General features: G+C 68.1%; 49 protein-coding genes. 27 read left to right on the top strand and 22 right to left on the bottom strand.

Translation table 11 applies throughout. From position 1 onward, the window contains the following. The first annotated feature begins 9 nt into the window (after positions 1 to 9). The 12 genes from AC07UK_RS32495 to AC07UK_RS32440 all read left to right on the top strand — a co-directional run bounded on the left by AC07UK_RS32495 (position 10) and on the right by AC07UK_RS32440 (position 15052). Positions 10 to 1176 (top strand): NAD(P)/FAD-dependent oxidoreductase, encoded by a 1167-nt coding sequence (locus AC07UK_RS32495; RefSeq protein ID WP_494687334.1) that lies wholly within the window; start codon positions 10 to 12, stop codon positions 1174 to 1176. A gap of 51 nt (positions 1177 to 1227) precedes the next feature. Continuing rightward, positions 1228 to 2682 carry a M81 family metallopeptidase gene (locus tag AC07UK_RS32490; RefSeq protein ID WP_494687333.1) on the top strand — a complete coding sequence of 485 codons (1455 nt, stop codon included), beginning with the start codon at positions 1228 to 1230 and terminating at the stop codon, positions 2680 to 2682. A 61-nt stretch (positions 2683 to 2743) separates the two neighbouring features. Beyond that, a complete protein-coding gene (locus tag AC07UK_RS32485) occupies positions 2744 to 4327 on the top strand; it encodes an ABC transporter substrate-binding protein (RefSeq protein ID WP_436223582.1) in 1584 nt (527 codons plus the stop codon). A 34-nt stretch (positions 4328 to 4361) separates the two neighbouring features. Continuing rightward, positions 4362 to 5297 carry an ABC transporter permease gene (locus AC07UK_RS32480; protein ID WP_013952760.1) on the top strand — a complete coding sequence of 312 codons (936 nt, stop codon included), beginning with the start codon at positions 4362 to 4364 and terminating at the stop codon, positions 5295 to 5297. A 26-nt stretch (positions 5298 to 5323) separates the two neighbouring features. After that, complete coding sequence (locus AC07UK_RS32475) at positions 5324 to 6217, top strand: ABC transporter permease (protein ID WP_494687332.1); 894 nt, start codon at positions 5324 to 5326, stop codon at positions 6215 to 6217. A 16-nt stretch (positions 6218 to 6233) separates the two neighbouring features. Then, entirely contained in the window at positions 6234 to 7289 is a 1056-nt protein-coding gene (locus tag AC07UK_RS32470; protein WP_436223585.1) for an ABC transporter ATP-binding protein, read from the top strand. Beyond that, the gene (locus AC07UK_RS32465) at positions 7286 to 8278 is read left to right on the top strand and encodes an ABC transporter ATP-binding protein (protein ID WP_494687331.1); all 993 of its coding nucleotides are present in this window, start codon (positions 7286 to 7288) and stop codon (positions 8276 to 8278) included. The genes AC07UK_RS32470 and AC07UK_RS32465 overlap by 4 nt, the downstream gene beginning before the upstream one ends. 31 nt (positions 8279 to 8309) lie before the next feature. Further along, positions 8310 to 9773, top strand: a complete 1464-nt coding sequence (locus AC07UK_RS32460) for an N-acyl-D-amino-acid deacylase family protein (RefSeq protein ID WP_436223587.1) — start codon at positions 8310 to 8312, stop codon at positions 9771 to 9773. 127 nt (positions 9774 to 9900) lie between these two features. Then, entirely contained in the window at positions 9901 to 10827 is a 927-nt protein-coding gene (locus AC07UK_RS32455; protein WP_436223588.1) for a LysR family transcriptional regulator, read from the top strand. 237 nt (positions 10828 to 11064) lie between these two features. Further along, positions 11065 to 12204 (top strand): porin, encoded by a 1140-nt coding sequence (locus AC07UK_RS32450; protein ID WP_494687330.1) that lies wholly within the window; start codon positions 11065 to 11067, stop codon positions 12202 to 12204. Between the two features lie 57 nt (positions 12205 to 12261). After that, entirely contained in the window at positions 12262 to 13554 is a 1293-nt protein-coding gene (locus tag AC07UK_RS32445; RefSeq protein WP_494687329.1) for an MFS transporter, read from the top strand. A gap of 4 nt (positions 13555 to 13558) precedes the next feature. Further along, positions 13559 to 15052, top strand: a complete 1494-nt coding sequence (locus AC07UK_RS32440; RefSeq protein WP_494687328.1) for a carboxylesterase family protein — start codon at positions 13559 to 13561, stop codon at positions 15050 to 15052. Between the two features lie 38 nt (positions 15053 to 15090). Here AC07UK_RS32440 and AC07UK_RS32435 read toward each other — a convergent pair whose 3' ends face one another. Then, the gene (locus AC07UK_RS32435; protein WP_436223592.1) at positions 15091 to 15729 is read right to left on the bottom strand and encodes a CDP-alcohol phosphatidyltransferase family protein; all 639 of its coding nucleotides are present in this window, start codon (positions 15727 to 15729) and stop codon (positions 15091 to 15093) included. Positions 15730 to 15738: 9 nt separating this feature from the next. Next, complete coding sequence (locus tag AC07UK_RS32430) at positions 15739 to 16029, bottom strand: antibiotic biosynthesis monooxygenase family protein (protein ID WP_041228612.1); 291 nt, start codon at positions 16027 to 16029, stop codon at positions 15739 to 15741. A gap of 146 nt (positions 16030 to 16175) precedes the next feature. Between AC07UK_RS32430 and AC07UK_RS32425 the strand changes: the two genes are divergently transcribed. Then, complete coding sequence (locus AC07UK_RS32425) at positions 16176 to 17984, top strand: ExeM/NucH family extracellular endonuclease (RefSeq protein WP_494687327.1); 1809 nt, start codon at positions 16176 to 16178, stop codon at positions 17982 to 17984. On the opposite strand, the gene AC07UK_RS32420 is transcribed toward AC07UK_RS32425, so the two are convergent. From AC07UK_RS32420 to AC07UK_RS32390, 7 genes are all read right to left on the bottom strand, one after another. Further along, a complete protein-coding gene (locus tag AC07UK_RS32420; RefSeq protein ID WP_494687326.1) occupies positions 17936 to 18403 on the bottom strand; it encodes a DUF2127 domain-containing protein in 468 nt (155 codons plus the stop codon). The two genes, AC07UK_RS32425 and AC07UK_RS32420, sit on opposite strands and share 49 nt — an antisense overlap. Positions 18404 to 18493: 90 nt before the next feature. After that, a complete protein-coding gene (locus AC07UK_RS32415) occupies positions 18494 to 18925 on the bottom strand; it encodes a hypothetical protein (protein WP_436223595.1) in 432 nt (143 codons plus the stop codon). A gap of 26 nt (positions 18926 to 18951) precedes the next feature. Then, on the bottom strand, positions 18952 to 20064 hold the full coding sequence (locus AC07UK_RS32410; RefSeq protein ID WP_494687325.1) for a YbhB/YbcL family Raf kinase inhibitor-like protein: 1113 nt from the start codon (positions 20062 to 20064) through the stop codon (positions 18952 to 18954). A gap of 106 nt (positions 20065 to 20170) precedes the next feature. Beyond that, complete coding sequence (locus tag AC07UK_RS32405; RefSeq protein WP_436223596.1) at positions 20171 to 21721, bottom strand: efflux transporter outer membrane subunit; 1551 nt, start codon at positions 21719 to 21721, stop codon at positions 20171 to 20173. An 11-nt stretch (positions 21722 to 21732) separates the two neighbouring features. Then, entirely contained in the window at positions 21733 to 24918 is a 3186-nt protein-coding gene (locus AC07UK_RS32400) for an efflux RND transporter permease subunit (protein ID WP_436223597.1), read from the bottom strand. Between the two features lie 117 nt (positions 24919 to 25035). Further along, complete coding sequence (locus AC07UK_RS32395; RefSeq protein WP_436223598.1) at positions 25036 to 26286, bottom strand: efflux RND transporter periplasmic adaptor subunit; 1251 nt, start codon at positions 26284 to 26286, stop codon at positions 25036 to 25038. Between the two features lie 183 nt (positions 26287 to 26469). Beyond that, positions 26470 to 27435 (bottom strand): alpha/beta hydrolase, encoded by a 966-nt coding sequence (locus AC07UK_RS32390; protein WP_035822211.1) that lies wholly within the window; start codon positions 27433 to 27435, stop codon positions 26470 to 26472. 386 nt (positions 27436 to 27821) lie between these two features. Here AC07UK_RS32390 and AC07UK_RS32385 point away from each other — a divergent pair, with 386 nt between their 5' ends. The 3 genes from AC07UK_RS32385 (at position 27822) to AC07UK_RS32375 (ending at position 31195) form a co-directional block, all read left to right on the top strand. Further along, positions 27822 to 28757, top strand: a complete 936-nt coding sequence (locus tag AC07UK_RS32385) for a LysR family transcriptional regulator (protein WP_494687324.1) — start codon at positions 27822 to 27824, stop codon at positions 28755 to 28757. 116 nt (positions 28758 to 28873) lie between these two features. Continuing rightward, entirely contained in the window at positions 28874 to 29464 is a 591-nt protein-coding gene (locus tag AC07UK_RS32380; protein ID WP_494687323.1) for a superoxide dismutase family protein, read from the top strand. 153 nt (positions 29465 to 29617) lie between these two features. Continuing rightward, positions 29618 to 31195, top strand: a complete 1578-nt coding sequence (locus tag AC07UK_RS32375) for a phospholipase D family protein (RefSeq protein WP_436223601.1) — start codon at positions 29618 to 29620, stop codon at positions 31193 to 31195. Positions 31196 to 31220: 25 nt separating this feature from the next. Here the strand turns inward: AC07UK_RS32375 and AC07UK_RS32370 are convergent, their stop codons facing one another. Beyond that, the gene (locus AC07UK_RS32370) at positions 31221 to 31484 is read right to left on the bottom strand and encodes a hypothetical protein (RefSeq protein WP_436223602.1); all 264 of its coding nucleotides are present in this window, start codon (positions 31482 to 31484) and stop codon (positions 31221 to 31223) included. A gap of 122 nt (positions 31485 to 31606) precedes the next feature. Beyond that, entirely contained in the window at positions 31607 to 32866 is a 1260-nt protein-coding gene (locus AC07UK_RS32365; protein WP_436223603.1) for a M20/M25/M40 family metallo-hydrolase, read from the bottom strand. Between the two features lie 185 nt (positions 32867 to 33051). On the opposite strand from AC07UK_RS32365, the gene AC07UK_RS32360 reads away from it, so the two are divergent. Continuing rightward, entirely contained in the window at positions 33052 to 34134 is a 1083-nt protein-coding gene (locus AC07UK_RS32360) for a GlxA family transcriptional regulator (protein WP_494687322.1), read from the top strand. 18 nt (positions 34135 to 34152) lie between these two features. Here the strand turns inward: AC07UK_RS32360 and AC07UK_RS32355 are convergent, their stop codons facing one another. After that, positions 34153 to 34884 (bottom strand): BON domain-containing protein, encoded by a 732-nt coding sequence (locus AC07UK_RS32355; protein WP_013952736.1) that lies wholly within the window; start codon positions 34882 to 34884, stop codon positions 34153 to 34155. Positions 34885 to 35033: 149 nt separating this feature from the next. After that, complete coding sequence (locus AC07UK_RS32350; protein ID WP_436223605.1) at positions 35034 to 36686, bottom strand: acyl-CoA synthetase; 1653 nt, start codon at positions 36684 to 36686, stop codon at positions 35034 to 35036. Positions 36687 to 36926: 240 nt separating this feature from the next. On the opposite strand from AC07UK_RS32350, the gene AC07UK_RS32345 reads away from it, so the two are divergent. Then, positions 36927 to 37601 (top strand): SOS response-associated peptidase, encoded by a 675-nt coding sequence (locus AC07UK_RS32345; RefSeq protein WP_436223606.1) that lies wholly within the window; start codon positions 36927 to 36929, stop codon positions 37599 to 37601. 51 nt (positions 37602 to 37652) lie between these two features. On the opposite strand, the gene AC07UK_RS32340 is transcribed toward AC07UK_RS32345, so the two are convergent. Next, positions 37653 to 39860 (bottom strand): TonB-dependent siderophore receptor, encoded by a 2208-nt coding sequence (locus AC07UK_RS32340; RefSeq protein WP_494687343.1) that lies wholly within the window; start codon positions 39858 to 39860, stop codon positions 37653 to 37655. Between the two features lie 251 nt (positions 39861 to 40111). Between AC07UK_RS32340 and AC07UK_RS32335 the strand changes: the two genes are divergently transcribed. Both AC07UK_RS32335 and AC07UK_RS32330 read left to right on the top strand, forming a co-directional pair. Further along, positions 40112 to 40381 (top strand): BrnT family toxin, encoded by a 270-nt coding sequence (locus AC07UK_RS32335; protein WP_436223608.1) that lies wholly within the window; start codon positions 40112 to 40114, stop codon positions 40379 to 40381. Beyond that, positions 40365 to 40715 (top strand): BrnA antitoxin family protein, encoded by a 351-nt coding sequence (locus tag AC07UK_RS32330; RefSeq protein WP_436223609.1) that lies wholly within the window; start codon positions 40365 to 40367, stop codon positions 40713 to 40715. The genes AC07UK_RS32335 and AC07UK_RS32330 overlap by 17 nt, the downstream gene beginning before the upstream one ends. Before the next feature lie 57 nt (positions 40716 to 40772). On the opposite strand, the gene AC07UK_RS32325 is transcribed toward AC07UK_RS32330, so the two are convergent. From AC07UK_RS32325 to AC07UK_RS32315, 3 genes are all read right to left on the bottom strand, one after another. Then, the gene (locus AC07UK_RS32325; RefSeq protein WP_436223610.1) at positions 40773 to 41321 is read right to left on the bottom strand and encodes a TetR/AcrR family transcriptional regulator; all 549 of its coding nucleotides are present in this window, start codon (positions 41319 to 41321) and stop codon (positions 40773 to 40775) included. A 107-nt stretch (positions 41322 to 41428) separates the two neighbouring features. Next, the gene (locus AC07UK_RS32320; RefSeq protein WP_436223611.1) at positions 41429 to 42820 is read right to left on the bottom strand and encodes a dihydrolipoyl dehydrogenase; all 1392 of its coding nucleotides are present in this window, start codon (positions 42818 to 42820) and stop codon (positions 41429 to 41431) included. Positions 42821 to 42961: 141 nt separating this feature from the next. Continuing rightward, a complete protein-coding gene (locus tag AC07UK_RS32315) occupies positions 42962 to 43693 on the bottom strand; it encodes a glutathione peroxidase (RefSeq protein ID WP_013952729.1) in 732 nt (243 codons plus the stop codon). A gap of 304 nt (positions 43694 to 43997) precedes the next feature. Here AC07UK_RS32315 and AC07UK_RS32310 point away from each other — a divergent pair, with 304 nt between their 5' ends. After that, complete coding sequence (locus tag AC07UK_RS32310; protein WP_436223612.1) at positions 43998 to 45716, top strand: dipeptidase; 1719 nt, start codon at positions 43998 to 44000, stop codon at positions 45714 to 45716. Positions 45717 to 45819: 103 nt separating this feature from the next. On the opposite strand, the gene AC07UK_RS32305 is transcribed toward AC07UK_RS32310, so the two are convergent. Continuing rightward, positions 45820 to 46299: a nuclear transport factor 2 family protein gene (locus AC07UK_RS32305; protein WP_436223613.1), complete on the bottom strand. Its 480-nt coding sequence runs from the start codon at positions 46297 to 46299 to the stop codon at positions 45820 to 45822. A 205-nt stretch (positions 46300 to 46504) separates the two neighbouring features. On the opposite strand from AC07UK_RS32305, the gene AC07UK_RS32300 reads away from it, so the two are divergent. Then, positions 46505 to 47311 carry a 2OG-Fe(II) oxygenase gene (locus tag AC07UK_RS32300; RefSeq protein ID WP_494687321.1) on the top strand — a complete coding sequence of 269 codons (807 nt, stop codon included), beginning with the start codon at positions 46505 to 46507 and terminating at the stop codon, positions 47309 to 47311. A gap of 8 nt (positions 47312 to 47319) precedes the next feature. Further along, complete coding sequence (gene ada, locus AC07UK_RS32295) at positions 47320 to 48390, top strand: bifunctional DNA-binding transcriptional regulator/O6-methylguanine-DNA methyltransferase Ada (protein WP_494687320.1); 1071 nt, start codon at positions 47320 to 47322, stop codon at positions 48388 to 48390. Positions 48391 to 48401: 11 nt separating this feature from the next. Here ada and AC07UK_RS32290 read toward each other — a convergent pair whose 3' ends face one another. Further along, entirely contained in the window at positions 48402 to 50138 is a 1737-nt protein-coding gene (locus AC07UK_RS32290) for an FAD-dependent oxidoreductase (protein ID WP_436223616.1), read from the bottom strand. 195 nt (positions 50139 to 50333) lie between these two features. On the opposite strand from AC07UK_RS32290, the gene AC07UK_RS32285 reads away from it, so the two are divergent. The 3 genes from AC07UK_RS32285 (at position 50334) to AC07UK_RS32275 (ending at position 52940) form a co-directional block, all read left to right on the top strand. Next, positions 50334 to 51065 carry a YceH family protein gene (locus AC07UK_RS32285; RefSeq protein WP_436223617.1) on the top strand — a complete coding sequence of 244 codons (732 nt, stop codon included), beginning with the start codon at positions 50334 to 50336 and terminating at the stop codon, positions 51063 to 51065. A gap of 224 nt (positions 51066 to 51289) precedes the next feature. Continuing rightward, on the top strand, positions 51290 to 52192 hold the full coding sequence (locus AC07UK_RS32280; RefSeq protein ID WP_436223618.1) for a patatin-like phospholipase family protein: 903 nt from the start codon (positions 51290 to 51292) through the stop codon (positions 52190 to 52192). A gap of 148 nt (positions 52193 to 52340) precedes the next feature. After that, positions 52341 to 52940: a TetR/AcrR family transcriptional regulator gene (locus AC07UK_RS32275; protein ID WP_436223619.1), complete on the top strand. Its 600-nt coding sequence runs from the start codon at positions 52341 to 52343 to the stop codon at positions 52938 to 52940. A gap of 9 nt (positions 52941 to 52949) precedes the next feature. Here AC07UK_RS32275 and AC07UK_RS32270 read toward each other — a convergent pair whose 3' ends face one another. The 3 genes from AC07UK_RS32270 to AC07UK_RS32260 form a co-directional block, all read right to left on the bottom strand. Continuing rightward, complete coding sequence (locus AC07UK_RS32270) at positions 52950 to 53456, bottom strand: hypothetical protein (RefSeq protein ID WP_436223620.1); 507 nt, start codon at positions 53454 to 53456, stop codon at positions 52950 to 52952. Between the two features lie 212 nt (positions 53457 to 53668). Then, positions 53669 to 54349 carry an Hpt domain-containing protein gene (locus AC07UK_RS32265; RefSeq protein WP_436223621.1) on the bottom strand — a complete coding sequence of 227 codons (681 nt, stop codon included), beginning with the start codon at positions 54347 to 54349 and terminating at the stop codon, positions 53669 to 53671. Between the two features lie 39 nt (positions 54350 to 54388). Continuing rightward, positions 54389 to 55015 carry a response regulator gene (locus tag AC07UK_RS32260; protein ID WP_436223622.1) on the bottom strand — a complete coding sequence of 209 codons (627 nt, stop codon included), beginning with the start codon at positions 55013 to 55015 and terminating at the stop codon, positions 54389 to 54391. 822 nt (positions 55016 to 55837) lie between these two features. Between AC07UK_RS32260 and AC07UK_RS32255 the strand changes: the two genes are divergently transcribed. Then, a complete protein-coding gene (locus AC07UK_RS32255; RefSeq protein WP_494687319.1) occupies positions 55838 to 57643 on the top strand; it encodes a PAS domain-containing sensor histidine kinase in 1806 nt (601 codons plus the stop codon). Positions 57644 to 57671 lie beyond the last annotated feature (28 nt).

Genomic DNA, 57671 nt, shown 5'->3' with positions numbered 1-57671 from the left:
ACCTGATCCATGCACCCGACTCACGCTGCCTCACCGATTCCAGCCGACTATCTCATCATCGGAGGCGGCATTGCCGGTGCTTCCGTCGCGTACTGGCTCGCGCCCCATGGCCGCGTCATCCTGCTCGAACGCGAAGCCCAGCCTGGCTACCACTCGACCGGCCGCTCGGCGGCGTTGTTCATGGAAAGCTACGGCACCACGCAGGTCCGTGCGCTGACGATGGCAAGCCGCGCCTTCCTGCAGGATCCCCCTCCGGGTTTTGCCTCGCACCCGCTGCTCACGCCGCGCGGCGCGCTGATGGTCGCCGGCCCCGGGCAACAGCATTTACTTGACGCGCACTGGGACGTGGTGCGCGCCGTCGATCCCGACGCCCGCCTGCTGAGTGCCGCGCAAGCGTGCGAGCGCGCACCGGCGCTGCGCGCCGAGCAACTGGCCGGCGGCGTTTATGAGCCCGGCGCCGCAGACATGGATGTGGACGCGATCCACCAGGGCTACCTGCGCGGCATGCGCCAGGCCGGCGGCAAGCTGGTGTGCGATGCCGAAGTCACGGCCATGGCACGCGTGCGGGACCACTGGCACGTGGAGGCTGGCGGGGCGGTATATGCGGCACCGGTGGTACTCAACGCCGCCGGCGCCTGGGCCGACGTCATCGCGCGGCTGGCCGGCGTGCAGCCGCTGGGGATTGAACCCCGCCGCCGCTCTGCCTTCGTCTTCGCGCCGCCCGTGGAGATGGACACCAGCGGCTGGCCCATGGTCTTCGGCGCTGACGAAGACTGGTACATCAAGCCCGATGCCGGCATGTTGCTGGGCTCCCCGGCCAATGCCGACCCGGTCGAGCCACAGGACGTCCAGCCCGAGGAAATGGATATCGCGCTCGCCATCGACCGCATCGAGACCGCGACCTCGCTCAGGATCCGCCGCCCTGCGCGCACCTGGGCCGGGCTGCGCTCCTTCGTCGCCGACGGCGACCTGGTGGGCGGGTTCGACGACGCCGTGCCGGGCTTCTTCTGGGTGGCGGGCCAGGGCGGCTACGGCATCCAGACCTCGGCGGCCATGGGCGAGACCTGTGCCGCGCTGGCGCGCGGCCTGCCGGTGCCGGCGCATCCCGCGTCGTTCGGCCTGAGCGCCGAGATGCTTGGGCCGGGGCGCCTGCGCCGCCTGGCCGCTTCCGCCTGAATCGCGTCTTCCCCCAACCGCTAATCCCCGACTGACCAGGAGCCAACCATCGTGCGTGTCTTCAGTGCCTCCCTCGCTACCGAAACCAACACCTTTGCGCCGATGCCCACCGGCCTGTCGTCCTTCAGGGATCGCGGCTACTTCGCGGCCGGCCAGCATCCTGACCAGATGACGTTTTTCTCGGGCCCGCTGTGGGCAGCACGGATCCGCGGCAAGGAGCGCGGCTGGCAGCTGTGCGAAGGCATGGTGGCCGGCGCGCAGCCCAGCGGCACCACCACCCGCCATGCCTACGAAACCCTGCGCGAGGAACTGTTGACCGACCTGCGCGCGGCGCTGCCGGTGGACATGGTGCTGCTCGGCCTGCACGGCGCGATGGTGGCCGATGGCTACGACGACTGCGAGGGCGACCTGCTGCAGCGTGTGCGCGCCATCGTCGGCCCCGAGGTGGTGATCGGCGCGGAGCTGGACCCGCACTGCCACCTGACGCCCGAGATGACGGCGTACGCCGACGTGATGGTTGCCTTCAAGGAATACCCGCATACCGACGTGCTGGAACGCGCGCTGGAACTGGTCGACCTGTGCGCGGCCACGGTGGAAGGCAAGATTCGCCCGGTGGCGGCGGTGGTCGATTGCAGGATGATCGTCACGGTCCACACCTCGCGCGAGCCGGCGCGCGGCTTCATCGACCGCATCCAGTCGCTGGAAGCGCGTGACGGCGTGCTGTCGATCTCGGTGGCGCATGGGTTTTCATGGGGCGATGTGCCGGCGATGGGCACCAAGGTGCTGGTCTACGCCGATGGCGACCAGGCCAGGGCCGATGCGCTGGCGCGGCAACTCGCCGACGAACTGATCGCCATGCGCGACGGGCTCACGGTGCGCTACCCGGACATCGACACCTCGCTCGACGAGGCGCTGGCCTTCGATGGCGGGCCGGTGGTGCTGTCCGACGGCGCCGACAATCCCGGCGGCGGCGCAGCGAGCGACTCCACCTTTATCCTGCGCCGCATGATCGAGCGTGGCGTCGGCAATGCGGCGGTCGGCCCGATGTGGGACCCGATCGCGGTGCGCATCGCCTTCGATGCCGGCGTGGGCGCACGCCTGCGGATGCGCATCGGTGGCAAGATCAGTCCGCTATCCGGCGACCCGCTGGACCTGGACTGCACGGTCAAGGCCCTGCTGCCCGACATGGTGATGACCGGGCTGTCCGACGCGCCGGTGCCGATGGGCGACTGCGCGCTGGTGGAAGCCAACGGCATCGACATCGTGCTGATCACGCTGCGGAACCAGGCCATGGGCACGGACATGTTCACCCAGCTGGGCTGTGACCTGGCGCGCAAGCAGATCATCGTGGTCAAGTCCTCGCAGCACTTCTACGCCTCCTTCTCGAAAGTGGCACAACACGTGATCTACGCAGGCGCCCCGGGTGCCGTCACGCTTGACCTCACGTCCCTGCCCTATCGCAAGATCCAACGGCCCAAGTGGCCTCTGGACAGCGCCGCGGCCTGAGCGCCGGCCGCCTGGCTGCGATCACGACAACAACGACAACGACGAAAACGGAGACTGCAGAATGACACCAAACCGACCCCTGTCCGCCGCGCTCGCAGCGGGCGCCCTGGTCCTGGCAGGCGCCAGCCTGCCCGTGCTGGCGCAGACCAAGACGCTCAAGGTCGTGGCGCATGCCGACCTGAAGATCCTCGATCCGACCTTCACCACGGCCTACATCACGCGCAACTTCGGCTACATGGTCTACGACACGCTGTTCGCGCAGGACGCCAGGGGCAAGCCGCAACCGCAGATGGTCGAGAAGTACAGCAGCTCGAAGGATGGCCGGCAGTGGAGCTTCACGCTGCGTCCGGGCCTGAAGTTCTCGGACGGCAGCGCGGTTACCTCGGCGGACGCGATCGCCTCGCTGCAGCGCTGGGGCGCGCGCGACAGCCTGGGCCGTGCCATGGGCGAAGCTGGCGCCGAGTGGAAGGCAGTCGACGCGCGCACGTTCACGCTGACGCTCAAGGAGCCCTTTGGCATGGTGCTCGATGCGCTGGCCAAGCCCTCTGGCTTTCCGCCGGTGATCCTGCCGGAGCGCCTGGCCAGGATGCCCGCCACCGCGCCGCTGCCCGAGGTGCTGGGCTCCGGCCCATTCATCTTCAAGCGCGACGAATGGGTGCCGGGCAACAAGGCGGTTTTCGTGCGCAACCCGCACTACGTCGCACGCAGCGAGCCCGCGAGCGGTCTTGCCGGCAGCAAGCAGCCCCGCGTGGACCGCGTCGAATGGCTCTACCTGCCGGACGCCAACAGCGCCATTGCGGCGCTCAAGCGCGGTGAGGTCGACCTGATCGAACAGGTACCGCCGGACTACATCACCCCGCTGCGCGGCGACGCCGGCATCAAGCTCGGCTCGGGCGGCGCCTACCAGGGCGTGCTGGTGATGAACCAGTTGCATCCGCCATTCAACAACCCGAAAGTGCGCCAGGCCTTCCTGCAGGCGGTCAGCCAGGAACGCTTCACCGCGGCCATGGGCTATCCGCTCGACATGCGCATCAACTACTGCGCCACCTTCTTTATCTGCGGCGGCCCCAACGATACCGCTGCCGGCGCCGAACCGTACCGCAAGGCCGATCCGGCCCGTGCCAGGCAGTTGCTGGGCGCGGCGGGCTACAAGGGCGAAAAGGTGGTGCTGCTGGTGCCGACCGACGTTCCCCAGCTCAACGCTGAAGCCCTGATGGCGGCACAGACCATGCGCAGCATGGGCATGAACGTTGACATGCAGAACATGGACTGGGCCTCCATCGGCGCGCGCCGCGCCAAGCGGGACGCGCCCGAGGCCGGGGGCTGGAATATGTACGTGACCGTCGCGGGCGAGTTCGATGCCGATTCCCCGATCACCAATGCCTACCTCGGCGCCCCCTGCGGCACCAGCCTGCCCGGCTGGCCCTGCGACAAGCCGCTCGACGCCCTGCGCACGGCCTGGATCCGCGAGACCGTGCCCGCCAAACGCAAGGAACTGCTCGATGCCTTCCAGAAGCGCGCCTATGAGGCGGTGCCCTATGTGAACGCCGGCCAGTACTCGGCGGCCTTCGCGGCGCGTGCCAGCCTCAAGGGCATCGACAGGATGTGGGCCGGCATGCCCACGGTCTGGATGCTCGACAAATAACCACGAAGCACGAACCACCGGGGGAAACACGACAATGGGCTACCTGCTCCGACGCCTGGCCGCGACGCTGCCCGTGATGGCAGTGGTGGCCGTGGTGGTCTTCCTGCTGATCCACTTGTCGCCGGGCGATCCGGCGGCGCTGATCGCAGGCGACCTCGCGACCGTTGACGACATCGCCAGGCTGCGCGGCGTGCTGGGGCTGGACCAGCCGCTGTGGCGGCAGTTCCTGCTGTGGCTCGGCCGGCTCGCCACCGGCGACCTCGGCACCTCCATCTTCACCCAGGTGCCGGTGGCCCGGTTGCTGGCGCAGCGGCTGGAGCCGACCGTCTCTGTCGCCGCGCTGACCATGCTGCTGACCTTGCTAGTCGCGGTGCCACTGGGAACGCTGGCCGCGTACCGCGCCGGCAGCTGGGTCGACCGGCTGGTGATGCTGTTCGCGGTGCTGGCATTCTCGCTGCCGGTGTTCCTGGTCGGCTACCTGCTGGTCTACGCCTTTGCCATCCAGTTGCCGTGGTTCCCGGTGCAGGGCTATGCGCGTCTCGCCGACGGCGCCGGCGCATGGCTGCGCAGCCTGGTGCTGCCCTGCGTCAACCTGGCGCTGGTCTATATCGCGCTGGTGACGCGCATGACGCGCGCTACCGTGCTGGAAGTCCTGCACGAGGACTACATCCGCACGGCGCGCGCCAAGGGCCTGGGCGTGCTGCCGGTGCTGGGCCACGCGCTGCGCAACGCGGCGATCCCGATCGCCACCACCGTCGGCATGGGCATCGCGCTGCTGATCGGCGGCGTGGTCGTGACCGAGACCGTGTTTGCGATCCCGGGGGTCGGCCGCCTGGTGGTCGACTCGGTGCAGCGCCACGACTACCCGGTGATCCAGAGCGTGCTGCTGGTCTCCGCCGGTGTCTACGTGCTGATCAACCTGATGATCGACCTCAGCTACCGGCTGTTCGATCCGCGCATCAAGTACTGATGGCTTTCGCCGCGAGACCTGCTGACATGACCACTTCCCTGCCCGCGACCGAACCTGCCGTACCGGCACCCGACCATGCGCCTTTCGTGCTGCCGCGCTGGCACTGGGCACGCAAGCACCCCACGCTGATCCTGGGCGCGCTGCTGCTGGCGGTGATCGCCGTGCTCTCCCTCGGCGCGCCCTGGATTGCCACCGTCGACCCGCAGGACATCGACCCGCTGGCGCGCATGCAGCCGCCATCGGCCGAGCACTGGTTCGGCACCGACGCGCTGGGCCGCGACGTGTTCAGCCGCGCGGTCTGGGGCGGCCGCGTGTCCATGATCGTGGGCCTGTCGGTCGGGCTGCTCGCAACCGTGTCCGGCGTGCTGCTGGGCCTGGTCGCAGGCTTCGTGCGCCGGGCGGACTCCCTGGTGATGCGCGTGATGGACGGCCTGATGGCAATTCCAGGCATCCTGCTGGCGATCGCGCTGATGGCCGTTACGCAGGCCAGCCTGGGCGCGGTGATCATCGCCATCGCCATACCCGAGGTCCCGCGCGTGGTGCGGCTGGTGCGCGCGCTGGCGCTGACCCTGCGCGAGCAGCTCTACGTCGAGGCGGCGCATGCGGTCGGCACCCGCCTGCCGGTGATCCTGGTGCGCCACGTGGTGCCCAATATGGTGGCGCCGCTGATCGTGCAGGCCACTTTCGTGGCCGCCACCGCCGTGCTCACGGAAGCCGCGCTGTCTTTCCTCGGCGTCGGCGTGCCCGCCCAGATGCCGAGCTGGGGCAACATGATGGCCGAGGGGCGCAATTTCGTGGCCGTGGCCTTCCACATCATCCTGTACCCGGGCATCCTGCTGGCCGCGACGGTGCTGGCCATCAACCTGCTCGGCGACGGCCTGCGCGACGCGCTCGATCCGCGCCTGGCGCGGCAACTCTGAATCCGGGAGCGCTACCATGACCATCACGATGTCGCGCGCGATGTCCCGTGTTACGCCGGCCACGGGCGAGCCGCTGCTCGAAGTGGAGGACCTCCATACGCATTTCGACACGCTCACCGGGCCGGCCCGCTCGGTCAACGGCGTCTCGTACACCGTGCGCGCCGGCCAGACGCTGGGCGTGGTGGGCGAGTCAGGCTGCGGCAAGAGCGTGACGGCGCTGTCCATCATGCGGCTGCTGCCCACGCCGCCGGCACGCATCCGCGGCGCTGTGCGGCTGCGCGGCACGGACCTGTTGCAGCTCAGCGAACGCGAGATGCGCCGCATCCGCGGCAATCGCGTCTCGATGATCTTCCAGGAGCCGATGACCTCGCTGAACCCGGTGCTGACGATTGGCCGCCAGATTGCCGAAACCGTGCAGCTGCACCAGGGCGCGAGCCGCGCCGAAGCGCTCAGGCGTGCGGTGGAAATGCTGCGACTGGTGCAGATCCCCGAGCCCGAACGCCGCGTCAACGAGTACCCGCACCAGCTTTCGGGCGGCATGCGCCAGCGCGTGATGATCGCGCTGGCGCTGGCCTGCAATCCCGAGGTGCTGATCGCCGACGAACCCACCACGGCGCTCGACGTGACCATCCAGGCGCAGATCCTGGACCTGATCCGCCGCCTGCAGCAGGAACTGGGCATGGGCGTGGTGATGATCACGCACGACCTGGGCGTGGTGGCCGAATGCTGCGACCGCGTGATCGTGATGTACGCCGGGCTCAAGGTCGAGGAAGCCAGCGTCACTGAGCTGTTCGACCGCCCGCTGCACCCCTACACCCGCGCGCTGATGGCATCGATGCCGTCGATGAACACCAGCAGCCGGCGCCTGGCCGAGATCCCCGGCCTGGTGCCATCGCCACAGGAAGCGCGCCGCGGCTGTGCCTTCGCGGCACGCTGCGCGCATGCCAACGCGCGCTGCGCGCGCGAGCTGCCGCAGCTCACGCGCCACGGCGGCGACCATGCGGTGGCCTGCTTCGCCGTCGAGGAAGGCCGCATCGAATGCAACCCACAAGCCCAGGAAGCCATCGCATGAGCACGACCTCCGCCACGCCAACGCCCCTGCTCAAGGTCGACGGCCTGAAGAAGCACTACCTCGCACCGCGGCGCTGGCTGACACCGGGCAGGCCGCCGATCCAGGCTGTGGACGGCGTGTCCTTCACCGTGGAGCGCGGCGAGACGCTCTCGCTGGTCGGCGAATCCGGCTGCGGCAAGACCACCACTGCCAAGTCGGTGCTGCGCCTGATCGAGCCGACTTCAGGCTCGGTGCAGCTCGACGGCGAGGAACTGCTGGGCCTGCCGGCAAGCGCCATGCGGCAGCGCCGGCGCGACCTGCAGATCATCTTCCAGGACCCCTATGCCTCGCTCAGCCCGCGGCTGACGGCGGGCGAGATCGTGGGCGAGCCGCTGCGCAACTTCGGCCTGCAGTCGCGTGCCGAGCGCAACGAGCGCGTGCAATGGCTGTTCAGCAAGGTCGGCCTGCGGCCCGAAGCCGTGCGCAAGTTCCCGCACGAGTTCTCCGGCGGCCAGCGCCAGCGGCTGGGCATCGCGCGCGCGTTGGCACTGAACCCAAAGCTGATCGTCTGCGACGAGCCGGTATCGGCGCTCGATGTCTCCGTCCAGGCGCAGGTGGTTAACCTGCTGATGGACCTGCAGGCCGAGTTCGGCATCGCCTACCTGTTCGTCGCGCACGACCTGGCCGTGGTACGCCATATCAGCCACCGGGTCGCCGTGATGTACCTCGGCCAGATCATCGAGTTGGCCGACCGCGACACCTTGTTCTCGGCGCCGCGCCATCCCTATACGGAGATCCTGCTGTCCGCCGTGCCGGTGCCCGACCCGCGCAAGCCCGCCCGGCGCCTGCTGCTGCAGGGCGATCCGCCCAGCCCGGCCAATCCGCCAGCGGGCTGCCGCTTCCACACGCGCTGCCCGCATGCGCAAGCCCGCTGCAAGGAGCAGGCCCCCTTGCTGACCGAACGTCCCTCCGCCACCGGCATCCACCAGGTGGCCTGCCATTTCCGCTGACCGCTACGCTCCCGTCCAGGAAAGGAATCCCATGTCCGAGCCCAAATCTGCACACGCCACGCACTATGACCTGCTGATCGCCGGCGGCACCGTGATCGACGGCAGCAAGGCACCCCGCTTCAGCGCCGATATTGGCGTGCGCGATGGCTGCATCGCGGCGATCGGCGACCTCGGCGGGCACACGGCCGACCGGGTGCTGGATGCAACCGGCCTGATCGTCGCCCCTGGCTTCATCGACGCGCACACGCATGATGACCAGGCGGTGCTGTCGCAACCCACCATGCCATTCAAGGTCTCGCAGGGCGTCACCACCGTGATCGCCGGCAACTGCGGCATCAGTGCCGCGCCACTGCGTGCCGACATGGATTTGCCGATGCCGCTGAGCCTGATCGACACACCGGCGCAAGGCCGCTTCACCACCTTCGCCGCCTACCTCGACGCGCTGCGTACCATGCCGAGCTCGGTCAATGTAGCCGCCATGGTCGGGCATTCGACCTTGCGCGCGGTCACCATGGCGGCGCTGGACCGGCCAGCCGATGCCAGAGAGATCGCCGCCATGCAGGCGCTGGTCGAAGAAGCCATGCAAGCCGGCGCGATCGGCCTGTCGACCGGCACCTTCTACCCGCCCGCCGCCATGGCAACGACCGAGGAGATCATCGAAGTCTGCCGGCCGCTCAGCGCCCGCAAGGCGCTCTACGTCACGCATATGCGCGACGAGTCCGACCACGTCATGGCCTCGCTCGACGAGACCTTCCGCATCGGCCGCGAGCTCGACGTGCCGGTGGTGGTGTCGCACCACAAGGTGCAGAGGCAGGCCAACTTTGGCAAGAGCCAGGTAACCCTGCCCTTTATCCGCGAGGCCATGAAGCACCAGTGCGTGTCGCTCGACTGCTACCCGTACACGGCCGGCTCCACCATGATCCGCACCGACCGCGGCATGCTCGACGGCCGGGTGCTGATCGCCGCCAGCGAACCGCACCCCGAATGCGCGGGCCGCGATCTCGATGACATCGCCAGGGAATGGGGCGTGCCCAAGGACGAAGCCGCGCGCCGCCTGCAGCCCGGCACCGCGATCTACTTCCAGATGGACGAGGACGACGTCCAGCGCATCCTTGCCTTCGACGAAACCATGATCGGCTCCGACGGCATCCCCGTCGGCGCCAGCCCGCATCCGCGCCTGTGGGGCACCTTCCCGCGCGTACTGGGGCACTACTGCCGCGAGGTCGGCCTGTTCCCGCTGGAGACGGCGGTCTGGAAAATGACCGGGCTGACGGCGCGCAACTTCGGCCTGCACCGGCGCGGCACGCTCGCCGTGGGCCACCATGCCGACATCGTCGTTTTCGATGCGGCCAACGTACGCGATACCGCCAGTTACGAGACCCCCACCCGGCCAGCCGAAGGCATCGACACCGTGATCGTCAACGGCGCCATTACCTGGCAGCACGGCGCGCACAGCGGGGCGCGCAACGGGCAGGTCATCACGCGGCCAGCATAGCGCCGCGGTCACCTGGCGGGATCAGCCGCGAACCTGGCCGAACCGGCGTGAGCGGTTGGGTTACCATGCTGGCGCGCCACGGCTGTTGTCCGGCCACCCGCCCCCCCTGCCACCACCCGATTCCGCCATGACGCCATTCAAAGGCAAATTGCGCCCGAGACACCTGGAGGTCATCCTGTCCGTGGCGGACCTTGGCAACCTGTCCAAGGCAGCCGAGCAGCTGCACATGACGCAATCCGGACTGTCGCGCGCCGTGGCAGAAGTGGAAGACATCGTCGGCGGCAAGCTGTTCGAACGCTCCGCCAAAGGCATGGTCAGTACTGCGCTTGGTGCCGTGATGTGCCGCTACGCAGCGCTCCTGCTCAGCGACATGCACAAGGCCGAAGCAGACCTGGCCGCAGTCGCCGGCGGCGGTGCCGGCACGCTGGCGATCGGGTGTTTCTCGATGTTCACCCGCTGGCCGGTGGCCGAAGCGATCCTGGCCTTTCGCAAATCCAGCCCCGGCGTGCAGATCACGGTAGAGGTCGGCAGGCACGAGACCCTGATCGAGCGGCTCGACACCGGCGCCATCGACCTGCTGGTCAGCCGCAGTCCACGCTCACTGAACGGTCAGACCTATCGCACCGTGGAACTGGGCGAGGATGGCGTTGCGCTGGCCTGTGCACCGGGCCATCCGCTGACGCGGCTGCCGGCAGTGACCATGGCGGATTGCGTGCGCTACCCATGGGTTTCCGCGCCGCCTGGCAGCCTTATGCGCGAACTGATCAATACCGAGATTCGCGAGGCCGGGCTGGAGCCACCCGAGATCCTGGGCGCCCTGTCGCTTGAGCTTGGCCGTGAGCTGGTCTTGTCCGGCGAATTCCTCTGGCACCTCGCGAGCAGCACCGCACGCCACCTGGCATCGCTTGGCGAAGTCGTGGTATTACCCGCGCGCTTCGCCCTGAATCCCGGCCCCATGGCGGCGATCTGGCGCCGCGACCGCAGCAGCACGCGCGCCGCCCGCGCCTTTATCGTCGCGCTTCGGCACGCTGTCGACGCGGCGCACGGCGGCTGATCTCCGGCGTTCCCGATCCGCGTCATCAGCGGCCGCAGGACGCGCCGCGCCCTGTCGGCGGGTCATGCGTACATGGCATGGCAATTCTCGGAACTGTCATGCCTTAAGCCCGCCTCCTGACACTACTATCGGTTCACCGTACAGCCGTCGCGCAACCTGGCGCAACGGCTGGCTGCGCAAGGCCGCCATGCCGCAGAGCAAGGCGCCGATACGATCGATGCAGAACGGAGGAGACGCATGATTTTGCAGTTTGCAGGAACGGGCGCTTGCACCCGTGCGGCAACCGGCTGTCCGGCGGGCCGTCGCGGTGCCCGGGCAATTACTGCCCTCGGGCTGTTTGCCGTGACCGCTGCGGCGCAAGCCGATAGCCTGACCATCAGCGGCCTGGCAGCCGGCGGCATCACTTATACGTCCAATGTCGGCGGCTCGGCCCGCTATGGCCTGGATTCCGCTCCGGCCCGTCCCAACTACCTGGCCTTCAACGGCTCCGAGACCATCGCCGCCGACACCTCGGCGTACTTCCGCCTGGCCGGCCGCTACCTGCTGGACAACGGCGTCACGGTGGGGCAGCTGTTCAACACCTATTCGATCGTTGGCCTGCGCGGCGGCCTGCGCGATCTCTCCCTCGGCAATATGCGCGACTTCATGTTCGAGTATTTCACCGTGGCGGGCTTCAGTGGTTCCTGGCACGGCGGCTTGTGGGGAGCGGGCCAGGGACCATTCCAGAACTTTGGCGGTGTGTATAGCGGTGTTCGCGGCGGCTCGGCCGACTACGACCGCTCCAACGGAGAAGCGCTGGCCAACGCCGTCAAGTACACCACGCGGTTCGGGCCGCTGAAGCTCGGGGTCATGTACGCCTTCGGTGAACGCCCCGGCTCGGTCCGCGACGGCAGCTCCTATAGCGCCGGGGCCTTGTATGAATCGGGGCGCTTCGGTGCCACGGTGGCCTTCACGGACTTCATCGACAGCAGCACCCCCACCAGCAATGCCCATATCCGCACGCTGGGCAGCGGGCTGAAATGGGGAACGCCCGACTGGACCTTTGCGGGCAGCTACTCGCGCACTGAGAACGCCATCACGGAAGGCGTCATCAATAACTTCGGCGTCGGCACGACCAAGTCCTTCGGCGAGCGCTACGCGCTGACCTTCCACTATCAGTACATGAAGGGCAATGGCGTGCTGCAGGACCGCTATGCACACCAATTCCTGGCTCGCGCCGAGACCTCGCTGTCACAGCGCACCCGCGTCTATGTGCAAGCGGCATACCAGCGCGCTGGCGGCACCGCCGATGCCAAAGCGTGGATCAACGGCGTGGCCGGGCCTGCCGATGGCAAGCAGCAGACCGTTGCCGGGCTATTCGTTGAACATGCGTTCTGACGGAGGACAACCCATGACAACGCCCCCACCTGCATCCACCTGACCGACGTCGCCGCCGTGCTCGACGGCGCGCCCGCCAACCGGCGGCGCAGCCTGGTCATTCTGATCTGCTTTGCCATCGTCGCATTCGAGGGCTTCGACGCAGCCATCGTCGGCTTCGTCGCGCCCCAGGTCGCTGCGCGCTTCCACAGCAACCCCGCGCAGACCTCGGCGGCGATCGGGGCCGGCATGCTGGGGCTGCTGATCGGCTACCTGGCCGGCGGCATGTGGTCCGATAGGCGCGGGCGCCGCCCGGTGCTGGCGGCCGGCACGGCGCTGTTTGGCCTGGCATCCATTGCTTGCGCTTTCAGCGCCGCGCTGCCACAGCTGATCGGATGGCGGCTGGCAACCGGCATCGGGATCGGCGTCGCAATGCCGGCAATCGGTGCGCTGCTTGCCGAAGTGCTGCCCTCCGGGCGGCGCGCGTCGACGCTGACCGCGGTGTTCTGCGGCTTCCTGCTCGGCTCGGCGCTGGCGGGGCTGCTGACCGGCCTGCTGATTGAGCGCATCGGCTGGGAGGGCCTGTTCGTGCTGGGCGGGGTCGCGCCGTTGCTGTGCCTGCCCGCCGTGCTGGCCCGTGTACCGGAATCGCCGATGTACCTCGCCCACCGCGGCGCCGAGTCCGCCCGCGTGCGCCAGGCGCTGGCCAGGCTCGGCATCGCGGTCGACGCGGCGACGCAGTTCCTGGCGCCGCGCACACAGGCGGGCCAGCCAAACGGCAGCGTGCACAGCCTATTCTCGCCTGCGCTGGTCCGCACCACGGTGCTGCTATGGGCGCTGATGTTCCTGATCCTGGGCAGTTTCTACGTGATCGCCAGCTGGCTGCCAACGCTGATCCGCGAAGGCGGGGCCAGCGTGGCGGCGGCCTCGCGCACGGCCGCGCTGTTCCAGTCCGGCGGACTCGCCGGCGCCATGGTCGCCGCGCTGACGATCCGCCGGGTGACGCCGCTGCGCTTCGTGGGTGCGGCCTGGCTGCTGGGTGCAGCACTGCCGCTGTGGATCGCAGCGCCCGCCGCCACGCCCACTTATGCCGTCCTGGTGTTCTGCGCCGGCTTCCTGGTCAGCGGCCCGATTGTCGTGGTCAACGCCGTCATGGCGATGGCCTATCCCACGCCGGTGCGCTCCATCGGCGTGGGTTGGGCCAGTAGCGCCGGCCGGCTGGGCTCGCTTGCCGGCGCGGGATCGGTTGGCTGGCTGGTGCAGCATGGCCTGGCGCTGCACCAGTTGATTGCCGGCATGGCCGTGACGGTGTTGGCCTGTGCGCTGATCGCGCTGTTCTTGTCCCGCGCCATGCGGGCCTCAGGAGTCTGAATTGATGAATTGGAACGAAAAGACAGCAGTTGTCTCGCTCAGTAGTGGTCTGGCACGCGGCGAGATCCGCAATGGCGTGGCCGTGTTCCGGGGGCTACCCTATGGCGAGCGCATCGCCCCTTCGAGCCGCCTGTCAGAACTCAGGGCACCCGCACCCTGGCAGGGTGAACGGGACGCGACTGGGCCGGCTGCGGTGTTCCCGCAGGCCAGGTCGCGGCTGGCCGCGGTAATGGGCGACGGCATCGACGCCAATGCGCAATCCGAGGATGCCTTCGTCCTCAGTGTCTGGGCAAGTGCCGAGGCGGAGTCAGCGCCGGTGTTCGTCTTCATCCACGGCGGCGGCTTCATGTCTGGCGGCGGCTCGGCAGCCTGGTATGACGGCGAACGGCTGGCGCGTGAAGGCCGCATGGTGGTGGTCAGCGTCAACTATCGTCTTGGCGCGCTGGGGCACTACGTGGAGGGCGGCGACACGGCCAGCGGCAACCGGCCGGTACGCGACCTGCTCCACGCCCTGGCGTGGGTGCAGCGGCATATCCACGAGCTTGGCGGCGATCCTGCCGCGGTGACGGTGGGCGGCCAGTCCGCCGGCGCCTGGTATGCCTGGCTGCTGGGCATCAGCCCCGCCGCGCGCGGCCTGCTGCGCCGGAACCTGCTCTTCAGCCTGCCGGCCCTGCCACCGCAGACACCCCAGGAGGCCCGTGCCACCAGTGAGGCGTTCCGCGCGCACGCCAACGGCCTCCGGTTTGATTCGATGCCGGTTGCCGCGGTGTTGGCGGCTCAGGGCGAACTGATGCGCTCACTCGCAGGTTTCGGGGAGATTGCGGTTGGCTTCCGTCCGGTGGAGGAAGAGGGTCTGGTGCCCGGCTGGCTCTTCGATATGCCGCGCGCGGCCGCGGCCGCGCATGTCGACGCGACGCTGCTCGGTTTCACGGCTGAGGAAAACACGGCGTTCCTGTGCGCGCAGCCGATGGTGGCCGGCGCCAGCGAAGCCAGGGTCCGGGCCTGGTTCGACCGTGCCTTCGGCGCACAGGCCGGGCACATTTACGACCGGCTCGCCGCGGCACGTGCCACCCCCACGCCCTACACGCAACTGGTCGACGGCAGCAGCTACAAAGTCTTCGTGGCCGGCTCGGAGCAGATCGCCGGCGCCTTCAGCGCCTGCGGCATACCGGTGTTTCCATATCGCTTTGCCGTGCAGAGCCAGGTTCCCGGCCTGATGAGCCCGCATTGCATGGAGTTGCCATTCCTGTTCGGCAACCGGTCGGCGTGGGCCGACGCACCGATGGTCATGGAAGTACCGGAGCCGGTATTCGAACGCGTTGGCGCCGCGTTCCGGAACGCCATTGTCGGGTTCGTCCGCGATGGCAAGCCAGGACCGGCACAGTCATGGCCGGCGTTCGTCGCGGCGGCGCCGCAACTCGCGGAGTTCCGCGAGGACGGCCTGGCAATGCAGCCCTGGCAGCCGCTGTCGCCGGGATCCGGCGCTACGCCCTCCTGATGTCGCGGCACCGAGCCGGCGCACTCGGCGCCGGCCGGTCAGAACTTGGGAATGCGCAGCGTCTTGCTGACCATCAGCGTGCCCGACAGCGCGAACAGCAGCACCAGCGGATGCAGCACCGTGGGGCCCAGCACCCACGCGCCGCCCGGCAGCTCGCCGCCCAGCTGGCCTTGCCAGGCGCACCATGCCAGCACCGCGGTCAGCAGCACGCTGGTCGGGATTGGCGTACCTTCGAAGTAGGCTACCTTGCCGCTGTCGCTGCCCTCGGCCAGCGATTCGGCGGTGACGTTAAAGCGCGCCAGCCGGCTCACGCCGCAGCAGACGAAGTAGATCAGCACGGCCAGGTCCCAGCCGCCGCGCATGCCGGCGGCAAAGGCCAGCGTGGCCGGCCCGACGCCGAACGAGATCACGTCGGCCAGCGAATCCAGCTCGCGCCCCAGCGCCGAATGCGCATGGCGCCAGCGCGCGATGCGGCCGTCCAGCACATCGAAGATAAAGGCCAGCGGCGCCAGCGCCGCCGCCGTGTAGAAATGCGACAGCTGCTGGTCGGCCACGTAGAACATGGCGAAGAACACCGACCCCATGCCGCAGGCCGCGTTGCCCAGCGTAAAGACATCGGCCAGCTGCAGCTCGCGCAGCATCGAGAAATGGCGGGGACGTTCCGGCCGGGTGCTCATGGTGCGCGCTTACAGGACCTTGGCCACGTGGTGCACGTTAGGCGGCGCGGCAAAGGTTTCGCCCACCAGGGCGCGCCATTGCTGGAACTCGGGCGACTCGCGGAAATGGACCATATGGTCTTCCACCGTCTCCCATTCCACCACCAGCGTGTAGTGTTCCGGCTGCTCGATCGAGCGGAACAGCTGCACGCCGTGGCAGCCGCGCGAGCGCAGGAACAGCGGCGTGGCCTGGCTCACGCCCTGCTCCAGCTGCTTGTCCATGCCGGGCTTGATGGTGAGTTGTGCGATTTCCTTGATCATGGCGGTTTTACCAATGGAGTGGATGCCGGGGCACCGGCGGGTGTCTGCTACCTTAGCACGATCGCGGGGCCGCGTGCCTGCTGCAAGCATTCCGTTACACGCGGCGGTTAGCATCGTCCACCCTGCCACTACCTGCCGATAACGCCATGCGATTGTTTCTGCGCAAGCGCCACCTCGCCCGGGCCGTATTGCCCGCCCTCGCCTTGACCTGCCTGGCAGGCGCGCATGCTGCATCGCAGCCATGCGGCACGCCTGCGACGCCGATTGCCGAGATCCAGGGTGCCGCCGCGGCGTCACCGCTCGCGGGCAGCGTGGTGGAGGTAGAGGCCATCGTCACCGCGGACTTCAGCGGCGATGGCGGCCTGCGCGGCTTCTTCCTGCAGACCGCGGACGCGCAACGCCTGCACCGGCCCGGTGTGTCGGAAGGCCTGTTCGTCTATGCGCCGCGCACCACGGCACGCGCCGGCGACATGGTGCGCGTGTCCGGAAGGGTCGAAGAGAAATTCGGGCAGACGCAGCTGGTGCTGTCCGGCCCGCTGGCGGTGTGCGCGCGCGGCATGGCGGTGACGCCGCAGACGCTGACCTTGCCGGTCGCCGGCGAATCCGGTCTTGCCGCGCGTGAAGGCATGCTGGTGCGCCTGCCGCAGACGCTGACGGTTGCCGACACCCATGAACTTGGTCGCTATGGCACCTTGGCGCTGAGCGACGGCCGGTCCATCGCACCGACGCAACAGGCACTGCCTGGCACCGCCGCGCGGCAAGCCGCCGCCGCCAACGCCCGCAACCGGCTGTTGCTTGACGATGGCTCGACGCGCCAGTATCCCGCCGCGGTGCCCTACCCGCCACCGCGCCTGGCCGCGGACCATCCGGTGCGTGCCGGGGACACGGTCAGCGGCGTCCAGGGGGTGCTGGAAAAACGCCACGGGCAGTGGCGCCTGCAGCCCGTGCCCGGTGCCAACGCGCCGGTGTTCCAGGCCACCAACCCGCGCCGCGGCGCGCTGCCACGACATCCGGCCACCACGCTGCGCGTGGCCGCCTTCAACCTGCAGAACTACTTCAACGGTGACGGCCAGGGCGGCGGCTTCGATGCCCCCGGCAACCGCGGCGCGCAGGGCGCCGAGGCGCTGGCGCGCCAGCAAGCCAAGCTGCTCGCCGCGCTGCGGGGGCTGGATGCGGACGTGATCGGCGTGATGGAGGTAGAAAACGACGGCCACGGCCAGTACAGCGCGATCCGCCAGCTGGCCGCGCGGCTCGGGCCGGACTGGCGCGTGCTCGACCCCGGCACGCCGGCGCTTGGCAGCGATGCCATTGCCGTCGGCCTGCTGTACAACGCCCGCACCGCCGTGCCCGCCGGGCGCGCGGCCACCACCTGGCTGGGCGAGCGCAGCCGCCAGCCGCTGGCCGGCACCTTCCGCGCGACGGCTGGCGGCGCGCCGGTCACGGTCGTGGTCAATCATTTCAAATCCAAGACGTGCACCGAAGCCAGCGGCGCGCAGGCCGACCAGGGCGATGGCCAGGGTTGCTGGAATCCCGCGCGCGTGCAGGCCGCCCAGGCGCTGGCCGAATGGCTGGGCGCAACGCCGACGGGCGTGCCCGGCGCGGGCGTGCTGGTGATCGGCGACCTGAACAGCTATGCGATGGAAGACCCCGTGCGCGTGCTGGCGCGCCACGGCTATGCCGACATGGTCGCGAAATTCGCTGGGAAGCCGGCCTACAGCTACGTCTACAAAGCCCAGGCCGGCTATCTCGATCATGTGCTTGCCGATGCCGTCGCGGCCCGGCATGTCATGGCCGTGCATGCCTGGCATATCAATGCCGACGAGCCCCCGGCCTTCTCCTACACTCCGGCGCCGGGTGCGCCTGCGGTGCCGGGCCACTACGCGCCCGACCCCTACCGTTCGTCAGATCACGACCCCCTGGTGGTCGACTTCGCCAGCAGCCCCCGCGCCAGGTAAAGCACCACCAGCAGGTTGGCTGCCGCCAGCGTGCCATGCAGCCAGCTGGGGTGGACCAGGGCCTCGTACAGCTCCAGCGGAATGTAGATGCCGCCGGACCACACCCCGATCCAGTTGCCCCATGCAAGCCCGCGCCAGAGCCCGTACGCTTCGGCAAAGCGCATCAGCGCATAGACCGCGGCAGAGCCGCCGATGGCCCACAGGCGGGCGTTGTCGGGATGCGCAAGCAAGGACAGGAAAATGGTGGGATAGCGGCTGGCCGGGTTGACGTGAATGCGCTGGATGATGGCTTCCGCCAGCGCCTGGGCGTCGCGGTGCAGCAGTGCGGCCAGGCCCAGGCCGGCCACGATCACCAGCAAGCCCTTGGCGGCCTCGAACAATGCGATGCCCCTCAGGCCCAGTGCGCCCTGCTTTGCCATGCGGTGTCCCCGGTCGATGCAAGAATTGCAAAGCCGGTATTGTGCAACACCCGCAGGCAATGCCGCAGCTTGCGTAGCGCCGGTACGCTTTCAACGCCCGTATTCGCGCTCGCGCATCGGCCCGTCGGCATCGATGCCGCCGCTGGCGGCAATGGGGCCGTCCACGGTCAGCGGGCCGGCCACGCTCAGGTCGCCCCTGACCACCATGTCGCCATGCACCGTCACCGGGCCGTTGAAGACCTTGAGATAGCCGCCGCCGTACGGCAGCCCCCGCGCGCTGGCGGGTCCGGTGAAGTACGCGGCGGTAAGCGGGCCGCTGGAATAGACGTGTCCGGCGACAACCAGCTTGCCGTGCACGGTCAGCGGCCCCTGCACCTGCGCCGAACCGCCGATGGTGATCGGGCCGGATTCATGCGGCTGGGCGCGCAGCGGGCCGGCCACGGCCAGCAGTGCCAGCGCCCCGGCCGCCGCCAGCCGCCACCACGGCCCACGGGCATCGAGGCGAAGCATTCGGTGCGACATGATGTAGCCTCCGGCCGCACCGCGTCCTAGCGCTGCAGCTTCTGGTAAGTGCCGATCAACTCTGCGGTGGCCAGGATATGGCCCCGCATCGCCCGCTCCAGCGCCGCCTTGTCAGGCATCCCCAGGTCCGGCAACGCCGCATTCAGCGCGTAGAGCTTGAAGAAGTAGCGGTGCCGGCCGATCGGGGGGCATGGGCCGCCATAGCCGGCGCGGTGCCAGTCGTTCAGCCCGTCGCGCGTGCCGGCGGGCAGTCCGGCCTTGCCGATGTCCGCCGGCAGCGACTCGGCATGGGCCGGCAGGTTGTAGAGCAGCCAGTGGACCCAGGTCATCTTCGGCGCGGCGGGGTCGGGTGCATCGGGATCGTCGACGATCAGCGCCAGACTGGCCGTGCGGGGCGGCAGGCCGGTCCAGGCAAGCGGCGGGGAAATATCGGCGCCTTCACAGGTGTGCTCTGCGGGGATCTCGCCACCCGCGGCGAATGCGGTCGATTGCAGCTGGAACGGCATACGGGCCTCGCTGGACGCATTGAGGGATGGCTCCAACTTAGGCCGGATCGGTGCCCCGCGCAAGGCGATGGCGGCAGCGGGCGCCTCCAGCAGCGCCTTGAGCCGGCGCACGGCTTCGGTGGACTCGGCCTGGACGCGCTCGCGCAGCATCAGGCGGTTGATCAGCGCAAAGAGCAGCGTAGGCGACCGGTAGCGGAACTCCCGCTCTATGCGCGTGCGTTCGGCTGACGGGGTCAGCGACGGCGTCATGGCGGGCGTAAGCCGGTAGGTGATGGTGCCGACCCTGCGCCCGTCGGCCACGCCCTCGATCGACCACGTGCGCGGCCGCTGGCTTTCGATAACGGTCCAGACCACCGCGCCACCGCGCTGCGCGACCATGAAGGTCTCGGTCACGCGCTCGCCCTGCCCCAGCGGATGATCGGTCGCTCCCGCCACCCCAAGCGAGGCCGGATGCCATTCTGGCCAGTGCCGCGGCGTCGACACGTAGTCGAACACCTGGCCTGGCGGGCGGGCAATCACCACCTCGTCATGGATGGCGGTGCGGTCGGACCAGGGCAGCGGCGCCAGCAGCATGCCCACGGTGATCGCGGCGAAGATCAGTCCCCAGAACGGTTTCCTGTGTCGAACAAGCATGGCGGCGGGACAGGACGCATCCGGGGCGCACCCGTGGCATCCCGTACGCATGGCGCGATGCTTCCAGTGTAGTGACTGGGAAGCATCGCGCCAGTCCCGCCCTGGCTCAGCGTGCCTGGGAGGCCGGCGCGACCCCGGCCGCCGGCGCCGGCACAGCCGCCACCGTCTCCGGCAGCGGGCCCCAGCCACCGCCCAGCCGGCGGATCAGCGACACCGTTGCCGCAGCCCGCAGGCCAGCCACCTGGTTGGCCTCGCGCTGCGACTGCAGCACGGTGCGGTCGGCATCGATCACCGTCAGGTAATCGACCGCGCCGGCGTCATAGCGGCTGCGCGAGATCCGCGCCGCGCGCCGGGCGCCGCCAAGTGCGCCGTCCAGCGCGCCGGCCTGCTGGCTGAGCCAGCGCACGTCCGCCAGGCTGTCTTCCACCTCGCGGAACGCCACCAGCACGGTCTGCCGGTAGCCGGCCACGGTTTCCTCGTGCGCGGCACGGGCACCAGCGAGGTTGGCGCTGTTGCGGCCGCCATCGAACACGGTCTGTGCGATGGTGGAGCCGATCAGCGGCCCCAGCATCCAGGTGCGCGACGACCACTTGAACAGGTTCGACAGGTCCGCCGATTCAAAGCCGAACAGCCCGGTCAGCGTGATGCGCGGGAAGAACGCCGCCTTGGCCACGCCGATGCGCGCGTTGGCCGCGGCCATCTGGCGTTCCGCCGCGGCGATGTCGGGACGGCGCTCCAGCAGTTCGGACGGCAGCCCGGCGGGAACCGCGATCGGCGCGGCGTCGAACGGGCGCGCCGGCAGCGAGAATGCCGCCGGCGGCACGCCGGTCAGCACCGCCAGCGCATGCTCCTGGTTGGCGCGGCGGCGCTCGATGCCGGCCAGGTCCGCGCGCGCGGTGCCGAGTTCAGCTTCGGCACGGGCGGGATCGAGGTCGGTGGTTTCACCGGCGTCATAGCGCTTCTTCAGCAGCGACAACGCGTCCTCGCGCAGCCTGATGGTGGCGTTGAGCAGGTCGCGCTCGCTGTCCAGCGTGCGCAGCGCAAAGTACGCCTGCGCCACGTCGGCCTGCAGCGCCAGTTGCACCGAGCGGTACAGGTCCTCCGCGGCCTCGCCTTCGGCGCGGGCGGCGTTGACGCTGGACGCGACGCGGCCGAACAGGTCGAGCTCATAGCTGGCGAAGGCGCGTGCCTTCAGCACCGTCTGCGGCGACACCCGCGTGCCGTCGGGCAGACCCTGCGAGGCCGCCGACGGCTGGCTGCGCGTCGGGTCCAGCCCGACGCTCAGTTGCGGGTAGAGGTCCGCCTCAGTGGCGCCTGTGAAGGCGCGTGCCTGCTTCAGGCGGGCAGCGGCAATCGCCAGATCCTGGTTGGAACTGCCAGCCGCGTCGATCAGGCGGTCCAGTTCGGCATCGCCGAAGATCTTCCACCATTCGCCGCGATGCTGGCCTTCGGCCGGCGTTGCGGTCTTCCATTGCGCGCCTTCGGCCTGGGCGGCCTCGGCCTCCTTGAAGGCCGGCACGGTGGCCGTTTCGGGCACCTTGTAAGTCGGGGCCAGCGAGCAACCCGCAAGGACCAGCGCTGCGGCCAATGTCGCCAGCTTAGGCAGCTTAGGCAGCTTAGGCAGCCAGTTTGTTGTCAAAAATGCAGGGGCATTCATGTTGATCACCATTATTCAGCCGATGCAGTCAGTTGCGCGCTTTGCTCTTGCGTGGCCGCGCGGCGCTGGCCGCGCGTGGCCAGCAGGCGCAGCGCCACATAGAACACCGGCGTCAGGAACAGCCCGAAGAAGGTCACGCCGAGCATGCCCGCGAACACCGCCACGCCCATGGCATGGCGCATCTCGGAGCCGGCGCCGGTGGAAATCACCAGCGGTACCACGCCCATGATGAAAGCGAACGAGGTCATCAGGATCGGGCGCAGGCGCAGGCGGCTGGCTTCGATCGCGGCCTGCACCACGGTGCGGCCGTGATGCTCCAGCTCGCGCGCAAACTCCACGATCAGGATCGCGTTCTTCGCTGACAAGCCCACCAGCACGATGAAACCGATCTGCGTGAAGATGTTGTTGTCCCCACGCGTGAGCCACACCCCGGTCATCGCCGCCAGCAGGCTCATCGGCACGATCAGGATCACCGCCAGCGGCAGCGTCAGGCTTTCATACTGGGCAGCCAGCACCAGGAACACCAGCAGCACGCACAGCGGGAAGATCCACACCCCCGCATTGCCGGCCAGGATGTCCTGGTAGGTCAGCTCGGTCCATTCGAACTTCATGCCCTTGGGCAGCGTCTCGGCGGCAATGCGCTCAGCCGCGGCCTGGGCCTGGCCCGACGAGAACCCGGGCGCGGGCCCGCCGTTCATGTCAGCGGCGGTAAAGCCGTTGTAGCGCACCACGCTGTCCGGACCAAAGCCTTGCTTGACCTGCACCAGCGACGACAGCGGCACCATGTCGCCGGCGGCGTTGCGCGTCTTCAGCTGCAGGATGTCCTCGGCATGGGCGCGGAACGGCGCGTCTGCCTGCACCTTGACCTGGTAGGTCCGGCCGAACTTGTTGAAGTCGTTGACATAGGCCGAGCCCAGGTAGGTCTGCAGCGTGTCGAACACCTCGGTCACCGGCACGCCCAGCTGCTTGGCCTTGACGCGGTCCAGCTTGACGTCGAGCTGCGGCACGTTGACCTGGTAGTTGCTGAAGATGCCGGTCAGCTCGGGCGTGGCGCGCGCCTTGTTAGCAAACGCGTTGGTGGCCTCGAACAGCGCGTCATAGCCAAGCGCGGCACGGTCCTCGATCATCAGCTTGAAGCCGCCGATGGTGCCCAGGCCCTGCACGGGCGGCGGCGGGAACACCGCGATAAAGGCATCCTGGACGGCCGCGTACTTCTGGTTCAGGTCGGCCGCGATCGCCGCGCCGGACAGCTCCTTGGTCTTGCGCTCCTCGAACGGCTTGAGCGTGGCGAACACGATGCCGGCGCTCGGGCTGTTGGTGAAGCCGTTGATCGACAGGCCCGGGAAGGCCACCGCCGATTCCACGCCCGGATGCTTGAGCGCGATGTCGCTCATCTTGCGGATCACGTCCTCGGTGCGGTCCAGCGTGGCGCCGTCCGGCAGCTTGGCAAAGCCCACCAGGTACTGCTTGTCCTGCGCCGGCACAAAGCCCTTGGGCACCAGCTGGAACACGCCCCAGGTCAGCGCCAGCATCACCGCGTAGATCCCGAATACCGAGCCCTTGCGGCGGATCACGCCCTTCACGCCACGGCCATAGCTTTCAGCGCTGCGGCCGAAGAAGCGGTTGAAGCGCTTGAAGAAGCCGCCGAATACGCGGTCCATCCAGCGCGACAGCCAGTCCTTGGGCGCATCATGGCTCTTGAGCAGCAGTGCCGACAGCGCCGGCGACAGCGTCAGCGAGTTGAACGCCGAGATGATGGTCGAGATCGAGATGGTCAGCGCAAACTGCTTGTAGAACTGGCCGGTCAGGCCCGTCATGAAGGCCAGCGGCACGAACACGGCGATCAGCGTCAGCGCGATGGCGATGATGGGGCCGCTGACTTCGCGCATGGCCTTGTAGGTGGCTTCCTTCGGCGTCAGCCCCTCTTCGATATTGCGCTCGACGTTCTCCACCACCACGATCGCATCGTCCACCACGATACCGATGGCCAGCACCAGCCCGAACAGCGACAGCGCGTTGATCGAGAAGCCGAACGCATGCATCAGCCCGAAGGTACCGACGATCGACACCGGCACCGCCAGCAGCGGGATGATCGACGCGCGCCAGGTCTGCAGGAACAGGATCACCACCAGCACCACCAGCGCGATGGCCTCGAACAGCGTATGCGTCACCGCCTCGATCGAGTGGCGCACGAACTGCGTGGGGTCATAGACGATGCTGTAGTCGATCCCGTCCGGGAAGTTCTGCTTCAGCTCTTCCATGGTCTTGCGCACGTCATCCGAGATCTGGATGGCGTTGGAGCCCGGCGCCTGGAAGATGGGGATGGCCACCGCCGGCTTGTTGTCCAGCAGCGAGCGCAGCGCGTATTCCGACGCGCCCAGCTCGATGCGGGCAACGTCCTTCAGGTAGGTGACGGCACCGTCGGCGGAAGTGCGCACGACGATGTCGCCGAACTCCTCCACCGTGCTCAGGCGGCCCTGCGCATTGACCGACAGCTGCAGGTCCGCGCCCGGCAGCGCCGGCGACTGGCCGATCACGCCGGCCGCCACCTGAACGTTCTGCTCGCGGATGGCCTTGACCACGTCGCTGGTGGCAAGCTGGCGCTCGGCCATCTTCTCGGGGTTCAGCCAGACGCGCATGGCGTAGTCGCCCGAGCCGAACAGCTGCACCTGGCCCACGCCCTGCAGGCGCGCCAGCCGGTCCTTGACGTTGATCACCGCGTAATTGCGCAGGTAGGTCATGTCATAGCGGTCGTTGGGCGAGACCAGGTGGACCACCATGGTCAGGTCCGGCGAGCTCTTGACCGTGGTGATGCCCAGCCGGCGCACGTCTTCCGGCAGGCGCGGCTCGGCCTGCGAGACGCGGTTCTGCACCAGCTGCTGGGCCTTGTCCGGGTCGGTGCCGAGCTTGAAGGTCACGGTCAGCGTGAGCAGGCCGTCGCTGTTGGACTGCGAAGACATGTACAGCATGTCCTCGACGCCGTTGATCTGCTCTTCCAGCGGCGAAGCCACGGTCTCGGCAATCACCTTGGGGTTGGCGCCCGGAAACTGCGCGCGCACCACCACCGACGGCGGCACCACTTCCGGGTACTCCGAGATCGGTAACTTGAACATCGATATGGCGCCAATCAGGAAGATCAGCACCGACAGCACCCCCGCGAAGATGGGGCGGTCGATAAAGAATTTAGAGAGATTCATCTTGGTCTCTGCCTGCGTTGGCGTAGCGGCTCCCCTGGCGGCCCGCCGAAGCGGGCGCCATCCACATACGGGGAGCGCTGGAGTTGTCTGGCTGTGCTGGTTGCTCGGGTCCGGGGATCAGATCACGGGCTTGCCGTCGTCGCCTTCGGCACTGGCCTTGCCGCTGGCGGCCTGCTTGCGGTCGGGCGTGGTGCCGCGCGGTTCCAGTTCGCTGCGGAAGGCCATGGCCACCGGCTTGGGCTGGACCGTGTCGCCCGGGCGCACGCGCTGCAGGCCATTGACGACGATGGTCTCGCCCGGCTTCAGGCCCTTGCGCACCACGCGCAGGCCGTCATGGTTGGGCCCCAGTTCCACTTCGCGGTAGACCAGCTTGTTGGTCTTGTCGACCACCAGCACGAACTTCTTGCCCTGGTCGGTGCCGACGGCGCGGTCATTGACCAGCACCGCCGCATGAGGCGCGCCGCCGCCCAGCTTGACCTTGGCGTACAGGCCCGGCAGCAGGCGCCCGTCTTCGTTCTGGAACACCGCGCGTACGCGGATGGTGCCGCTGCGCGGGTCCAGGCGGTTGTCGACCGACTGGATCTTGCCCTCATGCGGATTGCCGTCCTCGTTGGCCAGGCCCAGGTAGACCGGCAGGTTGGGCTGGCCACCGCCGGCACCCGGCGCGGTGTAGCGCAGGTAGCTCTGCTCGTCGATCTCGAAGCTGGCATAGACCGGCGACACCGACACCACCGTGGTCAGCGCCGGCGAGGCCGCGCCCGGTGCCACCAGATTGCCGACGGTGATCTCGGCGCGCGACACGCGCCCGGCCACCGGCGCGGTGATGCGGGTGTAGGCCAGGTTCAGGCGCGCGGTTTCCAGTTGCGCCTGCGCGGCGCGCACGTTGGCGCCGGTTTCGCGGGCAGCGTTGATGCGCTCGTCGAACTCGCGCTTCGAGATGGCGTTGTCATCCAGCAGCCGCTGGGCGCGCGTCTGTTCGCTCTGCGCATGGGCAGCACGCACCTGCGCCGCGGCCAGCGCGGCGTCGGCACGGGCCACTTCCGCGGCATAAGGACGCGGGTCAATCGTGAAGAGCGGATCGCCCTTCTTCACCAGCGCGCCCTCGCGGAAGTGCACGGCGTCAATGGTGCCGCCGACGCGCGGGCGGATCTCGACGCGCTCCACGGCCTCGATCCGTCCGGAGAACTCGTCCCACTCGGTGATGGTCTGGCCGACCACAGCGGCCACTTCAATCGCAGGCGCGGGCGGCGGGGTGTTGGCATGGGCTTCACCGCTATGCCACGGGCGCAAGATCGAGCCGGCCACGCCGGCGCCCAGCACCACGACGATGGCGAGGGCAATCAAAGTACGTCGTTTCTGCTGCTGCATTTCTCAAACTCCTGGATCGGGTTTTCTTCAACCGGAAAAGCAAATGGCCGAACGCCGCCTGCCGGTCCGCGTGGGCGGACCGGAACCATGGCCAAACTGATGGTCGGACTTAGGACCGCTTGCGTATTGCGGCGGTCCTGGCTCTGGCCGAAACAGAGCCGGCTGGCGGTTGTCTGGAGCGGCTCAGCCGGCGGGCTTGGCTCCAGGCCGGCTGGCGTTGGCGTCAGCGCGGCGTTCAGTCAGGGATGAGGTATCGTCGGCCGCGGCCAGACATCGCCGCAGGAACCGCGCACCTTCGTCGACCCATGCCTGACAGCTGTCATGGGCCTCTTCCACGCCGTCGCCGCAGGCGCCGGGCATGATCATGGCCTGGGCCGGGACACCGGCCTTGGCCAGGCGCCCGGCGAAGGCTTCGCCCTCGGCACGCAGCGCGTCGTATTCAGCCACCTGGACCAGCGTGGGCGGCAGCCCGGCCAGGCGCGAGGCCAGCGCCGGGGCGGCATACGGATGCACCGTATCCGCCGGCGTCGGCAGGTAGTCGCGATAGTTGTCGGCCAGGCGTCGCAGGGTGTCCATCGGCACCTGCCCGCCGTCGAACCCCGCGCAAGAGGCGTGCTGCAGGCACGGGTCCGTCACCGGGCGGATCAGCCATTGCCCGCGCGGTTGCGCGGTGCCACGGTCGCGCAGCATCTGCGCCAGCGCGATTGCCAGGTTGCCCCCGGCTTCCTCGCCCACCAGCGCAAAGCGGGTCTTGTCCAGCTTCAGCCGCCGGGCATTGCGCAGCACCCACTGCACCGTGCTGTGCGCGTCCTCCGGCGCCGCCGGGAACGGATGATCCGGCGCCAGCGAATACGCGGGCGTTACCACCACCGCCGGCACCGTGGTGGCCAGGTCCTGCACCAGCTTGCATGCGTGTTCCAGGCCGCCTTCGACGAAGCCGCCGGCATGCAGGTACACCAGCCAGGGCAGCAGCGCCGCGCCCTCGGCGCCCGGCGCCGGATAGCCCGCCGGGTAGCACACCCGCACCAGGATCTCGCGCCCGTCGCTGGTCACCGTATGCTCAGCCACGCGCGCCTGCCCCTGCCCGGCTGCCGTGGGGGCAGTGGCGGCGCTGGCTGCATCAGGGCGTTGGCCTGGCTTCTGGGACATGGCATTGGCGCACGAAAGAAACAATGCGCTTGAGTGTTGCGATGCAACGGATTATGGTGATTGACGAGGATGGGATAAAGCGAGAGATCGCCAATGCACTGTTCCGGGATTGGAATAATCGCAAACCGCCTCGTCATGCCACTGAAACTGCATATCCCCACGCATGACAAGGTCTTGGATTTTGTGATTCACTGCGGCTCTCGGCACGCGCGGCGGTCTGCCAGGCCGCTGCGCGCCCGATCAGAATCCATGCCGGAACCCGCGCCCAGCCAGCGCGCAGTCGCAGTAGCAGCCAGCCGGCAGACTCCCACAATAACAACCAGCATGGCCACGTGCGTCACAAGCGCGCGCGGCACGCCGTTCGGATCTATCGTCGGAACCTCATCATGGACCGTCTCGTATCAATGCAGGCATTCACCCGGGTCGTGGACGTCGGCAGCTTTGCGCGCGCCGCGGAATCGATGGACTTGCCCAAGGCCACGCTGACCCGCCTGATCCAGAACCTGGAAACCCACCTGGGCGTCAAGCTGCTGCACCGGACCACGCGCCGCATCAGCGTGACCAACGACGGCGCGGCCTATTACGAACGTTGCGTGCGCATCCTGGCCGATGTCGAGGAGGCCGAGCAGTCGCTGACGCGGCAGAACAACTCGCCGCGCGGCACGCTCTCGGTGGACACCACCGCGGGGCTGGCGCAGCTGGTGCTGGTGCCCCACCTGCATGAATTCTTCCAGGCCTACCCGGACCTGAAGCTGGACCTGACCATCAACGGCAAGCCGATCGACCTGCTGCAGGAAGGCGTGGACGTGGTGCTGCGCGTGGGCACGCCGGTGGAGGAATCGATGGTGGCCCGCCGCATCGGCCATGTGCAACTGGCGTTCTACGCCTCGCCGATCTACCTGAACCGCTTCGGCACCCCGCACGACCTGGCCGAGCTGGCCCAGCACAAGGCGGTCAATTTCCTGTCCAACCGCACCGGCCGTGAGATGCCGTGGCCCATGGCGCGCGGCATGGAGCGCAGCGAGGTGCTGCTGCCATCAGCCATTTCCACCAATGATGCCGATGTCTACATGGGCTGCGCGCTGGAAGGCCACGGCGTGGCACGGGTCTCGCGCGCCATGGCCGAGCCCTATGTGGCCAGCGGCCGGCTGGTGGAGATCATGACCGACTGGCAGACCGAAGAACTTCCGATCTCGGCGATGTATCCGCAGAACCGGCACCTGTCGGCCAAGGTGCGGGTGTTCGTCAACTGGGCGGCGGACCTGTTCTCGCGCCACCCGCACTTTGGTGCGGCACAGCAGCGGCTGGCGGTCGCGGCGTGATGGCGTGATAGGCTAGTGGCGTCAGTCTGGTGCGGCGTAGGACAAAACCGGAAATCGGCCTGGCGCCGGCCAGCCTATACTGTTTCTTCCGAAATCACGACAAGAAGAGGAGTCCGATGAAACAAGTGCTTACCCCCCTCGCAGCCTGCATTGCCGCGACCGTTGCACTGGCCGGCTGCGCCGGCTCCGGCAAGAGCTCCTCGTCTGCAGCCAGCGCGTCCGGCACCAGCACCAGCGCCAGCGCCAGCACCAGCACCAGCGCCAGGGCGACGGCCACGCTCCAGCCCAAGAGCGGCACCAATACCGCCGGCACCGTGAACTTCCAGCAGCAGCCGGGCGGCGTGATGATGACCGCCGCGATCACCGGCCTGCCGCCCAGCTCCGTGCACGGCTTCCACGTCCATGAGAAGGGCGACTGCTCGGCGCCTGACGCGATGAGCGCGGGCGGCCATTTCAACCCGACCGGTAAGCCCCACGGCCAGATGACCATGCCCGACCACCACGCCGGCGACATGAACAACGTCACCGCGGACGCCAACGGCAACGTGCGCGTCAGCATGCTGCTGCCGGACCTGACCGTTGGCACGGGCGCCAACGGCGTGATCGGGCGCGCGGTGGTAGTGCACAAGGATCCGGACGACTACAAGACGCAGCCGACCGGGAATGCGGGCGGGCGGATTGCTTGCGGGGTGGTGGCGGCTTCGTGATCGCGTCACAAACGGCCGGCGGGCTTTGACAAACCCGCCGGTGTTCTCACTCGGCAGCGACAATCACTCGCTGCCTCCACGGCATGGCAACATGACGGCATTGCCGTAACGACCGGGCCCCGCGAGGGGTCCGCCAAGACCGCCAAGACCGCCATGCCATCGCCGACAGACGCCGCGTTCGCCCCCCACCGCCGACTGCGCGCGAATTCGCTACTGCTGTGCTGCGCCGCCCTGCTCGGCGGCTGCGCCTTGCCGCCGCTGGATCACCGCACCGAGTCCTCTGCGCTGACGCCCGCCGAATCCCAGGCCACGCCGCTGGGCCAGGCGGTGGCTGGCGAAGTGGCGCGCCATCCGGGCCTGAGCGGCATCCATCCGCTCGAGAATGCCTACGCCGCCTTTGCCGCGCGCGTGCATCTGGCGCGCACCGCGCAGCGCACGCTTGACGTCCAGTACTACATCTGGCGCGACGACCTGACCGGCACCCTGTTGCTGGAAACGTTGCATGAAGCCGCCGACCGCGGCGTGCGCGTGCGCCTGCTGCTGGACGACAACGGCATCGCCGGCATGGACGAATTGCTGGCGGCCATGGACGCGCATCCGCAGGTCGAGGTGCGGATCTTCAACCCGTTTGTGATCCGCCACCCCAAGACGCTCAATTTCCTCACGGATTTCCGGCGCCTGAACCGGCGCATGCACAACAAGTCCTTCACCGCCGATGGCGTCGCCACCATCATCGGCGGGCGCAATATCGGCGACGAATACTTCGGCGCCACCAATGGCGTGCTGTTTGCCGACCTCGACGTGATCGCCGTCGGTCCCGCCGCCGGCGACGTGGCGCACGATTTCGACCGCTACTGGTCCAGTGCGTCGGCCTACCCGGTGGACCGGCTGGTGCCGCCGGTCAGCGTCGAACGGCTGCAGGCGCTGGCCAGCAATGCCCGCGCCGTCGAGCAGAACCCGGCTGCCACCGCCTACCTGACCGCGGTGCGCGACCTGCCCGACGTGCAGCGGATGCTGGACGGCAAGCTGCAGTTCCAGTGGGCAAAAACGCGCATGGTCAGCGACAACCCCGCCAAGGCGCTCGGCGAGGCGTCGCGCAACACCCTGGTGGCGCACCAGCTGCGTGAAATCCTGGGCGATCCGCAGCGCGAGCTTGACCTGGTCTCGCCCTACTTCGTGCCGTCGACTGGCGGCACGTCCTATTTCGCCGACATGGCAAAGCGCGGCGTGGCAGTGCGAGTGCTGACCAATGCGCTGGAAGCCACCGACGTGACCGCCGTGCATTCGGGCTATGCCAAGCGGCGCAAGGCGCTGCTGGAAGCCGGCGTGGACCTGTATGAGCTGCGGCGCTCGGCCGCGCCCGGCAAGAAGGAAGAGCGCGCCGGGCCCTTCGGCAGCTCGGGCTCCAGCCTGCACGCCAAGACCTTTGCCGTCGATGGCACCCGGGTCTTCGTGGGCTCGTTCAATTTCGACCCGCGCTCGGCCACGATCAACACCGAACTGGGCTTCGTCATCGACAGCCCGGAGCTGGCTGGCCGGATCGAATCCACCTTTGCCAGCGTGGTGCCGAGCGCGGCCTACCAGGTCAGGCTAGATGAAACCGGCAAGCTGTACTGGCTGGAACGGCGCGACGACGAAGTCATCCGCCACGACACCGAGCCGAACACCAGCTGGTGGCGCCGGCTAAGCATCTGGTTCATGTCGATTCTGCCGATCGAGTCGATGCTGTAGAACGGGTTCCCGGGAGCGCGGCCGGTCAGATCTGGTCGAGCAGGCTGCGCACCACATCGGCCAGCCGGCCGGCGCGCTGGCGCCCCTTGGTGTCCAGCGCCATGCCGCTGCCGCCGGCCAGCGCCTTCAGGCCAAACAAGGCATCGCCAACGTCGCGCCAGGCCGGGTAATCGGCATGGATTCTTTCCAGCGCGGCGGCGCCGGCGGCCACCTGCGCGGGTGCGGGCGTACGGCCGGCGGCCAGGTCTTCCAATACCGTGGCCGCATCCAGCAAGCCTTTGCGGTTCATCTCCGTCTCCCCCTGCAATCTCTCTTTTGTCATGGCCGCCGCATGCGGGCAGCCATGACACTGTAGCAGGCTTGCCGGGAGAGGCAACCAGGCGCTGGCAACGCAGGCCTGGCGGCGCCGCCTCAGTTGCGCCCGATATCCTGCAGGATGCGGGTCATCAGGTACAGGCGCGGCACGATCGAGTCCAGTTCGATGTACTCGTCGCGGGCGTGATAGCCGAAGCCGGCCAGCCCGAAGCTTTCCACTACCGCGGGCTTGCCCGAGCGCGCGGCATAGCTGGCGTCAGTGGCGCCGCCGGTGCCTTCGGCCAGGGCCAGCGTGCGGCCGTCCAGCTCAGCGTAGATCTCCTGCGCGCGCTTGGCCAGCGCGCGGCCGCGCGCGTCGGCCACGAACGGCGGACGGCCCTCTTCCATCGTCACCGTGGTCTGCGTCTCCGGCACCAGCTGGCCGGACTTGACCTTGTCCTGCAGCGCCACCTTCAGCTTCTCGGCGGCGCCGGCCGCGGTGGTGCGCACATCGCCGTAGGCGACAGCGCTTTCCGGGATCTGGTTGCGCACCGTGCCGGCCTGCGCCTGGGTCCAGTTCAGCTGCGAGCCCGGCACCAGGCTGGCGGTGTCGCGCGTCTGCTGCAGCTGGTGGGCGAGTTCGATCAGCGCATTGCGGCCGCGCTCCGGCGCGGCGCCGGCGTGGGATGCGCGGCCCTTGACCTGCATGGTGGCAGTGGCAGTGCCAGAGGCACCCAGCAGCAGCGACTCGGCCTTGACCACATCCTTGGCCGCGGTGGGCTCGCACGACAGCACCACGTCGTGCTGCGCGGCCAGCGCGGCAATGGCTTCGCCGGAGCCGACCGAGCCGACCTCTTCGTCAGGGTTGAACAGCACCGTGATCTGCGCGTAGTCGCGCCAGCCCTGGTTCTTCAGGATCTCCAGCGAATGCAGGATCACGGCGATGCCGCCCTTGTCGTCGGCAATGCCCGGCCCGTAGAGCCGGTTGCCTTCCTCGCGGATGGGCTGCGTGGCCAGCGTGTTTTCCGGGTACACCGTGTCCATGTGGGCGATCAGCATGATGCGGCGCTTGCCGGTACCGGTGAAGGTGGCCTTGACCATGGTGCCCGGGCCCTTGGTGACGGGCATGCGTTCAACCTTCGCGCCCAGCGCCTGCAGGCGCTTCTCGGTATAGCCGGCCATCTGCGCCAGCCCCTTCGCGTTGGCGCTGCCGGATTCGATCGTCACCATCTCCTTGAGCGACTGCACCAGCGCGGGCTGGGCCGACTGCGCGGCGGACAGCAGCGCGGCATCGGGCTGGGCGGCACTGGCCAGGGTACCGGCCCCGGCAAGCGTCAGGGCGGCGGCAACGGCAACGTGGCGAACGGAAAACGGCATGGAATCTCCTCGGATTGGTCTTGTTGGTGCCATGCCCCGGCGCACGGGCGGCGCCGCGGCACAACGGCACGATGCTAGCCCTTGCCAGAACCTTAGGGGAGGATCAATATCGCCAATCCGGATGCCGATCCCGCCACGGCATCCTGCCAACTCTTCGCGCCATGCACCCGACCACGCCCCCAGGCATGCCCGCCGCCATCGAGCCGCCGTCACAGAACATCCCGCTGCATGTCCGCCTGCTATGGCTGCCGCAAGCCATGCCGGGCAGCCTGTTCACCACGCTCGACGTGCTCCGCACCGTGGCCGGCGTCGCCAGCCTGCAGCGGCCCGACGCCGCGCCCACGCTGAGCTGGCAGCTGTGCGGCAGCAACGGGCGCACGCTGGCGGCGGACCTGCCGGGGCTGGTGTCCTCCACCCGGCGCGCACGGGCCGCGGAGCGCCGCACGCTGCTGGTGATCCCGGCCCTGCTGGCCAGCAATGCGCTGCAGCTGGGCGAGATCGTGCAGCGCGATGCCGCGGCGCTGCGCCTGGTGGAACGCCATGCGCAGGCCGGCGGCTGGATCGCGGCGTGTTCGTCGGGGATGGTCTTTCCGCTGCAGCTGGGGCTGCTCGACGGCGCCAGGACCGGCGCGCCGTGGATGTACCAGAGCTGGATGATGCGCCAGTATCCGCATTGCGACCTGGGCAGCGACCAGGCCATGAGCGTGCACCAGCGTGTGTTCTCGTGCGTGGCGCCGGCGCTGCAGGTGGAATTCATGCTGCGCGTGCTGGGCCACCTGCACGACCCGGACCTGGCACAGGCGGCGTCGCGGCTGATGCTGTTCCAGCCCGAGCGCCAGCGCAGCGTGCCGGCGCTGGTGTCGCAACGCTGGCTCAGCCGCACCGCCGACAGCCCGGTGTATCGCGCCATCCAATGGCTGCAGGAACATGTGTCCGAGCCCTACAAGCTGGCCGCGGTGGCCCAGGCGGCCGCGGTCAGCGAACGCACGCTGCTGCGGCATTTCCGTCAGGTCACCGGGCTGAGCCCGCTGGACTACCTGCACACGCTGCGCGTGGAGCGCGCGCGCATGCTGCTGGAAGTCACGCTGCACGGCACGCAGGGCATTGCCGAAGCCTGCGGCTACAGCGACGCCGCCGCGTTCCGGCGGCTGTTCCAGCGCACCACGGGCATGTCGATGTCAGACTATCGCGCCCGCTTTGCACTGCGGGCGCGGCGGCGCTACTGGCGCATGGAAGATGCGGCAGTACGGCGCGGCACCGGGGAGTGACCGCGCCCAGGGCAGCGCTCAGGTGCGCAAGGCGATGTGGTTGACCACGTTCTCCACGCCCTGCACGTACCATGCGTCGCGCTCGGCCTGGCGCCGCGTGTCCTCGCTGGTGACGCAGCCTTCCAGCGTCACCACGCGGTTCTCGGTATGCACGCTGACCTGGCCGGCATCGACGAAGGGATCGGTCTCCAGCACCAGCATCAGTGCCTCGGTGATTTCATCATCGCGGTCGGCTTCGGCGGGCGCCACCACCAGTTCATTGACCACACAGCGGCAGCCGCGCGACCACCAGGCCAGCACACCTGCCAGGCGCATGTGCGACAGGCTGATCACTTGCCCCCACAGCGTGACCACGCCGTCGTGCACTTCCACTTCAATCCAGCCGCTGCGTTCGCCCACGGCTTCGCGCATGGCCTCGGGCTTGCCCTTGACGCGCGCGCAGATCTTGCAATTGCGGAAATCGATGGCATTGAGCAGGCGCTCGCACACCGCGTCGCGCAGTTCGCCGTCGCCGACCTGCATGCCGCCGTCGGCCACGCGCAGGTGATCAATCACGCTGGTTACGCCGTCCACGCGCCGCACCGTCGCCGCGGCCCGGGTCTTGTCGACGATATCGGCCACCTCGCCTTCCAGGATCAGCGCGCCGTCAGAAAGCCGCAACTGGATGGTGGGATGGAGGACATGACCCTGATAAGGCACATGCGCCAAGGCTGCGCGCGCCTGCGTCAGCACCGCTTCGCTACTCTGCATTTTGTTCGCCTCGCCCGATTGGTCTGGAGATGGAAGACGCGCGCCCCTGCCTGCAGGCGCGCCTGGCGCGGCGCCGCAGGCTCCTTCACCCCCGGGGCCCTGGCAACCGCTTCCTCATTATAGGAAGCGGTCCGGGAACGTCTCGGGTCTCAGGCAGCGGCTGCCTCGCGCGCGCGGGCCACTTCCTGGTTGCGCAGGATAAAGCGCTGGACCTTGCCGCTGGGGGTCTTGGGCAGTTCGGCGACGAACTCGATCTCGCGCGGGTAGGCATGGGCGGCCAGGCGCTTGCGCACGTGCTGGCGCAGCGCCTCGGCCAGTTCCGGCGCGGCGCGATATTGCGGGTCCAGCACGACAAAGGCCTTGATCAGCTCGGTGCGCTCCGGATCGGGCTTGCCGATCACCGCGGCCTCGACCACGGCCGGGTGTTCGATCAGCGCGCTTTCCACGTCGAACGGGCCCACGCGGTAGCCCGAGGTGGTGATGACGTCGTCGGCCCGGCCGATGAAGCTGATGCTGCCGTCGTCATTCAGCTCGGCGGAATCGCCGGTCAGGTAGTAGCCGCCGGCAAACCCGCTGGTGGACGTGCCGTGATAGCCGCCGAACCAGCACATCGGCGAGCGCTTCAGGTCCAGCGCCAGCGTGCCCGGCTGGCCCGGCGGCAGTTCACGCTGTTCATCGTCCACCACCACCACGCGGTGCCCAGGGCTGGCAAAGCCGGCCGCGCCCATGCGCACCGGATGCGCCAGCGCATGGTGGTTGCACAGCACCATGCCCAGCTCGGTCTGGCCGTAGTGGTCGTGGATGGTCACGCCCAGCTCGCTGGCGAACCAGCGGATCACTTCCGGATTGAGCGGCTCGCCCGCGCTGCTGACGGCGCGCAGCCGCCCGCGCAGCGGGCCTGACACGGCCTCGCCCGCGGCGATCAGCAGCCGGTATGCCGTGGGCGAGCCGGCCAGGTTGGTGATGCCGTACTTGCGGATCACACGGCATGTGCTCTCCACGGTGAACGGGCCATCATAAAAGGTGGTGGGATGGCCCAGCGCCAGCGGGCCCGTGACCGCGTAATACAGGCCGTAGGCCCAGCCCGGATCGGCCAGGTTCCAGAAAGCATCTTCCGCGCGCAGGTCGACCGCGTCGCGCATATAGCCGGCAAACGCGGCGATGGCCTTGAGCGGCACCAGCAGCGGCTTGGCCGGGCCGGTGGTGCCGGAGGTGAACATCATCAGGAAGGGGTCGTCGCCCCGGCGCGGCACCGGCTCGAACGACGCCGGCTGGCGTTCCAGCTCGGCCCAGAAGCTGAAGTCGCCGCGCACCAGGCCGCGGCCCTTGTCGCCGGCCACGGTGACGATGGCGGGACAGCCATCCACGTCATCCAGCTTGGGGCGGTTGGCGCCATCGGTGACCACCACCTTCGCGCCCGACGCATTGAGCCGGTGCTCGATGGCCTTGGGGCCGAAGGCCGTGAACAGCGGCTGGTACACCGCGCCGGCGCGCCAGGTGCCGAGAATCGTCACCAGCAATTCCGCATTGCGCGGCAGCAGGCCCGCCACGCGGTCGCCCGGCTGCACGCCCTGCGCCTTCAGGAAACCGGCAAACTGCGCGGACAGTGCCTGCAGCTCGGTAAAGGTCCAGCTGCGCGAATTGCCGTCGCGCCCTTCCCAGAACAGCGCGATACGGCCGGGCAGCGCGTGCCGGTCGCAGCATTCGACGCAGGCGTTCATTGCCTCGAGGCTGCCCTGCAGCTGCCGTGCCACGGCGTCGTCATAGGAAAATCCGTCGAAGGCTTGAGCGTAGTCGCGCATGGTGTCTCCTGTATTCCGGCTTGTGCCTTTTGGTAGGTGGCCGCTGCGCGCGGCGTGGCGGCGCGCAGCGGCTGCCGCAAGAGTGTGCGCGAGCGCCCGGGGAGCAGGCAATAACCGATTCCGCCAGCCCGGCTGACGGTTTTTGCCATCCCTGCCGTGAGCCCGGAGGCACCCCCGACGCACCTTGACGCGGCACCGCCCGGCGCCGACGATACGGGCATCACCGCCTGGAGACAGCGCATGTGCACCAACTACGCCCCGGTCCAGCGTCGGATCCTGCGCGAAATCTTCGGCGTGGAACCGCCGCCGGGGATGTACAAGGCTGAAACCTATCCGGACTACGCGGCGCCGATCGTGCGCGCCGCCGACGATGGCGCGCGCAGTGGCGCACTGGCCTCGTTCGGCATGGTGCCGCGCCCGCGCATCCCGCCCGGCGCACGGCGCTTTGACACCACCAATGCCCGCAGCGAGACCGTGGGCGAGCGCCCCGCCTTTGCGCGCTACTGGCGCCAGGGCCAGTTGTGTCTGGTGCCGGCCACGGCGTTCTATGAGTTTGCGTATCCCGAAGATGCAGTGCCCGGCGGCACGTCCGGCAAGCCGGTGCGGTGGCGCGTCTGGCTACCCGGCGAGCCGGCCTTCGGCATCGCGGGCCTGTGGCGCAGCTGGCCGGACCAGTCGCTGTCCTTCACCATGCTGACCATCAACTCGGCCCAGCACCCGGTGATGCAGCGCTTTCACAAGCCGGGCGATGAAAAACGGTCAGTGGTCGTCGTGCCGCGTGAACAGTGGGACGACTGGCTCGCCTGCCGCGATCCCGAGGTCGCGCGCACCTTCCTGACCCTCTTGCCCGCGGACGCCATGCGGGCCGAACCGGCGCCCAAAGTGCAGGGAGCGCCAATCCCCGACTCGGAGTAAGCGCGCCGCTTTCGCCGCCATGGCCGCGGGCTCGCTCCCACGCAAGGCGGCTCAGAAGCGGTAGGTAACGCTGCCCACCACCGTGCGGCGCGCGCCGAAGTAGCAGTCACCGCGCGCCAGGCAGGTGGTCAGGAATTGCTTGTCGAACAGGTTGTTGGCATTCAGCGAGACACGCAGCGGGCCGTGGTCATAGGCGATCATCGCGTCGTAGAGCGTCACGCCGCCCACCCGGTTCTGGTCGGCGCCGTCATAGCTGGGACCGATATAGCGCATCCCGCCGCCGGCGACGAAGCCCGGCACGCCAAACAGCCTGAAGCGGTAGTTGGCCCACAGCGACGCCATGTTCGACGGCGTGCTCGCCAGCTTCTTGCCCACCTCGGCCGGCGTGCCGTCGATCACGCGCGCATCCAGGTAGGTATAGGTTGCGATCAGGTCCAGCCGGCTGAACAGCGAGGCCAGTGCCTCCACCTCGATGCCGCGCGTACGCGCCTCGCCCACCTGCACCGAATCGGGAATGCCGTTGACCACGCCGGCGGTCTTGCGGTTCTTCTCGCGCATATCGAATGCGGCGATGGTCAGCGTGGCGTTCTTGCCCGGCGGCTGGTACTTGATCCCCGCCTCCCACTGCGAACCGCGCAGCGGCTTGAAGGCCTGGTTGGCCTTGTTGAAGCCGGCCAGCCCCTGGAACGACTCGGAATAGCTGACGTACGGGTTGAGGCCGATGTCCGAGCGGTACATCAGGCCGGCACGCTTGGTCAGCTCGCTGTCGTTGCGGCTGGCCGAAGGCGTGTTGTCCTGCGCGGCGCGCGACCAGTCATAGCGCAGCCCCAGCATCAGCAGCCACTTGTTCCACGACAGCTGGTCCTGCACATACAGGCCGGTCTGCGCCTGCGTGGCGGGGTTCAGGTCGCGCGTGCCCGGCAGGGTGAAATTGCCGTAGACCGGGTTGAACACATTGAGCGGTGCGGCCGTGCCCCCCACCCCGGCGCGCCCCGTGATTTCGGCGTGCTGGTAGTCGACACCGGTCAGCAGCGTGTGCTGGACCGGGCCGGTGCGGAAGTTGGTCTGCGCCTGGGTATCGACCGCGAACGAGTTCAGCGTGGGCTGGTTCAGGTAGACCGTGCGGCGCATCAGCGTATCGCTGCCCGGCACCCAGCCGTGGCCGGCGCCGTTGAAGCCGGTCGCGTAGATGCTGCGGTAGTCCACCGTGCTGTGCGAATAGCGCAGGTTCTGCCGCACCGTCACGGTTTCGTTGAACCTGTGCTGGAACTCATAGCCCACCGACGCCTGCTCGGCGTTGTAGCGGTCGAAGCCGGGCTCGCTGATAAACAGGTGATCGGGGATCTGGCCGGCCGGGTTGGCCTGCAGCGTGCCCCGCCAGGGGAAGAAGCCGACCGAGGTCCCGCTTTCATCGCGCTGGAAGTTGGCCAGCAGCGTGAGCGAGGTGTCCTGGCTCGGGCGCCACGTCAGCGAAGGCGCGATCAGGTAGCGGTTGTCCTTGACGTAGTCCACCTGCGTGTCGCTGTCGCGCGCCAGCGCCACCAGACGGTACAACCACTTGCCGTCCGCATCGAGGGGGCCGGTCAGGTCGGCCTGCACCTGCTTGCGGTTGTAGTTGCCGAACTGCACCCCGATCTCGCGCGCCGCTTCAGGCTGCGGGCGCTTGCTGACCAGGTTCAGGATGCCGCCGACCGCGCCCTGCCCGAACAGCATCGACGACGGCCCGCGCAGCACGTCAATGCGTTCCAGCGCATACACATCGGGCCGCACGTTGTTGTAGAAGCCGACCTGGTTCAGCAGCCCGTCGCGATACTGCGTGAAATCCGTGCCGCGGAACTTGCCCCAGTCGCCACGCGCATCGTTGCCGTACGGGCCGGCATAGACCCCGGCGCTGTAGCCGATGGCCTGCTGCACGCTGTGCGCGCCCTGCGCCTCCATCCGGTCGCGGGTGATGACGGTGATCGACTGGGGCGTCTCCATCACCGGCGTGTCGGTCTTGGTGGCGGTGGCGCTGCGTTTTGCCACGAAGCCATGGACCGGGCCGGCGGCAGTTTCGTCGTCGCTGCTGGCGCGGACCGTGACGGACGGCAGTTCAGCCGCAGCGCTGGCCGTTGCCGGCGCAGGCACTTCGCCGGATTGGGCAAACACGCCGCCGGCCTGCAGGCTCAGCACAAGGGTGGTCAGCGAAAGGCCGCGCGTTGTGACAAGCGCGGGGCAGGCAAAGCGCGGCTTCGCCCGCTTGGTCGGGTGGAGATGCATCACTCAGGGATCGGAAGGTAACTACCCCGCAGGCGCGGCGCGGCAAGTGGAAAATTATTATTGCGAATACGAATAATTCGCACTTACAGCAGAATTGTAGCCTCAATGTGTCAGAAGCGAGACATTTGCTACGGGCGCCTGGGCTGTCTGCTGCAGAGTGATCAGTTTTCCGCTTTACTACGATGTCAGGATTAACGCTGTAGCATAAAAATATTGCACCACCCTATTTCTTGCTGCTACAGTAAATCCGAATGGAGATCGAGCTTGACTTGGCGAAGGACGCTATCAACCAACGTCAACACGGGTTGTCACTGGCCGCCGCGGGATTGATGGACTTTGGTAGCGCCCTGCTGGAGATCGATGACCGCAAGCCATATGGCGAAACCCGCTACATCGCATATTGGCCGATTGGCCGGCGCCTGTATTGCCTGGTATTCACCATACGCGGCAACACGCTACGGGTAATCAGTCTGCGTAAAGCCAACTCCCGAGAGGTGCGAGACTATGAACAGGAAACCTGACCTCACCATGCCGACGCCCGCAGAGGATGCCGCCATTGCGCGCGGCATTGCCGGAGACCCCGATGCGGTGTCGTTGCCGACCGAGCAAATCAAGCGGATGCGCTCGGCGCGCAAGGTACTCGAGCAGGTAGTGGGAAAAGAAAAAGCCGATGAGCTGGTGAAACGCCGTGGCAGGCCGGCCAAGCCGGCCGGCGAGCGCAAGGTCAACCAGACCTTGCGGATCGATCCCGATGTCCTGGACGCCTACAAGGCAACCGGCACCGGCTGGCAAACGCTGATGAACGACGCACTGCGCGATTACGCCAGATCGCACCGGATGCTGCCGCGGCGCTAAGCCAGACGAAAGAAGCGTCGGGCAGTCCTCAGCCTCAGTGCCCAGCCCCCAAGCCAATCAGCCGGCCTGCAGCCGGCCCAGCAACCGCCGCCCCGCCTCGATCACCGCCGCATCCGGCTGCATCTGGTAGCGCACGATCATGCCTTCGATGCACAGCATGGCTTCCTCGGCCACCGCTTGCGGCTGGTCCAGGCCCAGGCGCGCGGCGATGTCGGCGACGAATGCTGCCAGCTCGGCCTTGTGCGCCACGGCCTGCTCCGCCGCGCGCGCGTCGCCGCCCGCCTCGGCCACGACGTTGATAAAGGCGCAGCCACGGAAGTCGCGGCTGAACCAGTCCGCCAGCGCGTCGGCAATCACGTCCAGGTGCGGGCGCGCGGCCAGCCGGGCTTCCACGTCCTGCCGGAACCACGTCATCCACTCATCATGGCGGCGCGCCAGGAACGCCGAGATCAGCTCGTTCTTGGAGGCGAAATGGCGGTAGAGCGACATCTTGGCGACGCCGGATTCGGCAATGATCTTGTCGATGCCGGTGGCGCGGTAGCCCTCCTGGTAGAACAGGCGGGCAGCGGTGTCGAGGATGCGGTCGCGGGCGGAGGGCGTGGCCATGTTGGCTGCGGAGTCGGTAATGGGAGCGGCCGGACAGCACCCTGTGCCGCCCGGCCTCTATAGATCGATACTATGACAGACAGACCTGTCTAGCAAACCGGGCCCGCTCAGGCTTCAAGCTTTGCCGCCGCATCGCGCAGCGCCGTACGCAGGCCCTCTTCCACCACCGGGTGGTAGAACGGCATATCCAGCATCTGCCCGATGGTCAGGCCCTGCTGGTACGACCACGCCAGCAAGTGGGCGATGTTCTCGGCACGCGGGCCGGTCCATTCCGCGCCCAGGAAGCGGCCCGAGGCCTTGTCGGCATAGATGTGCATCAGGCCGCGGTTCTTCAGCATCACGCGGCTGCGGCCCTGGTCCTCGAAGCTGACCTCGCCGGTCACGAACGTGCCTTCGGCCAGGTCGGCGTAACGCTGGCCAACCATCGCGATCTGCGGGTCAGTGAACACCACCGCGATCGGCGCGCGGCGGGCCAGCGGCTTCACCTGCGGATAGCTGGCGGCGTTCTCGCCCGCGGCCTTGCCCTCGTCCGCGGCCTCGTGCAGCAGCGGCAGGATGTTGTTGGCGTCGCCGGCGATGAACACCGGCGCATTGCCGCACTGGAGCGTGCGCGCATCGAACAGCGGCACGCCGCGCGCATCCAGCGCCAGGCCGGCATGCTCCAGGCCCAGGCCGCGCACATTGGGCACGCGGCCGGTGGCGACCAGCGCATAGTCGAAGCGCTCAGTCACGCTGCGGCCTTCGCGGTCCAGGTAGGTCACCACCACCTGGTCGCCGTCGCGGGCCATGTCGGTCACCTTGGCGTCCGGATCGAGATAGAACTCGCCGTTGAAGGTCTTCGCCGCGTAGGCGCGGATCACGGGATCCGTCAGCGGGCCGAGCGAGCCGCTGACGCCGAACACGCGCACCCGCACGCCGAGGCGAGACAAGGCCTGGCCCAGTTCCAGCCCGATCACGCCGGGGCCGAACACCACCACGCTGGCGGGCAGGTCTTCCCAGGCGAACACATCGTCATTGACGATCAGGCGGTCGCCGAACACCTGGAACGGCGCCGGCAGCATCGGCGTGGAGCCGGTGGCGATGACCACGCGGCTGGCACGCACAATGGTGTGCCCATCCACTTCCAGCGTGGTGTTGTCGATAAAGCGGGCATAGCCGCAGATGCGGTCGGCTTCGGGGATGCTCTCCACGCCGCGCACCACAAAGCCGACAAAGCGGTCGCGCTCGCTGCGCACGCGGGCCATCACCTCGCGGCCGTCAATGCGGACCTGGCCATCCACATGCACGCCGAACGGTGCGGTGTGGCGCAGTTCATGCGCGGCCTCGGCGGCAGCGATCAACAGCTTGGAGGGCATGCAGCCCACCCGGGCGCAGGTGGTGCCGTACGGGCCGCCTTCGATGATCACGGCGCGCTTGCCCGCGGCAATCGCGGCACGGTAGGCGGCAAGGCCGGCGGTGCCTGCGCCGATCACGGCGACGTCGGTCTGGATGGTGGTCATGGCGGTCAATTCCTTTGTCTTGATGGCGTCAAACTGAAGTCAATCAGCGGGCTGGATGGGGCCGCCATGCCGTCGGGCAAGGCGACCCCATCGGGTCCGGCGACTGCCGGTCCCCGGATGGGGGATGGAAGGGGAATCGGCTTACTTGCCCAGGTACTGCTGCAGCGCCTCGGCGCCGCCGATGAGCTTGCCGTTGATAAAGACCTGCGGTGCGGTCATCTCGCCCGACACGGCGCCCAGCACCTTGCCGCGCACCTTGTTGTCCAGCGGCACGTCGATATAGTCGAAGCCGTTGTCGTCCAGCAGTTGCTTGGCCTTGGCGCAGAACGAGCAGCCGACCTTGGAGAACACCACCACCTGGTCCGGCTTGCGCGCATTCGGGGCGATGTGGGCCAGCATGGTGTCGGCGTCGGAGACCTTGAACGGGTCGCCCGGCTCTTCCGGCTCGATGAACATCTTCTGCACCACGCCGTCCTTGACCAGCATCGCATAGCGCCAGCTGCGCTTGCCGAAGCCCAGGTCGGCCTTGTCCACCAGCATGCCCATGCCTTCGGTGAATTCACCGTTGCCGTCGGGGATCATGGTGATGTTCTCGGACTCCTGGTCCTTGGCCCACTCGTTCATCACGAAGGTGTCGTTGACGGACACGCACAGGATGTCGTCCACGCCGTGCTTCGCGAACACCGGCGCCAGCTCGTTATAGCGCGGCAGGTGGGTCGACGAGCAGGTCGGCGTGAAGGCGCCCGGCAGCGAGAACACGACCACGGTCTTGCCGTTGAACAGCTCGCCGGTGGTGACGGTCTTCCACTCGTTGTCTTCACGCATGCGGAAAGCGACATTGGGAACGCGTTGGCCTTCACGGGATTGCAGCATCAGTTCACTCCTTGGTCTGGATCGGGTTGGTTTCGGCTGCGGGTTGCAGCGAAGGCCCCATTCTGTCGACCGGGATGTGATTTGTACAATTCATCGTTTTAACCGCGACGATTGTCTTACGCTATTAATCCGGCATAGCCGCTCCCTATTGCGCCGGCAATGGCACCTCATCCGCGCGCACGCAAGAGCATATTTTTTCGGCAAATACCGGCGAGTGCCCTATCATGCGGCATCCACTCAGACTCCCGTTTTGTCCGCAATGACCCGACCTTGCCGCCTGCCGTCTCTCCGCCGATGGGCCCCGATGCTCGCGCTGTCACTGATGCTGGCGCACCCCGCGCAGGCGCAAACCCTGAAGAAACCGGCCCTGGATGCGCTGGTCTCCGGCACCCGAACGGCAGCCCACGCCGACCTGCAGGCATTCATGGCCGCCGCGGCCAAAGCCGAGCCTTCGGTGGCGCCGGCCGTGGCGGCGTGGCAAGCCCGGTCGCCGCTGGCCGGCGACAACCTGGCTAATATCGGCCGCCTGCTGGGCGTCTACAACCGCGTCCACAACGAGGCCGCGGTGATCGACGCCATCGGCAGGATGGTGGCGCTGCGTACCGTGCGCGACGAGAAGATCCCGCAGCACGAGAACCCCGCCATCATCGACTTCGGCAAGATGATCGAGGCCATGGCGCGTGACTTCGGGCTGGCCTACCGCAATGTCGACAACCGGGTCTTCGAGGTCACGCTGCCCGGCGGCGCCAAGGACACCTTCGGCATCCTGACCCACGCCGACGTGGTGCCTGCGGTGGCCGAGGAATGGGTGCTGGAGGACGGCACCAAACTGGATCCGTTCCGCATGACGCGCGTGGGCGACACGCTGTACGGGCGCGGCACCATCGACGACAAGGGCTCGATCGCCGCGGTCATGTATGCCATGAAGACCGTCAAGGAAAGCGGCGTGCCGCTGGAGCGCACCATCCGCCTGATGATCGAGACCACCGAGGAAACCGGCGGCGACGGCATGAAGTACTACCGCCAGCACACCACCCTGCCCGAGTACAACGTCGTGCTCGACAGCAAATACCCCGCGGTGGTGGCGGAAAAAGGCGCGGGCACGCTGACCGTGTCCTTCGGCATCAAGGCGGCGGACGGCAAGAGCGCGCAGGGCAAGCCCGACTACAAGGGACCGGCCATCGTTGCCATGCGCGGCGCGGCCTCGGCCAACGCCATCCCCGAGACCGCCACCGCGCGCATTGCCGGCGGCGATGCTGCCGCCGTGGCTGCCACGCTGGAACAGGCGCGCGCTGAATTCCTGCACCGCCACACCCCGCGCGGCAAGTTCTCCATCGAAGTGAAGCGCGCCGGCAACGACGTGGAAGTCAAGGTCACCGGCGTCTCGGCGCACGGATCGCGCCCGGAGGAAGGGGTCAACCCGCTGCCGCGGCTGGCGCTGTTCCTGCAGGCCAGCGGCGTGCAATTTGCCGAGAACCATTACCTGAACGCGGTCCGCTACCTGAACGACCTGTACGGGCTGGACTACCTCGGCACCAGGATGGAGGTGGCCTACCGCGACCCGTTCATGGGCCCGCTGACCATGTCGCCAACGCTGGTGCGCGAACGCGGCGAATATGTCGACGTGGTCACCAACGTGCGCATGCCGCGCGGCCGCACCCCGGACGAGCTGGGCGGCAAGATCACCAAGCGTATTTTCGGCTGGGCCGCCACCCATGGCCCGGTCGAGATCAAGTACGACCAGGGCAACTGGATGGCACGCGATCCCAAGGGCGCGTGGCTGTCCACGCTGCTGAACATCTTTGGCGATACCACCGGGCTGGAAGCCAAGCCGGTTTCCACCGCCGGTAGTACCACCGCCAAGCTGATGCCCAATGCCATCAACTTCGGGCCGGCCATGCCGGGCAAGAAGTACACCGCGCACAATGCGCGCGAGTACAAGGAAGTGGCCGACCTGAACCTGGATATGCAGATGTTCACCGAGATGCTGGTGCGGATCGGGAACCTGGACAAGATGCAGTAAGGCTGTTCTACCAAGCCCGATTGTTCGCTCCCTCTCCCACGCGCGGGAGAGGGAGCTGGCTTGCAGTGTTCAGCGAATATCGCCGTACTGATACCCAACAGCCTTACAACCCCAGTTCACTCAACCCCGCATGTTCATCCGGCCGCCGGCCCAGCGGCCAGTGGAACTTGCGGTCCGCCGCCTTGATCGGCGCATCGTTGATGCAGGCAAAGCGCCTGCGCATCAGCCCCGCCTCATCGAACTCCCAGTTCTCATTGCCGTATGACCGGTACCAGTTGCCGGAATCGTCGTGCCATTCGTAGGCAAAGCGCACGGCGATGCGGTTGCCGTCGTGCGCCCACAGCTCCTTGATCAGCCGGTAATCCAGCTCCTTCTGCCACTTGCGCTGCAGGAAGGCGACGATGTCGGCGCGGCCGTTGACGAATTCCGCACGGTTGCGCCAGGCGCTGTCGACGGTATAGGCCAGCGCCACGCGCTCGGGGTCGCGGCTGTTCCAGCCGTCCTCGGCTGCACGGACCTTGGCAATGGCGGATTCATGGGTGAATGGGGGCAACGGTGGACGGATTTCGGCTTGTGCGGACATGCGAAGACTCCTTTGCTGAAACAGGGTGGATCAGGTGGGAAGAACAGCCTGCTCGTTATGATACAGACCTGTCTCATTATTGATAGACAGATCTGTCTTGTCAAGGCACGCTGCCGGGCAGAATTCAAAAGCAAGACCCGGAGTGCGAGGCGCACGCGGGCGGCCTAAAGTTGGCACCATGCAAGCGAGAGACAGGAGACCCGCGGTGAGCACCAGCCAGATACAACGCCCCGAAATGGCCGCGGCAGGGCCGCGCAGGCCAATACCGCCGGCGCGCGGCACGGCGCGGGGGCATGGGCACGGAGCCGATATCGCCACCTGCGTCGATGGCGCCGACTGGGCGGCCATTGCACGCGAACTCGACGACTACGGCTGCGCCGCCATCCGCGGTCTGCTGTCGGCAGCCGAATGCGACGCGCTTGCCGCCGGCTATGCGCAGGACGCGCTGTACCGCTCTCGCATCGAAATGCGCCGGCACGGCTTTGGCCAGGGCGAGTACAAGTACTTCCGCTACCCCCTGCCCGACACCGTGGCCGCATTGCGCACGGCCCTGTATCCGCACCTGGTGCCGGTGGCCAACCGCTGGAACGCCGCCATGGGCATCGATGTGCGTTATCCCGCCGCGCACGCCGACTATCTTGCCCGCTGCCACGACGCCGGCCAGTTGCGCCCGACGCCATTGCTGCTGCGCTACGGCCTGGGCGACTACAACTGCCTGCACCAGGACCTGTATGGCGAGCACGTATTCCCGCTGCAAGTCGCCATCCTGCTGTCCGAGCCGGGCCGCGACTTTACCGGCGGAGAGTTCGTGATGACCGAGCAGCGGCCGCGCATGCAGTCGCGGGCCGAGGTGGTGACGCTGCACCAGGGTGACGCGGTGGTATTCGCCGTCAGCCAGCGCCCGGTGCAGGGCAGCCGCGGCAGCTACCGCGTGAACCTGCGGCACGGCGTCAGCCGGCTGCACGCGGGCCAGCGCTACACGCTGGGCATCATCTTCCACGACGCCACGTGAGGTATTCCATGACCCGTTCCACACAGCAACCGGAAGCCAGCACCATCGAACGCGACCCGCGCTGGGCCCGCGTGCTGGCGCGCGATCCGGGCGCCGACGGTGCCTTTGTCTATGCGGTCAAGACCACCGGCGTGTACTGCCTGCCGAGCAGTCCGTCGCGCCTGCCGCATCCGGCCAATGTCGAGTTCTTCGATAACGCCGCCGCGGCCGAAGCGGCCGGCTACCGGCCCAGCCGCCGTGCCGCCGCGCCTGCGCTGGCGGCCCAGCATGCAGCCATCGTGGCCGACGCCTGCCGCCGCATCGAGGCCGCCGACACCCTGCCCACGCTGCCCGAACTTGCCAGTGCGGCGGGCGTCAGCCCCTATCACTTCCACCGCCTCTTCAAGGCCGCCACCGGCCTGACGCCGCGCGCCTATGCCGCCGCGCATCGCGCCAGGAAGCTGCGCGAGCAACTGGGCACCAGCGACTCCGTGACCGAGGCGATCTACGACGCCGGCTTCGGCTCCAACAGCCGCTTCTACGAGACCTCGGACGCGGTGCTGGGCATGACCCCGTCGCGCTACCGCGCGGGCGGGGCCGACACCGATATCCGCTTTGCCATCGGCCAGTGCTCGCTGGGCGCGATCCTGGTGGCCCAGAGCGAGCGCGGTGTCTGCGCGATCCTGCTGGGCGACGATCCGCAAACGCTGCTGCAGGACCTGCAGGACCAGTTCCCGCGCGCCAACCTGATCGGCGGCGATGCGCAGTTCGAGCAACTGGTGGCGCAAGTGGTGGGCTTTATCGAGGCACCGTCGATCGGCCTGGCGCTGCCGCTGGATGTGCGCGGCACCGCGTTCCAGCAACGTGTATGGCAGGCCCTGCAGGAGATCCCCGCGGGCAGCACCGCCAGCTATGCCGAGATCGCGGCCCGCATCGGCGCGCCGCGTGCGGTGCGCGCGGTGGCGCAGGCCTGCGCCGCCAACCACCTGGCGGTGGCCATTCCCTGCCATCGCGTGGTGCGCAGCGACGGCAACCTGTCGGGCTACCGCTGGGGCGTGGCGCGCAAGCGCGAACTGCTGGAGCGCGAGGCGCAAGCCTGAGTGGCGCGCGCTCAGCGCGCCACGGCTGCCTGCACCCGAGCCAGGTAGTCGTGGATCTGCGCCACCACCGCCGCGCCCTCACCCACCGCCGCGGCGACCCGCTTGGTCGACCCCGCCCGCACATCGCCGATGGCAAACACGCCCGGCACGCTGGTCTGCAGCGGATACGGCACCGCCGACGCGCAGCCAAGCTCGCCGCCGCCGGTGCGCACGAAGCCCTTGTCATCGACCTCGACATTGCAGGTGCGCAGCCACGACGCATTGGGATCGGCACCGATAAACAGGAACAGGTGCCGCACGTCCATCGTGACCGGGGCCGGGCTTTCCGCCGGGCATTCGTAGCGCACCGAACTGAGCCACCCTTCCCCCGCCAGCGCGCTGATCTGCGCGTGCGTGTGCAGCGTGATGTTGGGCAGCGAACCGATACGGTCGATCAGGTAGCGTGACATGGTGGCGGCCAGCCCCGGCCCGCGCACCAGCATATGCACGTGCGCCGCGTGCGAGGCCAGGTAGACCGCTGCCTGCCCCGCCGAATTGCCGCCGCCCACCAGCATCGCCGGCTCGTTCTTGCACAGCTTGGCCTCCACCGGCGAGGCCCAGTAGTACACGCCGCGCCCTTCAAAATGCTCCAGCGCGGCGATGTCCGGGCGCCGGTACTGCGCACCGGTGGCGATCACCACGGTATGGGTCGGGATCATGCGGCCATCGGCCAGCTCCAGCCGGATCGGGTCCGCGCCACAATGCAATGCCTTGACCTCCAGCGGGATGGCGATATGCGCGCCGAACTTCAGCGCCTGCACGAACGCGCGCCCGGCCAACGCCTGCCCGGAGATGCCGGTGGGAAAGCCAAGATAGTTCTCGATCCGGGCACTCGCGCCCGCCTGCCCGCCCGGCGAGCGGCAATCGATCACCGCCACCGACAAGCCTTCGGACGCGGCATACACGGCCGTGGCCAGCCCGGCCGGCCCGGCGCCGACCACCACCACGTCATAGACGTGGGCCGGATCGAACTCCGGCAACAGCCCCAGGCACGAAGCCAGCTGCCCTTCGTCCGGCGCGCGCAGCACGCGGCCGTCGGCGCAGATCACCAGCGGGAAGTCGCTGGCGGGCGCGCTGGCGTAGTCGAGCAGCAATGAGCAGTCACGTTCTGCGTCGATATCGATGACCGTATGCGGGTAGCCGTTGCGCCGCAGGAAGGCCTGCAGTGCGACCAGCTGCGGCTCGGTGCCGTGGCCGACCAGCACCGGCCCGCTGCCGAATTCGATCAGCCCCACGCGGCGCAGGATCAGCGCGCGCATGATGCGCTCGCCCAGTTCGGCCTCGGCCACCAGCAGGGCGCGCAGCCGCTCTGGTGTGATTGAATAGCCCTGGGTATCGGTCACGGCCACGCCGTCGACCAGCGCCGGGCGGCCGCTGAGCGTGCCGACCTCGGCCAGGAAGTGGCCGGGTCCCTGCTCGGTGATCTGGTGTTCGCGCCCGAGGCCGTCGCGCCGCATGAGCCGCACGCGGCCACTGATGATCAGGTACATGCCCCGGCCCGTCTCGCCGATTGAAAAGAGCTTCTCGCCCGCGCGCCATTTCTGCGGCGTGCCGAAGCGCCGCACGCGCTCCATGTCGTCCGCACTGAGCTGCGGGAACATCTGGTGCGAGCGCGACTCCAGCGTGGAATACGGCGCCTCCAGGCCGCCGCCAGCCTCAGGGCCGGTATCTGCATCAGGTTCCATTGCTTCCGACTGCGAAATCGCCATGCTCCCTCCCCGTCTGGACCCGCGCCCACCCGGACGCATGTTTCCCGCTGCCGCGGCGCGGCCTATCGATAGTAGACCGCACGGCGCAGAATGCGAGAACCGCACGGCGCAGTTGCGGATTGTGCCGGCTTGGGATTGAATGAGCGCCTCGGCGTGTCGGCATTCGCCGTCACCTTCAGCAATAAACCAGTCTTGATGCAATCAAACCATGAATCCGACGCCAGCCAGACTGGCGACCGTCCCGCCCGTCCGGCATTGCGCCCCCTGACGCCCGTCGAAGGCCGCGTGCTCGGCGTGCTGGTCGAAAAGCAGCACACCGTGCCCGACACCTACCCGCTGTCGCTCAATGCGCTGGCCTCGGGCTGCAACCAGAAGACCGCCCGCGCCCCGGTGATGAACGTCAGCGAGGCCGAAATCCTTGAAGCCATCGATGGCCTCAAGGGCCTGAGCCTGGTCTTTGAAGGCAGCAGCAGCCGCGTGCCGCGCTTCGAGCACAATATGCAGCGCGTGCTGGCCGTGCCCAGCCAGTCCGTCGCGCTGCTGGCGCTGCTGCTGCTGCGCGGCCCGCAGACCGCGGCGGAGCTGCGCCTGAATACCGCGCGCCTGCACGGCTTTGCCGATATCTCGTCGGTCGAGGCCTTCCTTGACGAACTGGCCAGCCATGCGCCGCCCTTTGTTGTCCGGTTGCCGCGCGCGCCAGGCGCACGCGAAAATCGCTGGATGCACCTGCTGAGCGGCGAAGTGAGCGCCGCAGCGGCCGCCGACGATGCCGAACGCACCACGGGCGGCGCCACGGCCTCGCCAGGCGAACTCGAACAGCTGCGCGCTGAGCAGCAGGCCCTGACCGAGAAGGTGGCGAAGCTGCAAAGCCTGGTCGAACACATGGCCGGGCAACTTGGCATCCCCGTGGACGAGTTTCTCGACTGACACCCCGCCTGCGCCTTATCTGACGGTACAGACCACCCCGCTGCCAGCCAGCACTGGTGGTTGGTGGAAATTTCTGGCGGTTAATTGCGTTATTGCCTCGCGAAGGCGAACCACTGGCTCAGACCGTAGCGCGGCAGACAACCTGCCGCCGACCTGCCCGATGACCCGGGTGTCGGCTATGCTTTGCTCAGGACAGCAGACTAGAAAGGGAGACCGGCGCAGCCATGGACAAGACAGCCTTCGTATTTGCCGGCGGCGGCAGCCTGGGTGCAATCCAGGTCGGCATGCTGCGCGAACTGGTGGCGTGGGGCGTAATGCCCGATATCGTGATCGGCGCCTCGGCCGGCGCCATCAACGGCGCCTACTTCGCCTGCAATCCGGGCGTGGCCGGCGCCGGCCGGCTTGACGAGCTGTGGCGCAGCATCCGGCGCTCGGACATCCTGCCGTGGAGCTGGCGCAGTGTCTTGAGCATGTTCGGCGGCAATCGCGGTCACCTGGTGGAGGCGGCCGGGCTGCGCGCGCTGCTGGCGCAGCACTTCGGGCCGCGGCGGCTGGAAGCGGCGGAACTGCCGTTGCATGTGGTGGCCACCGACATGCACAGCGGCGACGAGGTCTTGCTGTCCAGCGGCAGCATCGTCGACGCGGTGCTGGCCAGCGCGGCCATCCCAGGCGTGTTCCCGCCGGTGCAGTTCGAGGGCCGCACGCTGATCGACGGCGGCGTGGCCAACAACACTCCGGTGTCCACCGCGATCGCACTAGGTGCCACGCGCGTGATTGTGCTGCCCGCGGGCTTCACCTGCGCCGAGCGCCGCCCGCCGCGCGGCGCGCTGGAACATGCGTTCAACGCGCTCTCGCTGCTGGTGGCGCGCCAGCTCGTGAACGACCTGCAGCACTTCGCCGACCGCGCGCAGATCAGCGTGGTGCCGCCGCTGTGCCCGCTCGATATCTCGCCCTACGACTACTCCAAATGCGGCGAGCTGATCGACCGCTCCGCGGCCACCACCGCGCAGTGGCTGCAAGGCAAGGGCCTGGACAGCCAGCGCATACCGGGCGCGCTGGCGCCGCATTCGCACGACGAAGCGACGCCCAGCTGCAGCGCCGACATCCCGACGGCGGCGCCCCACTGAAGCCGCTCAGCGCGGGGTGGAAGTACACGAACGGATTGTGCCGCGCCGTACTGGTCGCCCTTGTACCGGCGCTCATCGACGCGGATCAAGGCACGCCCACGCTGCCCGCGCGCCAGGCTGCGCTCTGGCCATTGCTACAATCCGACAGATGTCCACCCAAGCCGAACGCAGCGCCAGCACCCGCCAGTCCCTGATCGACGCCGCCGTGGCCTTGCTCGTCGAGCAAGGCTATGCGGCCTTCTCAGAAGCGCGCGTGTGCGAGCTGGCCGGCAGCAGCCGCGGCTCCCTGCGGCACCATTTTCCCGAAGGCCGCTATGACCTGCTGCCAGCCATGCTCACCTGGCTGCTGGAGCGCGAGGCGGCGCGCCTGGCCGCGCTGGGCCCGCTCAGCCCTTCGCTGCGCCTGCACCTGATGCTGCATGTCCTGGCGACCCGCCCACAGCGGCATACCTCGCTGGCCATACTGGAGGTGTGGATGGCAACGCGTGGCGACGCGCGCCTGGCCACGGCCGTGCGCGCACCGCTGGAGGCCGTGCCGCAGATGCTGTTCGGCCAGCCGCCGGACGCGCCGCCAGAGCCGGAATGGCTGGCGCTGCGCTGTTTCCTGCACGGCGCCACGCTGCACAGCTTTGCACCGGACTATGACGGCCAGGACTTGTCCGCAGCGGTGCGCTGGCTGATGGCGCGCCTGCCAGCCCCGGCCGGGCTGGACGCCTTGCTGGCGCGCATGCACGCGGACTGGTTGTGAAGCGCCGGATCAGGGCAGCCGCGCGAGCAACCGGTCGCCCAGCGTGGGCGGCAGCGCCAGGCGCCCTGCCTTGCCAGGCGCCGCGGCATCGAAGACCACGGCCTGGCCGTCCCAACTCAGCCGCACCGGCCCGCTGCTGTTGAAGGTGCGCTGGGCCAGCACGCGGTTGCGCTCCACGCCGTAGATGCGCAGCAGCACCCGCTCCCGGCCCAGATAGCAGTATTCCGCTGCGTACCGCGCAGCGGCATCCAACGACGGCAGGAGCCGGCAGTTATGCGCGCCGGCTCGCTCCCAGGCGCCGTGGCCATAGGCAATGGCGGTCCAGATACCACCGAGCGCCAGCAGCCGCCCCGCGGTGACCCGTGCCAGCCGCTGCGCGCGGGCCTTGCGCCCGTCCGGGGTGGCCATCACGTACGACATCGCGCGGTACACCGCCAGTCCCATCAGCAGCATCGTCACCGCCGCCAGGTGGAAATAGAACGCCGACTCCGGCATTGACGCCATGATCTGACCCATGCCCGCTCCCGGAAAATATCGTCAAACTACCGTCCCGCCGAAATTAAAATCCGGCGCCCGTGCCGTCATATAAATCCGCACCGCATTAATCGGCGCCATTAATTCCAGAATATTGAAAATCGGCGCCCTGATATATCCGAGCATAATCAACCGACCGCACCGGGCCAATCCGGTGTATTCCCGCACCGGACCTGCCGGCTACCGCCTCAGTCTTATTTTTCCGATGGCAGCGCCGCGAGCAGGCTGAGCAGCCGCGCCACCGTCGGCGCCACGATCGCGGCCAGCGCAGCAGCGTTGGCGGAATCGCCGTCGCCGGCGGCGTGCTCCAGGCGCTGGGCGAAAGCACGCAAGCCGTGGCAGCCGACGTAGTGGGCAGATGCCTTGAGCCGGTGGGCGACGCTGCGCACCGTGTCGAGCGCACCGTCCGCGGCGCGCAGCTGCGCCAGGTCAGCCTGGGTCGCGGTGACCAGGGCGTGCACCAGTTCAGCGGCAAAGGCGCGGTTGCCGAAGGTCTGCGCCGCGATGGCTGGCGCGATGCCAGCAGCCTCGCGCGGGGACAGCGCCAGGTAGCGTTGCCGGGCCAGCATGGCGACGGTGGCCGCTTCGGTCACCGGTTCGCGCAGGCAGGCGATCACACCCTCGTCCGCGCCGGGTACCGGCACCGCAGTGGCCGGCAGCACCACGGCGCAGACCGGACCGGTGGCACGCCAGGCACGCAACAGGGTGTCGGGGATCCCGGTGGCGGCGCCGGCAATCACCAGGCCGATGTCTGCGGCGGCGTTCGGCGCGGGCGTGTCGGTATGCACCTCAAAGCCGAGATCGCGCAGGATCGGCGCAACGCTGGCGACCCAGCGCGTGTCACCGGGCGTGGCAAGCAGCAACGCGCCGGTCATGCGCAGCCTCGCGATGCGAGACGAATGACGGGCAGCATGCTAGCCAATCGCGATATGGTGGCGCCGCGCAAAGTCGATGACATCGACAATCGATCTTGCCCCGAGTTTTTCCATGACCCGGGTCTTGTGCGTGCTGACCGTCTTGTTGGAGATAAACAGGGTTTCGCCGATTTCCTTGTTCGACATGCCCTTGGCAAGCATCTGCATGACCACCAGTTCCTTGTCGGAAAGGCTGGCCAGGCGCGCGGCTTCGTCGGCGTGGCCGGCGTTGTTGCCATGGTTGATTTCCGGCATCACCGTATAGCCGGCCAGCACGGACTCGGTGCAGCGCACGATTTCGGCCAGGTCCTGGGTCTTGCTGACAAAGCCATGCGTGCCGGCCTGGCGCGCGCGCGGGGCAAAGGTGTTCTGGTCCTGGCCGGAAATGACCAGGATGCGCACGGCGGGGTGGCAGGCCTTGAGGCGGGGGATCACGTCCAGCCCGTTGATCTTCGGGATGTCCAGGTCCAGGATCACCACGTCGGGGGTGTACTGCCGCACGATCTCGATGGCGGCCTGGCCGTTGTCGGCCTCAAGCACATGGGTGATGCCCAGCACTTGGGAAAAGTGCGTCTTTAGCACCACCCGCATGGGCGGATGGTCGTCGACGATCAGGATTGTGGTCACAACTTGAACTCCATAGCAGGCGCCCTCGATGTCCGGGTGCCCGGGCACATCATTTTGCTCAGCATTTGGGCTGGAGGGCGCCGGAAATTTCCGAGCGAGGGACTGCATCTTCCGAAAACCCGGCCGGGGTTTTGCAAGCCTGGCGTAATGCGGGCCATGGCAGTTGCGCAACGCCAATCATAAATAAGGCTGCCGCCACGGCATGAAAGACCACGTCGCCGGACAATGGCCGGCGGTATCCAAACGCTTTCGACCAGCCCGCTGCCATCGGGTTTCCCGATGCTGCCGCGTGCGTGCCTGACTGATTCCGGCGTGCCGGCCGGTGAGGTGCTGACCGGGATTGTCTTCGATATGTGACGTGACAGGCATCAATAGCGCGTGATCCGGAAATTTCACCCTCAATCTCAGATTCGTCTTAATGAGATAAGGAGGCTGAGCCCATAGAGTGAAAACAAGCCAGTCACCGCTACGCCAACCGCGCAGCGGTGGCTGCCACGTTTTCATTGTATTTTGGCGCCCCGTTTGTCTATTCGTCCGCCCGTCCCTATCGAATCACCCTCGGCCACCGCTTGCGCGCACCGCTTCACGCGCGCCTGGCGGCTGGCATGCGCCGCTCTGCTGCTCGTCGGCGTATCGGTCAGTGCCGCTGCCCAACCGAGGGCAGAGCCCGCGCCAGCGCCCGCCACGGTGCCATCCCTGGCTGGCATGCCTGTCGCCTCGCCCGAGGCACCTGCCCTGCAACCAGCCCCGCCACCGGTGATCCGCACGCCAGCGCCCGGCAGCGCCCCACCATCGCACGCAAGGCCACAGGCGCATTGGCGGGTGCTGGGGTGGACGACCGGACTGCTCTGCCTGCTGACGCCATGCCTGCTGGCATGGATCTTCGTGCTGTACCGCGAGGTGCGCCGGCGCCGGGCTGCGGAGATTGCGCTGAAGGACAACATCGCGATCCAGTCGGCGCTGCTCGACGGCATTCCCCAGCCCGTCTACCTGCGCGATGCCTCGCTGCGGCTCATCACCTGCAACCGCAGCTATGAAGAACTGGTCGGCGCCACGCGCGACACGTTGCGCGGGCAGCCGCTGGAGGCGTCGGTCCGGGTGCATCCCATCGCCATCGACATGGCCGAGGTGGTTCGCGACTACCACAAGGTGATCGAAGACGGCACCCCGCTGCACAAGGACCGCTGCCTGCGCCTGGGCGGGCGCACCCACCACGTGCTGAACTGGATGACACCGCTGCGCGGCGCCGATGGCACCGTCAAGGGCCTGGCCGGCGGCTGCGTCGACCTGACCGAACGCCACGACATGCTGGCCGAGCTGGCGCCCGCCAACCGCGCCAAGTCCACCTTCCTGGCCTCGGTCAGCCATGAGATCCGCACCCCGATGAACGCCATCACCGGCATGCTGGAGCTGACCCTGGCGCGCTGCCAGCTGGCCGAGCAGGAACGCCTGCAGCTGGTCACCGCGCACAAGTCGGCGCTGGGCCTGCTGGCGCTGATCGACGACATCCTGGACCTGTCCAAGATGGAGGCCGGCAAGTTCAGCATCCACCCGGCACCCGTTTCGCTGCCCGGTCTGGTCAAGGATACGCTGCTGATCTTCGGACCGGTGGCGGCGCAGAAGGGCCTGCCACTGACCAGCGGCATCGGCACCGCCGTCGCGCCACTGCACCAGGTCGATGCCCTGCGTTTCCGTCAGATCCTGGCCAACCTGGTGTCCAATGCGGTGCGCTTCACCGACAGCGGCACGATCCACGTCAGGCTTGACGCGCTGGCGCCTCGCGACGGCGTGCAGCAGGTCATGCTGACTGTCTCCGACACCGGCATCGGGATTCCCGCCGACGCGCAGGCGCGGATGTTTGAACCCTTCGAACAGGTGCATGACCGCATCCGCCCCCATGCCGGCGGCACCGGGCTGGGGCTGGCAATCTGCCAGCGCCTGGCCAGCGCGATGGGAGGCCAGATCTCGCTGTCCAGCCAGCCGGGCCAGGGCACGCGCGTCATGGTGACGCTGCCGCTGACGCTTGCCGTGGCCACGGAACTGCCCGAGCCGGTGCCGCCGCCCACGGCGGGCTGCGCACGGCGCCGGGTCAACGTCCTGGTGGTCGACGACCATGCGCCAAACCGGTTGCTGCTGCAGCGCCAGCTGGAACACCTGGGCCACCGCGTGAGCACCGCCTGTGATGGCCGCGAAGCGCTGGCCAGGCTGGACCGGGCCAGCTTCGACGTGATCGTGTGCGACTGCGCCATGCCGGTCATGGACGGCCTGGCATTCGCACGGGCGGTGCGCGCGCGCAAGGATGACCGCACCGGCGTGCCGGTAATCGGCTGCACGGCGAGCGCCGTCGCGGCGGACCACGCCGCGGCACTGGCGGCGGGCATGAATGCCGTGATCGTCAAGCCGGTTGGCCTGCAGACGCTGGATGCGGCGGTGGCAAAAGCCTGCGCCAATGGCTACCGGGCGCGCAAGGTGGCCGTGCCAGTGCAGGTCAGCACGCCCGACAGCCAGGCCGGCACGCGTGACGAGGCCGCCCACTGCGGCGTCAAGCCCGGCTCGCGGCCGTCATGGTGCGCGGTGTGCCGGGCGATGAACGTGCAGTGCGACCGCCTCGACCAGCCGGAAGATTAAGAACCCGTTTCAGAATGAAAAAGGGGAC

The sequence above is a fragment of the Cupriavidus sp. GW821-FHT07C08 genome (genome assembly GCF_059419025.1).
The sequence above is the reverse complement of the archived record's forward strand: the minus strand, read 5'-3'. Positions and strand labels throughout refer to the sequence as shown.

Coding starts and splice junctions, on each gene's coding strand:
- AC07UK_RS32365 (WP_436223603.1), bottom strand. CDS start 32,866: ATGCCGTTTTCCGTTCGCCACGTTGCCGTTGCCGCCGCCCTGACGCTT.
- AC07UK_RS32335 (WP_436223608.1), top strand. CDS start 40,112: ATGGAGATCGAGCTTGACTTGGCGAAGGACGCTATCAACCAACGTCAA.
- AC07UK_RS32305 (WP_436223613.1), bottom strand. CDS start 46,299: ATGTCCGCACAAGCCGAAATCCGTCCACCGTTGCCCCCATTCACCCAT.
- AC07UK_RS32285 (WP_436223617.1), top strand. CDS start 50,334: ATGCAATCAAACCATGAATCCGACGCCAGCCAGACTGGCGACCGTCCC.
- AC07UK_RS32390 (WP_035822211.1), bottom strand. CDS start 27,435: ATGTCCCAGAAGCCAGGCCAACGCCCTGATGCAGCCAGCGCCGCCACT.
- AC07UK_RS32455 (WP_436223588.1), top strand. CDS start 9,901: ATGACGCCATTCAAAGGCAAATTGCGCCCGAGACACCTGGAGGTCATC.
- AC07UK_RS32395 (WP_436223598.1), bottom strand. CDS start 26,286: ATGCAGCAGCAGAAACGACGTACTTTGATTGCCCTCGCCATCGTCGTG.
- AC07UK_RS32325 (WP_436223610.1), bottom strand. CDS start 41,321: ATGGCCACGCCCTCCGCCCGCGACCGCATCCTCGACACCGCTGCCCGC.
- AC07UK_RS32370 (WP_436223602.1), bottom strand. CDS start 31,484: ATGAACCGCAAAGGCTTGCTGGATGCGGCCACGGTATTGGAAGACCTG.
- AC07UK_RS32415 (WP_436223595.1), bottom strand. CDS start 18,925: ATGTCGCACCGAATGCTTCGCCTCGATGCCCGTGGGCCGTGGTGGCGG.
- AC07UK_RS32270 (WP_436223620.1), bottom strand. CDS start 53,456: ATGGGTCAGATCATGGCGTCAATGCCGGAGTCGGCGTTCTATTTCCAC.
- AC07UK_RS32470 (WP_436223585.1), top strand. CDS start 6,234: ATGACCATCACGATGTCGCGCGCGATGTCCCGTGTTACGCCGGCCACG.
- AC07UK_RS32450 (WP_494687330.1), top strand. CDS start 11,065: ATGATTTTGCAGTTTGCAGGAACGGGCGCTTGCACCCGTGCGGCAACC.
- AC07UK_RS32375 (WP_436223601.1), top strand. CDS start 29,618: ATGCCATCGCCGACAGACGCCGCGTTCGCCCCCCACCGCCGACTGCGC.
- AC07UK_RS32480 (WP_013952760.1), top strand. CDS start 4,362: ATGGGCTACCTGCTCCGACGCCTGGCCGCGACGCTGCCCGTGATGGCA.
- ada (WP_494687320.1), top strand. CDS start 47,320: ATGACCCGTTCCACACAGCAACCGGAAGCCAGCACCATCGAACGCGAC.
- AC07UK_RS32275 (WP_436223619.1), top strand. CDS start 52,341: ATGTCCACCCAAGCCGAACGCAGCGCCAGCACCCGCCAGTCCCTGATC.
- AC07UK_RS32345 (WP_436223606.1), top strand. CDS start 36,927: ATGTGCACCAACTACGCCCCGGTCCAGCGTCGGATCCTGCGCGAAATC.
- AC07UK_RS32320 (WP_436223611.1), bottom strand. CDS start 42,820: ATGACCACCATCCAGACCGACGTCGCCGTGATCGGCGCAGGCACCGCC.
- AC07UK_RS32280 (WP_436223618.1), top strand. CDS start 51,290: ATGGACAAGACAGCCTTCGTATTTGCCGGCGGCGGCAGCCTGGGTGCA.
- AC07UK_RS32460 (WP_436223587.1), top strand. CDS start 8,310: ATGTCCGAGCCCAAATCTGCACACGCCACGCACTATGACCTGCTGATC.
- AC07UK_RS32400 (WP_436223597.1), bottom strand. CDS start 24,918: ATGAATCTCTCTAAATTCTTTATCGACCGCCCCATCTTCGCGGGGGTG.
- AC07UK_RS32485 (WP_436223582.1), top strand. CDS start 2,744: ATGACACCAAACCGACCCCTGTCCGCCGCGCTCGCAGCGGGCGCCCTG.
- AC07UK_RS32355 (WP_013952736.1), bottom strand. CDS start 34,884: ATGCAGAGTAGCGAAGCGGTGCTGACGCAGGCGCGCGCAGCCTTGGCG.
- AC07UK_RS32435 (WP_436223592.1), bottom strand. CDS start 15,729: ATGAGCACCCGGCCGGAACGTCCCCGCCATTTCTCGATGCTGCGCGAG.
- AC07UK_RS32465 (WP_494687331.1), top strand. CDS start 7,286: ATGAGCACGACCTCCGCCACGCCAACGCCCCTGCTCAAGGTCGACGGC.
- AC07UK_RS32360 (WP_494687322.1), top strand. CDS start 33,052: ATGCCCGCCGCCATCGAGCCGCCGTCACAGAACATCCCGCTGCATGTC.
- AC07UK_RS32430 (WP_041228612.1), bottom strand. CDS start 16,029: ATGATCAAGGAAATCGCACAACTCACCATCAAGCCCGGCATGGACAAG.
- AC07UK_RS32350 (WP_436223605.1), bottom strand. CDS start 36,686: ATGCGCGACTACGCTCAAGCCTTCGACGGATTTTCCTATGACGACGCC.
- AC07UK_RS32290 (WP_436223616.1), bottom strand. CDS start 50,138: ATGGCGATTTCGCAGTCGGAAGCAATGGAACCTGATGCAGATACCGGC.
- AC07UK_RS32340 (WP_494687343.1), bottom strand. CDS start 39,860: ATGCATCTCCACCCGACCAAGCGGGCGAAGCCGCGCTTTGCCTGCCCC.
- AC07UK_RS32310 (WP_436223612.1), top strand. CDS start 43,998: ATGCTCGCGCTGTCACTGATGCTGGCGCACCCCGCGCAGGCGCAAACC.
- AC07UK_RS32410 (WP_494687325.1), bottom strand. CDS start 20,064: ATGCTTGTTCGACACAGGAAACCGTTCTGGGGACTGATCTTCGCCGCG.
- AC07UK_RS32385 (WP_494687324.1), top strand. CDS start 27,822: ATGGACCGTCTCGTATCAATGCAGGCATTCACCCGGGTCGTGGACGTC.
- AC07UK_RS32420 (WP_494687326.1), bottom strand. CDS start 18,403: ATGGCAAAGCAGGGCGCACTGGGCCTGAGGGGCATCGCATTGTTCGAG.
- AC07UK_RS32425 (WP_494687327.1), top strand. CDS start 16,176: ATGCGATTGTTTCTGCGCAAGCGCCACCTCGCCCGGGCCGTATTGCCC.
- AC07UK_RS32265 (WP_436223621.1), bottom strand. CDS start 54,349: ATGACCGGCGCGTTGCTGCTTGCCACGCCCGGTGACACGCGCTGGGTC.
- AC07UK_RS32495 (WP_494687334.1), top strand. CDS start 10: ATGCACCCGACTCACGCTGCCTCACCGATTCCAGCCGACTATCTCATC.
- AC07UK_RS32330 (WP_436223609.1), top strand. CDS start 40,365: ATGAACAGGAAACCTGACCTCACCATGCCGACGCCCGCAGAGGATGCC.
- AC07UK_RS32380 (WP_494687323.1), top strand. CDS start 28,874: ATGAAACAAGTGCTTACCCCCCTCGCAGCCTGCATTGCCGCGACCGTT.
- AC07UK_RS32405 (WP_436223596.1), bottom strand. CDS start 21,721: ATGAATGCCCCTGCATTTTTGACAACAAACTGGCTGCCTAAGCTGCCT.
- AC07UK_RS32315 (WP_013952729.1), bottom strand. CDS start 43,693: ATGCTGCAATCCCGTGAAGGCCAACGCGTTCCCAATGTCGCTTTCCGC.
- AC07UK_RS32440 (WP_494687328.1), top strand. CDS start 13,559: ATGAATTGGAACGAAAAGACAGCAGTTGTCTCGCTCAGTAGTGGTCTG.
- AC07UK_RS32475 (WP_494687332.1), top strand. CDS start 5,324: ATGACCACTTCCCTGCCCGCGACCGAACCTGCCGTACCGGCACCCGAC.